This is a genomic window from Streptomyces sp. NPDC003284 (assembly GCF_053589675.1).
The window spans coordinates 1-56,065 of record NZ_JBSFSI010000013.1; the positions used below are offsets into that span (position 1 = coordinate 1).

Below are 56,065 nucleotides of genomic sequence, written 5' to 3' on the forward strand. Positions count from 1 at the left end.
TGAGGGAAACGCCCGGTTACATTCCGAACCCGGAAGCTAAGCCTCACAGCGCCGATGGTACTGCAGGGGGGACCCTGTGGGAGAGTAGGACACCGTCGAACTCCTTTTAGAGCTCTGGCTCTTGGGCAACAGCCCAAGAGCCAGAGCTTTTTTGCGTTGAGGTAGGGTCAGGGAGCATCGTAGGCACTTTTTCCCAGGAGGCCCCCGGGTGGAGGTCCAGGAGACCCGTGTCCAGACGGACCGGGTCCTCACCATCCCCAACATCCTCAGCATGGCGAGGCTCGTCGGCGTACCGCTGTTCCTGTGGTTGATCCTCAGGCCGGAGTTCGGCGGCCCCAAGAGTGATGGCTGGGCCCTGCTGGTCCTGGCGCTGAGCGGCATCAGCGACTATCTGGACGGCAAACTCGCGCGGCGCTGGAACCAGATCAGCAACCTCGGCCGGCTTCTCGACCCTGCCGCCGACCGGCTCTACGTCCTTTCCACGCTCGTCGGGCTGACCTGGCGCGAGATTCTGCCGGTCTGGCTGACCGCCGCGCTGCTCGCCCGGGAATTGATGTTGTTGGTGGCGGTCGCGGTCCTCAGGCGCCACGGCTACCCGCCGCCGCAGGTGAACTTCCTGGGGAAGGCAGCGACGTTCAACTTGATGTACGCCTTCCCGCTGCTTCTCCTCAGTGACGGAAGCGGATGGATCTCGTCACTCGCTGCTATTTTCGGATGGGCGTTCGCCGGATGGGGTACAACCCTCTATTGGTGGGCAGGAGTCCTCTACGTGGTGCAAGTCCGCCGTCTTGTCCGTGCGGACGCCATGGCCGACTGAGCTCGCCAATTCGGGCAGCCGCGGTGGCTCCGATGGCCCGCTTCGGAAAAGTGCGGGACAATCAGGACGGGTGAAGTCGGCTAGATCGTCATCTCTTGGAGGAGGACGCTTCCGACATGAAGGCCGTCGTGATGGCCGGAGGCGAAGGCACACGCCTTCGCCCGATGACCTCGAGCATGCCCAAGCCGCTCCTGCCGGTGGCCAACCGGCCGATCATGGAGCACGTTCTGCGGCTGCTCAAAAGGCATGGGCTGAATGAGACCGTCGTCACAGTCCAGTTCCTGGCTTCGCTGGTCAAGAACTACTTCGGTGACGGTGAAGAGCTCGGCATGGAGCTCACCTATGCCAATGAGGAGAAGCCACTCGGTACCGCGGGAAGCGTCAAGAACGCCGAGGAGGCGTTGAAGGACGACGCCTTCCTCGTCATCTCCGGCGATGCGCTGACCGACTTCGATCTCACCGACCTGATCCGGTTCCACAAGGAAAAGGGCGCGATGGTGACCGTGTGTCTTACACGCGTTCCCAACCCCCTGGAATTCGGCATCACCATCGTCGACGAAGAGGGCAAGGTCGAGCGCTTCCTGGAGAAGCCGACCTGGGGCCAGGTCTTCTCCGACACCGTGAACACGGGCATCTATGTGATGGAGCCCGAGGTCTTCAACTACGTGGAGGCCGATGTCCCGGTCGACTGGTCCGGTGATGTCTTCCCGCAGCTGATGAAGGAAGGCAAGCCCATCTACGGCTATATCGCCGAGGGCTACTGGGAGGACGTGGGCACCCACGAGAGCTATGTGAAGGCCCAGGCCGACGTCCTCGAAGGCAAGGTGGACGTCGACATCGACGGCTTCGAGATCTCGCCGGGTGTCTGGGTCGCGGAAGGCGCCGAGGTGCATCCCGACGCGGAGCTGCGCGGTCCGCTGTACATCGGCGACTACGCGAAGGTGGAGGCCGGCGCGGAGATCCGCGAGCACACCGTCGTCGGGTCGAACGTCGTCGTCAAGAGCGGCGCCTTCCTGCACAAGGCCGTCGTGCACGACAACGTGTACATAGGGCAGCACAGCAACCTGCGCGGCTGCGTCGTGGGCAAGAACACCGACATCATGCGGGCCGCGCGGATCGAGGACGGCGCGGTCATCGGCGACGAGTGCCTGATCGGCGAAGAATCGATCGTGCAGGGCAATGTGCGGGTCTATCCGTTCAAGACCATCGAGGCGGGCGCCTTCGTCAACACCTCGGTCATCTGGGAGTCGCGGGGCCAGGCGCATCTCTTCGGCGCCCGTGGCGTCTCCGGCATCCTGAACGTGGAGATCACCCCGGAACTCGCCGTACGGCTCGCGGGAGCGTATGCGACGACCCTGAAGAAGGGTTCCACGGTCACCACGGCCCGTGACCACTCCCGCGGTGCGCGTGCCCTGAAGCGGGCCGTCATCTCCGCGCTCCAGGCCAGCGCCATCGACGTACGGGACCTGGAGAACGTGCCGCTGCCCGTGGCCCGGCAGCAGACCGCGCGCGGCAGCGCCGGCGGCATCATGATCCGTACGTCGCCCGGGGTGCCGGACTCGGTCGACATCATGTTCTTCGACGGGCAGGGTGCCGACCTGTCGCAGGGCAGCCAGCGCAAGCTGGACCGGGTCTTCGCGCGGCAGGAGTACCGGCGGGCGTTCCCCGGCGAGATCGGCGACCTGTACTTCCCCTCCAGCGTCTTCGACTCGTACACCGGTTCGCTGCTGCGCAACGTCGACACGACCGGGATCGCCGAGGCGGGCCTCAAGGTGGTCGTGGACGCCTCCAACGGCAGTGCCGGCCTGGTCCTGCCGAGCCTGCTCGGCAAGCTCGGGGTGGACTCGCTGACCATCAACCCCGGCCTGGACGAGTCCCGGCCGACGGAGACCGAGGAGATGCGCCGGGCCGGCCTGGTGCGGCTCGGCGAGATCGTGGCGTCCTCCGGGGCCGCGTTCGGTGTGCGGTTCGACCCGGTGGGCGAGCGGCTGTCGCTCGTCGACGAGAAGGGCCGGATCATCGAGGACGACCGGGCACTGCTGGTCATGCTGGACCTCGTCGCCGCCGAGCGGCGCAGCGGCCGGGTGGCGCTGCCGGTCACCACGACCCGGATCGCCGAGCAGGTCGCCGCATACCACGGGACGCAGGTGGAGTGGACGACGACGTCGCCGGACGACCTCACCCGGGTCGGCGGTGAGGAGGGGACGATCTTCGGCGGTGACGGCAAGGGCGGATTCATCGTCCCGGAGTTCAGCAGCGTCTACGACGGCACGGCCGCCTTCGTACGGCTCATCGGCCTGGTGGCGCGCACGCAGCTGACCCTCAGCCAGATCGACGCGCGGATCCCGCGGGCCCATGTCCTCAGGCGGGATCTGGCCACGCCGTGGGCCGTCAAGGGCCTGGTCATGCGCCGGGTCGTCGAGGCGGCCGGGGAACGCTTCGTGGACACGACGGACGGGGTGCGGGTCGTGGAGACCGACGGTCGCTGGGTGATGGTGCTGCCCGACCCGGCCGAGGCGGTCACCCATCTGTGGGCCGAGGGCCCCGACGACGCCTCCGCGCAGGCCCTGCTCGACGAGTGGTCGGCGGTCGTCGACAGCGCCGGACGGTAGACCGGCCGCCGGTGCCCGCCCCGCGCGGGCACCGGCGGCGCCGGACGTCCTGTACGCGCGCGCGTGCCGGACAAGTGGTCCCCGGGGGAGCCCGTCCGGCACGCCGGTGGGGGCCGTTCGGAGGTATCGCCCCAGGCGTGCGACGATGTGCGGCATGCCGCAGCAACCCCCCATTCGGAGCACACCCTCGCGGCCCTCCCGTCCTGATGCCTCCATGTCGTTGATCACCAACGTCATGGACCACAGCCTCGACGACGGCTATGCCGAGGCCGCCGCACGGAAGAAGTCCGCCGGTGAGGGCGGGCTGCCCAAGACGCTCCGCGCGCGGCTGGGACTGGCCGCCGGTCTGGTGCTCGCGGCGCTCGTCGTCACCGTGGGAGCGGCACAGGCGCGCGTGGCGGCGCCCGTGGTCGCCAAGGAGCGCCAGGAGCTGATCGACCGCATCGACCGCGAGACGGCGGCGGCGGACAAGCTGGAGGACAGCGTCGACCAGCTCCGCGACGACGTCGAGGCGCGCCAGCGGCAGGCACTCAGCCACAGCGGCGGCAACGCGCAGGCGGACCTGGCCGGGATTCTGGCGGGCGCCACCGAAGTGCACGGCCCCGGGGTGAAACTCGTCGTGAACGACGCGAAGGAAGCCGGTTCGGGGGGCTCCGGCAACCCGCGGGAGACGTCCGGATTCTCGGACACCGGCCGGGTGCGCGACCGGGACATGCAGCGTGTCGTCAACGGGCTGTGGCAGTCGGGGGCGGAGGCCGTCTCCGTCAACGGGCAGCGGCTGACCGCCCTGTCCGCGATCCGCGCGGCGGGTGACGCCATACTGGTCGACAACAGGCCGCTGGTGCCGCCGTACACGGTGCTCGCGGTGGGGGACGGGCAGCGGCTGAGCAGCAGGTTCCAGGACAGCCCGGACGGGCTGTATCTGAACGCGCTCCAGGACAACTACGGCATCCGGACCGCCATCTCCGTGGAGAGCGACCTCCGGCTGCCCGCGGCACCGAGTGTGATCGTACGCACCGCGCGGCCGACCGCAGAGCAGACCAAGACTGGGAAGGGCACATCGTGATCGCCGTACTGGGCCTCATCGTGGGAGTGGTGGCCGGCCTGTTGGTCCGGCCCGAGGTTCCGGCGGTCGTCGAGCCGTACCTGCCGATCGCCGTGGTGGCGGCGCTGGACGCCGTCTTCGGCGGACTGCGGGCCATGCTGGACGGCATCTTCGACGACAAGGTCTTCGTGGTGTCGTTCCTGTCGAACGTGGTCGTGGCCGCGCTGATCGTGTTCCTGGGCGACAAGCTGGGCGTGGGTGCCCAGTTGTCCACGGGTGTCGTGGTCGTCCTCGGCATCCGGATCTTCTCCAACGCCGCGGCCATCCGGCGCCACGTCTTCCGGGCGTGAGCGCGATGAACGACCGGGACGAGGCGCCGGAGAACCGGCTGCGCAAGGAACTGCCCGCTGAGGTGCCCGCCCAGGCGCCCGGCGCCGAGCCGGACGACGGAGCGCCGGTGCCCTCGCTCACCGGGCGGCAGCGGCTGGCGCAGGGACTGTGGCCGCCGCGGTTCACCCGGGCCCAACTCGTCGTCGCCGTACTGCTGTTCGGGCTGGGCTTCGGCCTCGCCATCCAGGTCGCGTCCAACAGCGACAGCGACAACGCCCTGCGCGGCGCCCGGCAAGAAGATCTTGTACGCATCCTCGATGAACTGGACGACCGTACTCAGCGTCTTGAGGACGAGAAGCAGGGTCTCGACAAGCAGCGCCAGGAGCTGGAGAACAGCTCCGACCAGGCCGAGGAGGCCCGCAAGCAGACCGAGGAGAAGGAACGGCAACTGGGCATCCTGGCGGGCACGGTGGCCGCGCAGGGACCCGGTATCACGGTGACCATCGAGGACACGAAGGGGACGGTCCGGGCCGACATGCTGCTCGACGCGATACAGGAGCTGCGCGCCGCCGGTGCGGAGGCCATCGAGGTCAACGGCGTGCGCGTGGTGGCGGGCACCTATCTGACGGACTCCGGCAAGAGCGTGGACGTCGACGGGAACAAGATCAATACGCCGTTTCGTTTCCAGGTCATCGGCAAGCCGCAGGACCTGGAGCCGGCGCTCAACATCCCCGGAGGTGTGGTGCAGACCCTGGAGAAGGAGCAGGCCACCGTGTCCGTCGAGCGTTCGGACAAGATCGTCGTGGACGCCTTGCGAGCAGCGAAGCTGCCTGACTACGCTCGGTCGTCCTCGCAGTGAACCGGGGGTGCATGGCCGTCGTCCGGCAGGGGCATGAGGTTGCGGGGGGTCGGCGCACCGATTGGGTGGTGCGTGGTGGAAACTGTCTGGTGGATACGGACGTTGTGAGGATGTCCGGGTCGACCGGTGTACGACGTCAGGGTTCGTCCTGCCCCACGGGCGGGTCTGTTTCGGTCAAGGGGAATCGCCCGTGAAGTTGTTTGCGAAGTTGTTCGGCAAGAGCGCGCGAGAGGGTGGCGAGAACGCGACCGCCCGCCATCGCGCACAGCCCGGCGCGGCGGAGGGCCAGCGCCCGCTGTTCAGGGACCAGGTCGCCGGTCAGGGCGGTGACTTTTCCGGCGGCCACGGCGCGCCGTCGGTTGACCCTGCCCAGGCCGGCGGCATAGGTTTCGGCCAACCGTCAACCTCAGGTGCGGGTGGAGGGTTTGCCGCCGACCCGTACGCGTCCCATTCCCCGGCGGGGCAGCCGCGGCAGGAGGATCCGTCCATGTCGGCCCTGGTGTGTACGAGGTGCGGTAACCGCAATGCGGAGAACAGCCGCTTCTGTTCCAACTGCGGCGCGCCGCTGAGGCCCGGGGTGGTGCCGGAGCGTGCGTCGGAGACGACGTCCACGATCTCCATCTCCGGTCTGGAGGCCTACGACGCGGAGGCCACCGGCCAGACGCCGATGCTCTCGCCCGAGGCGCAGGCCGCCGTCGACGCGCTGCCGCTCGGCTCCGCCCTGCTGGTGGTGCGCCGCGGTCCGAACTCGGGCAGCCGCTTCCTCCTGGACGGCGAGCTGACCACGGCCGGCCGCCATCCGCAGAGCGACATCTTCCTCGACGACGTGACGGTCTCGCGTCGCCATGTGGAGTTCCGCCGCGTCCAGGACGGCTCGTTCACGGTGGCCGACGTCGGCAGCCTGAACGGCACGTATGTGAACCGGGAGCGGATCGACGAGGTCCCGTTGTCCAACGGCGACGAGGTGCAGATCGGCAAGTACCGGCTGGTCTTCTACTCGAGCCGGCAGGGCTACTGACCTCCCCGGACGCCGTCCGGGGAACCCAGGGAAGGTCCATGCTTCATACACCGAGCGGTGGTGCCGGGCACGGCACCACCGCCGCGGACAGTGGGCTGATGAGCATCGGCACGGTGCTGAACGCGCTGCGCGAGGAGTTCCCCGAGGTCACCATCTCCAAGATCCGCTTCCTGGAGGCGGAGGGCCTGGTGGAGCCCCGGCGCACCCCCTCGGGGTACCGCAAGTTCAGCGCGGACGACGTCGAGCGCCTCGCCCGGGTCCTGCGGATGCAGCGGGACCACTATCTGCCGCTGAAGGTGATCCGCGAGTATCTGGACGCGGTGGAGCGGGGCGAGGCGGTGCAGTTGCCGGTGCTCGGCCGGCAGCGCGGCGGTGAGGCGGTCCTGCGGCGGACCGAGGCACCGGCGGCGCCCCGGATCGGCCGGGCCGGGCTGCTGGCCGCCGCGGAGATCGAGGAACGGGACCTCCAGGAGTGGGAGTCCTACGGGCTCGTCACCCCACTGGAGGACGGCAGCTACGACGCCGAGACCGTCACTGTCGCCTCGCTCATCCGTGAGCTGGGGCGCTTCGGCATCGAACCCCGTCATCTGCGGGTCATGAAGGCCGCGGCGGACCGGGAGGCCGGGCTCGTCGACCAGGTGGTGGCCCCGCTCAGACGGCACCGCAACCCACAGACCAGGGTGCACGCCGAGGACCGTGCGAAGGAGCTGGCCGCGCTCACGGTCAGGCTGCACTCGGCGCTGGTGCAGACCGCGCTCGGGGTGCGGCTGCCCTGAGGGTCCCGGGCGGCCGTCCGGCGGCCGGATCGGCCTTCCGTTTCCGGCCCGACTACCCAAACGTCCCGGGCACGGCCTAGGGTTGCTGTGTGAACGAGCTCGATGTCGTAGGTGTCCGGGTCGAAATGCCCTCCAACCAACCGATCGTGCTCCTGCGTGAAGTGGGAGGCGACCGCTACCTCCCTATCTGGATCGGACCCGGGGAGGCGACGGCGATCGCCTTCGCGCAGCAGGGCATGGCCCCCGCGCGTCCGCTGACCCACGATCTGTTCAAGGACGTGCTGGAAGCCGTGGGCCAGGAGCTGACGGAAGTACGCATCACGGATCTGCGCGAGGGTGTCTTCTACGCCGAGCTGGTCTTCGCCAGCGGAGTGGAGGTGAGTGCCCGCCCGTCCGACGCCATAGCGCTCGCGCTGCGCACCGGTACGCCGATCTACGGCAGCGACACGGTGCTCGACGACGCGGGCATCGCGATCCCGGACGAGCAGGAGGACGAGGTGGAGAAATTCCGCGAGTTCCTCGACCAGATCTCGCCGGAGGACTTCGGCACCAGCAGCCAGTGAGAACACCCGCATATGCCGACGGCCGGCCAGGGTGCCCTTGAGCCCCTCACGAGGGCATTCGGCTAGCCTTTCCCCGCGGTGGGGCACGGGAAACCACTCTTAGGGTGATTATCACTCGGCGTGCCGAGTGTGGCGATCGTTGACGCACCCGTGGTGACTGCCTACCGTCGAGGAGGCAGGTCAAGGACGGAGGTCGGCGTGAGCAGCAGCGGCGACGGTACGGCTGGGGGTGCCCCCGGGATCGACGTCGGGGGAAGCGGTCCGTACCGGCTTCACGACAGCGCGGCCGACCAGGCTCCGCAGCGGCCGGCGGCCGTGCCGAGCGGCAAAGGGGCGGCGTCCATGGCGTCCGAGGAAATCGGCTACCGAGGCCCGACGGCCTGTGCGGCGGCAGGCATCACCTACCGGCAACTGGACTACTGGGCCCGCACCGGCCTGGTCGAACCGAGCGTGCGCCCGGCCCACGGGTCCGGCACCCAGCGGCTCTACAGCTTCCGCGACGTCGTCGTCCTGAAGATCGTCAAGAGGTTCCTGGACACCGGTGTCTCGTTGCAGAACATCCGGACCGCCGTGCAGCACCTGCGTCGGCAGGGGTTCAGCGACCTGGAGCGCATGACGCTGATGAGCGACGGCGCGACGGTCTACGAGTGCACCTCGCCCGACGAGGTGCACGCTCTGCTCCAGGGCGGCCAGGGCATCTTCGGCATCGCCGTCGGAGTGGTGTGGCGCGATGTGGAGAGCGCCCTGTCGCAGCTGCACGGCGAGCGTGTCGACACCGGTGAGACCCTGGTGGGCCACAACCCCGGGGACGAGCTGGCCAGGCGCCGCAACCGGGCGGTCTGACCGCCCGCCGGCCCGCTCGGCGGCAGGCCGGATCCCGGTCGCGGACGGCCGCCTGAGCGCGCGTCGTGCGCCGCGCCGGGGGCATTGTCAGTGGCGTGGTGCAGCATCGGAGATGTGAGAAGCGCGCCGACGATCCTGCATCTCGACATGGATGCCTTCTTCGCCCAGGCGGAGCAGGCGTCCAAGCCGAGCCTGCGCGGGAAGGCGGTCGTGGTGGGCGGCCTCGGCCCGCGCGGTGTGGTGGCCACCGCGTCGTACGAGGCGCGGGTCTTCGGCGTCCACTCCGCGATGCCGATGGCCCAGGCGCGCCGCCTGGCGCCGAACGCCGCGTATCTGGTGCCGCGCTTCGGCTTCTACCGGTCGATCAGCGAGCAGGTGATGGGGCTGCTGCGGGCGCTGTCCCCGCTGGTGGAGCCGCTGAGCCTGGACGAGGCGTTCGTGGACCTGGAGGCCGGGGGAGCGGCCTCGGACGAGGAATCCGCCCGGCTGGCGGGGGCGCGGCTGCGGGCCGACATCCGGGCCGTCACGGGGCTGACGGGCTCGGTCGGCCTGGCCGCCTCCAAGATGCTCGCCAAGATCGCCTCCGAGCGGGCCAAGCCGGACGGTCTCGTGCTCATCGAACCGGGCACGGAGCGCGCCCTCCTCGGCCCCCTGTCGGTGCGGACCCTGCCGGGCGTGGGACCGGCCACGGGGGACCATCTGCGCCGGGCCGGGATCCACACCGTCGACGAGCTCGCCGAGGCGGGCGAGGACGAGCTGGTGCGCCTGCTGGGCAAGGCGCACGGGCACGCGCTGCACGCGATGGCGCTGGCCCACGACGAGCGGCCGGTGGTCGCCGAGCGGGAGACGAAGTCGGTGTCGGTGGAGGACACCTACGACATCGACATCCACGACCGGCTGCGGGTGGGCCTGGAGGTGCAGCGGCTGGCCGACCGCTGTGTGGGGCGGCTGCGCGGGGCCGGCCTGTCGGGCCGGACCATCGTGCTCAAGGTGCGGCGGTACGACTTCTCCACGCTGACCCGGTCGGAGACGCTGCGCGGGCCCACCGACGACCAGGCGGTGGTGCGGGAGGCCGCCGCCCGGCTGCTGGACTCGGTGGACACCACCGGCGGGGTGCGGCTGCTCGGAGTGGGCGTGTCCGGGCTCGCCGACTACACCCAGGAGGACCTGTTCGCCCAGGCGGCCGGAGAGGCCGCGGAGCACCCCGCTGAGGAGCCCGTGGACGAACCGGCACCGGAACCGGCGGAGCCCGCCGAGCGGCACTGGTCCGCGGGGCACGACGTGCGGCACACCGAGCACGGACACGGCTGGGTGCAGGGCAGCGGCGTCGGCAGGGTCACGGTCCGCTTCGAGACACCGCAGTCGGCGCCGGGGCGGATCAGGACCTTCCGCGTCGACGACCCGGCTCTGGAACCGGCGGATCCGCTGCCGCTGGTACGGCGAAGACCGGCGGACGCGACGGAATCGACGGACCCGGCGGGCACGGCGGGCACCCCCGGGGGTGGGACCGCGCTGGGCGTCGGATGAGTACGCGTACGAGTGCGGCGCGGGAAGGGGGAGAGGAGAGGACAGGGCCGGCCTGCCTCAGGGCTCCTCCGTGCCGGAGCCCGCCAGCTTGCCGAAGTCGCGGTCCAGGGGAGCGACCGGAGGTGTCACATCGAGGCCGTAGTGGTGGTAGAGCTGGAGTTCCTGCTCCGGGGAGAGGTGGCGGCCGACGCCGAAGTCCGGCGCCTCCTTGATCAGGGCGCGCTCGAAGGGGACGCGCAGGGCGCCCTCGACCAGTTCGCTGGGCTCCAGGGGCACGAAGGCGTCCCGGGAGAACAGGCCGGTGCGTATGGCCGCCCACTCGGGCACACCGGTCGCGTCGTCGAGGTACACCTCGTCCACCGTGCCGATCTTGTGGCCGTTGCGGTCGAACGCCTTGCGGCCGATCAGGTTGCGCGGATCGATCTCGGTCAGCACGGTCCCTCCACATGGTCGCAACTCATCCGTAAGCACTACAAAAGAGCACATTCGGCGGGGCGGCCACTCGAAGGCTCGGGCTCCCGGCCCGCTGGTACCCTGGCAGCGGCTGCTGACCCCGTGCGGGAGAGTCCTCCAGCAACACCGGAGGCGCCGAAGGAGCAAATCCTCCCCGGAATCTCTCAGGCCCACGTACCGCACGGACGAGGTCACTCTGGAAAGCAGAGCGGATGTCGACGGCGTCCGCTCTCACCGACGGTGAAAGCCGGGCGCCCACGGACGGCCCGGTGAAGCTCTCAGGTTGAGATGACAGAGGGGGAGGCCGTCGGGACACCCGCGCCGTGGTGTCCCTCGAAGGTCGCGTCAGACCAGGAGGCCTCCGCAATGACCGCCCAGCGCATTCCGCTCTCCGAGCTCGAACAGGGCATCCCCTTCGAGCAGCGCCACATCGGGCCCGACCAGGAGGCGCGGGCCAAGATGCTCGCGCAGGTCGGCTACGGCTCGCTCGACGAACTCACCGCCGCCGCCGTGCCGGACGTGATCAAGAACGCCGACACCCTGGACCTGCCGGGCGCCCGCACCGAGGCCGAGGTGCTGGCCGAGCTGCGCTCCCTCGCCGACCGCAACCAGGTCCTCGGCTCGATGATCGGACTCGGCTACTACGGGACGTTCACCCCGCCGGTCATCCTGCGCAACGTCATGGAGAACCCGTCCTGGTACACGGCGTACACCCCGTACCAGCCGGAGATCTCGCAGGGCCGCCTGGAGGCGCTGCTGAACTTCCAGACCGTGGTCGCCGACCTCACCGGTCTGCCGACCTCCGGCGCCTCCCTGCTCGACGAGGGCACCGCCGCCGCCGAGGCGCTGGCGCTGTCCCGGCGCATGGGCAAGAACAAGAAGGGTCTCTTCCTGGTCGACGCGGACACGCTGCCGCAGACCATCGCCGTCATCGAGACCCGCGCCGAACCGGCCGGTGTCGAGGTCGTCGTCGCCGACCTGAGCGACGGCATCCCCGCCGCGCTCGCCGAGCGCGACATCAACGGCGTCCTCCTCCAGTACCCCGGCGCCTCCGGTGCCGTCCGCGACCTCAAGCCCGTCATCGACCAGGCGCACGCGCTGGGCGCCCTGGTCACCGTCGCCGCCGACCTGCTCGCCCTCACCCTGCTGAAGTCGCCCGGCGAGCTGGGCGCGGACATCGCCGTGGGCACCACGCAGCGCTTCGGCGTGCCGATGGGCTTCGGCGGACCGCACGCCGGTTACATGGCGGTGCGCGAGCAGTTCGCCCGCAGCCTGCCCGGCCGCCTGGTCGGCGTCTCCGTGGACGCCGACGGCAACAAGGCGTACCGCCTCGCCCTCCAGACCCGCGAGCAGCACATCCGCCGTGAGAAGGCCACCAGCAACATCTGCACCGCGCAGGTGCTGCTCGCCGTCATGGCCGGCATGTACGCCGTCTACCACGGGCCCGAGGGCCTGAAGGACATAGCGCTGCGCACCCACCGCTACGCCGCCGTCCTCGCCGAGGGCCTGAAGACGGGCGGCGCCACCGTCGTCCACGGGGCGTACTTCGACACGCTGACGGTCCGCGCCGAGGGCCGCGCCGCCGAGATCGTCGCCGCCGCGCGCGAGGGCGGCGTGAACCTCCGCCTCGTCGACGCCGACCACGTCTCGATCGCCTGCGACGAGACCACCACGCGCGCCCAGCTGCGGACCGTGTGGTCCGCCTTCGGCGCCACCGGCGACATCGACGCGCTGGACGCCGCCGCCGGCCAGATCCTGTCCCAGGACCTGCTGCGCACCGACGCCTACCTCACCCACCCCGTCTTCAGCCAGCACCGCTCCGAGACGGCGATGCTGCGCTACCTGCGCAAGCTCGCCGACCGCGACTACGCGCTGGACCGGGGCATGATCCCGCTGGGCTCCTGCACCATGAAGCTCAACGCGACCACCGAGATGGAGCCGGTCACCTGGCCCGAGTTCGGCCAGCTGCACCCCTTCGTCCCCGCCGAGCAGGCGCAGGGCTACCTCACCCTCATCCGCGAGCTGGAGGACCGGCTCGCCGAGGTCACCGGCTACGACAAGGTCTCCCTCCAGCCGAACGCCGGATCGCAGGGTGAGCTGGCCGGTCTGCTCGCCGTGCGCGGCTACCACCGCGCCAACGGCGACGAGCAGCGCACCGTCTGCCTCATCCCGTCCTCCGCGCACGGCACCAACGCCGCCAGCGCGGTGATGGCCGGGATGAAGGTCGTCGTGGTGAAGACCGCCGAGGACGGCGAGGTCGACGTCGACGACCTGCGCGCCAAGATCGAGCAGCACCGCGAGCAGCTCGCCGTGCTGATGATCACCTACCCGTCCACGCACGGTGTGTTCGAGGAGCACGTCGCCGACATCTGCGCCCAGGTCCACGAGGCCGGCGGCCAGGTCTACGTCGACGGCGCCAACCTCAACGCCCTGGTCGGCCTCGCCAAGCCGGGCCACTTCGGCGGCGACGTCTCCCACCTTAACCTGCACAAGACGTTCTGCATCCCGCACGGCGGCGGCGGCCCCGGCGTCGGCCCGGTCGCCGTACGCGCGCACCTCGCGCCGTATCTGCCCAACCACCCGCTCCAGCCCGCCGCGGGCCCGGAGACGGGCGTGGGACCGGTCTCCGCCGCGCCCTGGGGTTCGGCGGGCATCCTGCCCATCTCCTGGGCGTACGTCCGGCTGATGGGCGGCGAGGGACTCAAGCGCGCCACGCAGGTGGCCGTGCTGTCCGCCAACTACATCGCCAAGCGCCTGGAGCCGCACTTCCCGGTGCTCTACACGGGCCCCGGCGGTCTGGTCGCCCACGAGTGCATCATCGACCTGCGTCCGCTGACCAAGGCGACCGGTGTCAGCGTGGACGACGTCGCCAAGCGGCTGATCGACTACGGCTTCCACGCGCCGACGATGTCGTTCCCGGTGGCCGGGACGCTGATGATCGAGCCGACCGAGTCCGAGGACCTGGCCGAGCTGGACCGGTTCTGCGACACGATGATCGCGATCCGGGCCGAGATCGACAAGGTCGGCTCGGGTGCCTGGCCCGCCGACGACAACCCGCTGTGCAACGCCCCGCACACCGCCGCCGCGCTCGGCGGGGAGTGGGAGCACGCCTACAGCCGTGAGGAGGCCGTCTTCCCGGCCGGTGTCTCCACGGCCGACAAGTACTGGCCGCCGGTGCGCCGGATCGACCAGGCGTTCGGCGACCGCAACCTGGTCTGCTCCTGCCCGCCGCTGGACGCGTACGAGGACTGAGCGGACGGTACGTCCACGAGGGGCCCCGCCCCCCGGTCCGCAGCGGCCGGGGGCGGGGCCCCTCGTGTGTGCGGGCCCCTCCCGCGTGTGGGGGGCCGCGCTCGGGTCAGGCCGGGTAGGCGTGGGTCTGGGCCGCCTTGACGGCCGCCCAGACCCCGGCGCCCGGCTCCAGCCCGAGTTCGGCGGCGGCGACCGTCGTCAGATCGGCGGCGAGGGCGAGGTCGCCGGTGAGGTCGGCGCGGATCCGGTCGCCGTGCGTCTCCAGACCGGCGACCTCGCAGCGCCACAGATTGCGCGCGCTGGTGTCGGCGGGGCGCTCCCGGTGGAGGGTGACCGCGCCCGGCGGGAAGGCGACGAACGCCGGTCCGGTGAGCTTCTCGGTGGTGGTGAGGGCGGTACCGGACTCCAGCCGCACCAGGTGCCCCTCGGCACGCCCGCGGTACAGGTTCAGACCGACGAGCTGCGCGATGTAGTCGGTGCGCGGCCGGCGGGCGATCTCCGAGGGGGTGCCCTCCTGCACCACCCGGCCGTGCTCGACGACCACGAGCCGGTCGGCCAGCACCATCGCGTCCAGCGGGTCGTGCGTGACCAGCACGGCCACCGCCTCGAACTCGGCGAGGTGTCGGCGGAGCTGGGCGCGCACCTCCAGCCGGGTGCGGGCGTCCAGCGCGGCGAGCGGCTCGTCCAGGAGCAGCAGCCGGGGCCGGGTGGCCAGCGCGCGGGCCACGGCCACCCGCTGGGCCTGGCCCCCGGAGAGCCGGCGCGGCTTGGCCCCGGCGTGATCGGCCAGGCCCATGCGCGCCAGCCACTCGGCGGCCTGAGCGCGGGCCTCGGCCCTGGTCGCGCCCTGGCAGCGCGGGCCGAAGGCCACGTTGTCCAGGGCGGACAGGTGCGGGAAGAGCAGATAGTCCTGGAAGACGACCCCGACCGGGCGCTTCTCCGGCGGTGTGCGCTCCAGCTCGGCGCCGTCCAGGCGCAGCCGCCCGCCGGTGAGCGGGACCAGTCCGGCCAGGGCGCGCAGGGCGGTGGTCTTCCCGGCGCCGTTCGGGCCGAGCAGCGCCACGACCTCGCCGGGCGCGGCGGTCAGGGGCACGTCGAGCCGGAAGCCGCCCCGGTCGACGACGAGGTGGGCGTCGAGTCCGGTGTCGGGCCCGTCGTCTGCGCGGACCCGGTGCGCGGTCTCGTCGATGTCGGTCATGAGGCGATCGTCCAGGATGCGGGGCCGTCCGGGGGAGGGGAGGGCGAGGGGGAGATGGGGGAGAAGGGGGAGGAGGGGGAGGGGAGCGGGAGGCGCGGCGCGGCTCGGTTCATGAGGACGCCGTCATCCAACGGTCCCGCAGACCCGCGAGGACCGCGATCGACACGGCCAGCAGCACCAGGCTCAGCGCGATGGCGGCGGCCGGGTCGTCCTGGAGCGCCAGGTAGACGGCCAGCGGCATGGTCTGCGTACGGCCCGGGAAGTTCCCGGCGAAGGTGATCGTGGCGCCGAACTCGCCGAGCGCCCGCGCCCACGCCAGCACCGCGCCCGCCGCGATGCCGGGCGCGATCAGCGGCAGGGTGACCCGGCGGAACGCGGTGAAGCGGGAGGCGCCGAGCGTGGTGGCCGCCTCCTCGTAGCGCGGGTCGGCGGCGCGCAGCGTGCCCTCGACGCTGATGACGAGGAACGGCATGGCCACGAACGCCTCCGCGACCACCACACCGGCCGTGGTGAAGGGCAGCGTGATCCCGAACCAGGAGTCGAGCCACTGCCCGACCACGCCGTTGCGCCCGAGCGCCAGCAGCAGCGCCACACCGCCCACCACCGGCGGCAGCACCAGCGGCAGCGTCACCAGGGCCCGGACGAGGCCGCGGCCGGGGAAGTCGGTGCGGGCCAGCAGCCAGGCCAGCGGGACGCCCAGCACCAGGCTCACGGCGGTCGCGGCGGTGGCGCTGACCAGCGAGAGCTGTAGTGCCTGCCAGACCTCGGTGCTGGTCAGCTGGTCCGGCAGACTGCGCCAGGGCGCGCGGATCAGCAGGGCGAGCAGCGGCAGCAGCAGGAAGGCGAGGCCCACCAGGGCGGGCAGCAGCAGAGGCAGCGGCACGCCCCGGACGGCACGCCGGCGCCGTGCCCCGCCTCCGCGGGTCACGGCGCCGGCCTTGTCGGTCACGGTCACGGCTTGAGGAAGCCGGCCTCGGACAGCACCTTCTGGCCCTCGGCCGAGGTGACCAGCTCGATGAACGCCTTGGCGCCCGCGGCGTTGGGGGCGCTCTTCAGCGGGGCGATCGGGTAGTCGTTGACGGCCTTGGCCGACTCGGGGAACTCCACACCCTCCACCTTGTCACCGGCCGCGTGCACATCGGTCTTGTAGACGACGGCCGCGTCGGCCTCCTTCAGCTCCACCTTGGTCAGGGCGCTCTTGACGTCCTGCTCGTAGGAGACCGGGGTGAGCTTGAGGTCGCTGGCGGTGAGCGCCTTCTGGGCGGCGGCGCCGCACGGCACCGTCTTGTCGCACAGGACCACCTTCAGACCGGACTTGGTGAGGTCCTTCAGAGAGGCGATCTTGTCCGGGTTGCCGGGCAGGGTGGCGATCTCCAGCTGGTTGCGGACGAAGGTGACGGGCGCGGCGCCCTCGTCCTTCTTGTCCGTCACGATCTTCATGGTCTTGGCGCTGGCGGCGGCGAACACGTCGGCGGGGGCGCCGCTGGTGATGCTCGCGGCCAGGGTGTCGCTGCCGCCGAAGTTGAAGGCCACCTTGGTGCCCGGGTGCTGCTGCTCGAACTCCTTGCCGAGCGTCGTGAAGCTCTCCTTCAGGGACGCGGCGGCGAAGACCGTCACGGTGCCGGACAGCTTCGGCGCGGAGGACGCCGAGGAGCTGCCGGAGGGCGCGTCGGAGGACGAGGACGAGTCGGAGGAGGAGCAGGCGCTGAGGGCCAGCAGGGCCACGGCTCCCGCACCGGCCACCTGTAGGGTCCGGGTCCGGCGCACGGAACGGGTCATCACGGATCTACTCCTCTGGTCGTGCACGAAAAAGAAGGTTGTCGCGCCCTGGCACGGCCGTGCGGGGCCGTGCCGCGATGATACTGCCGCAAGTGCGAGGCATAAGTCTCCTGTTGCTTCGCATGAGCTGGTCCTTCCGTATCCCAGGGTTGCATGTGCGTTTGTACGGTGTCGCCCCGCGGGTACGGACCTGCCGGAGGTGGTGGCCGTGCCGCTCGCCGAACTCGTCCTGACCGGTGACCTCACCCGACCGGTGCGTCTGACCGTGCCGGACCTGCTGGGCTGGCCCCAGCACCGGGCCCGGGTCAGCTTCGACTGCGCGACCAGCGGGGTGCGGCGCCACCGCTTCGCCGGGCCCCGGCTGTACGACGTGCTGGCGGACGCCGGGCCCGGTTTCGACCCGGCCCGGCGCAAGGACCGGCTGCGGTTCCTGATCGACGTCGCGGGCGCGGACGGGCACCGCACGCTGCTGTCCTGGGCGGAGATCGACCCGGACTTCGGGGCGGCGCCGGTGCTGCTCGCGGTGGCCCTGGACGACGTACCGCTGGACGGCGACGGACCGCAGCTGGTGCTTCCGCAGGACCGCTGCGGGGCGCGCTATGTCAGCGGCATCCGGGCGATCCGGGTGGACGGCGCATACGGCGCGGGCGCCGCGGCGGCCTGAGCGGCGGCCGGGGGGCCGGTCCCGTCTGCCGTCAGGTCCGGTCGATGTGCACGTTCGTCGACTTCACCCGGGCGGTGGCCTCCATGCCGACCTCCAGGCCGAGTTCCTCCACGGCCTCCCGGGTCAGCAGTGAGACCAGGCGGTGCGGGCCGGCCTGGATCTCGACCTGCGCGGCGACGTCGCCGAGCTTGATGGCGGTGACGATGCCGGGGAAGGCGTTGCGGACCGAGGTGTAGGAGGGGTCCTCCTCGCCGCCGCCGGACTTGGCCAGTTCCACCGAGAAGGCGGCGAGGTCCCGCCCGTCGATGAGCCGCCGTCCGCCCTCGTCGCGGTGGGTGGTGACCCGGCCCGCGTCCGCCCAGCGGCGGGCGGTGTCCGGGCTGACGCCGAGCAGACGGGCGGCCTGGCCGATGGTGTAGGACTGCATGCCGGTCACGATAGGGCCCCGGCCGGGTGCGGCGGACGCAGGGGCGGCGGCGAGTGCCGGGGTGTGCTCATCCGGTGTGGACGCGGGGGCGCCGGGCCGGGTCCGGTTCGGCCTCGCGCAGCACCTCGCGGGTGACCGGGGCGACCTCGCCCTGCCCGAAGAGGAAGAAGCGCAGGAAGTTGTGGAAGGGGTTGCCCTCGGTCCACTCGAAGTAGATGTGCGGGGTGCGGCCGGTCATGTCGCGGATGCGCAGGAGCAGCGCGGCCAGCGCGTTGGGGACGGAGGCGGACTCCAGGGCCAGGACGCGGTAGCGGCCGTGCAGGACCTCGCCGCGCACCTTCAGGCCCGACTCGAACTCGGACGGGTCGGTCACCGTGACCTCCGCGAAGACGAAGTCCTCCGTGTCGGAGATGTCGTTGTCGGAGCGGATCTGCTCGATCTTGTCGCGGTACTCGGCCTTGTCGCGGCGGTCGGGCTCGTTGGCGATGATCCGGATCTTGCGGCTGGCGATATCTCGGATGAAACGTTCCGCCATCGGGTCCAGCGTCACACTGGTCACCCGCAGCTCGAAGGCACGGGCCAGCCGCGACAGCAGCGAGACGAGGATGATCCCGGCGATGAAGCAGGCACCGATCTTCACGCCGTCCGGGCGCTCGATGACGTTGGCCACGGTCGTGTACAGGAACACGGCCGAGATCACCGCGAAGGCGACCGTCCACCCGCGCTGGCCGGCCTTGTGCGCGGCGATGGTCACCGCGATGGCCGCCGAGCTGATCAGCACCAGCACACCGGTCGCGTACGCGCCGCCCTGCTTGTCGACGTTCGCGTCGAAGATCCAGGTGACCAGGAAGGCGATCAGCGTGAACACGAGGACCATCGGGCGCACCGCGCGGGCCCAGTGCGGGGCCATGCCGTAGCGGGGGAGGTAGCGCGGCATCAGGTTCAGCAGCCCGGCCATCGCGGAGGCGCCCGCGAACCACAGGATGGCGATGGTCGAGACGTCGTAGACCGTGCCGAAGGCGTTCCCGAGGTAGCGGTGCGCCAGATAGGCCAGCGCACGCCCGTTGGCCGCGCCGCCGGGCTTGAACTCCGGCGCGGGGATCAGCAGCGTGGTGATGAAGCTGGTCGCGATGAGGAAGCAGCTCATGATCAGGGCGGCCGTGGTGAGCAGCTTCCTGGTGTCCCGGATCCGGCCGGTCGGCCGCTCCTCGGTGTCACCGGCGTCGCCGCGCACATGCGGCATCACGGCCACACCCGTCTCGAAGCCGGACAGGCCGAGCGCGAGCTTGGGGAAGACCAGCAGGGCCACCCCGACCATGGCGAAGACGCTGCCGTGCTGGGTGGTCAGGGCACCCGTCCAGTCGGTGACCAGGTGCCCGGCGGTGACGACGTGCCAGATACCGGAGACGACCACCACGACGTTCAGCGCCAGATAGACGCCGACCAGGACGACCGCGACCCCGATCGCCTCCAGGAAGCCCTTGAGGAACACCGCGCCGAGCAGTGCCAGCAGGACCAGCGTGATCAGCATCTGGTGGCTGTGCAGCGCGTTCGTCAGATGGGGGTTCTCCACCAGGTGCGTCGAGGCGTCGGCGGCCGACAGGGTGATGGTGATGAGGAAGTCGGTGGCGGCGAACCCGAGCAGGGTCAGCACGAACAGCTTGCCCTGCCAGAACGACAGCAGGCGCTCCAGCATCGCGATGGAACCCTGGCCGTGCGGACTCTCCTCGGCGACCCTGCGGTACACCGGCAGGGCGCCCGCGAGGGTGACGAGCACCAGGACCAGCGTGGCGACCGGCGAGAGCAGCCCGGCGGCCAGTGCCGCGATGCCCGGCTGGTAGCCGAGGGTGGAGAAGTAGTCGACCCCGGTCAGGCACATGACCCGCCACCAGCGCTGCCCCTCGTGCGGGGGCTCGGGCGCGGCGTGCGGGCCCTGCTGCACGCCCTTGCCCATGTCGGACAGGCCCTCCAGCATCCAGGCGCGCAGCCGGCTGGGAGGGTGCTCGGTGGTGGCCATCGGCCCTGCTCCAAAGGTGCGGCCGAGCCGGACGACGGCTCGGCGTGTGAGTCCGGCCGGCCTGCGGACGGGGCACCAGCGTATGCGGAGCGTGATGTGGGGGCCCATGCGTGATGGGCCAGGCGGGCGTCAATCTTCCGTTAAGAACGGCCCCGTCCCACCTGCGCGAATGCCCCTGGGCGAGGGTCGGCGGGGCGTCCTGGTCAGGGTTCGAGGCCCGAGATCCGGAATACGGTGCGTGTCGTCTCGCGGTCCACCCGCTCCTCAAGATCACGCAGCGCGTCCGTCCCGCAGCGCAGCAGGCCGCGCGCCGCCGATGTCCGCGCGTCCTCCGCCAGGTGGTACCAGAGGCCGGGGTTGTCCACCAGGATCCGCGGATCGATCTCGATACGGCCGCCGAGGGCGTCCCGCAGGACCAGCCGCCGGGAGACACCGTCCACGACCCGCACCGACACCAGCAGATCGGTGCGCACCCGGCGGCGGCGCAGCGGCGTCCGGGAGGCGAGCCAGCCCTCGCCCGCGCTCACCCGGGGCGGACAGAGCACGCCGAGGAGCAGCAGCGCGAGCGTGAGCCAGAGCAGTCCGCGCCACCAGGTCAGCGCGCCCGTGCCCGCGTCGATCAGCAGCAGCATGCCGAGCAGCGCCGCCGCGCAGCGCAGCGCGGTGTGCAGTTCCCGCGCCCAGTGGCGGTCGCCCGCCGGTGGCGCTGACCGCCGCGCGGGTGCGCCGACGCCCCGCTGAGTCTCGTGGCCGTACCTCATGACCTCCACGCTAGGACCCCGCACGCGCCGGGCCGCACCCCTTGACGCGGCCCTGACGTGCGCCCGGCCGTTCTTGACGCCACGCAGGCGGACCGGTCGCTGCGGGGCCCCGGGCGCGCTGCTCGGGGGCGGCATCGGCGCGGGCCGGGCAGCGCGGCGTTCGATTGGTTCGGGAGGCCGCCTGTGGTGAGGCGCGCGCGAGGGCCGGGCCGCACACGCCTGTGCGGCCCGGCCCTCGTGGTGTGCGGGCGCCCTGTTCGGCGCAGCCGCCCGGCCTGTTCAGGCCGCGGTCATCACCCGGTCGGTGCCCAGCGGGCGGTGCGGGGCGATGATCTGCCCGTCCGGCAGCAGCTCACCGGTGTCCTCGAAGAGGAGCACGCCGTTGCACAGCAGGCTCCAGCCCTGCTCCGGGTGGTGCGCCACGAGACGGGCGGACTCCCGGTCGGCGGAGTCGGCTGACGGACACGGTGTCTGGTGCTGGCACATGGGTGGGATCTCTCGCTGTGTCGTGTGGTCCGGGATGGCTGTCGTCTGCGTCCTGCGGCTGTCGGCATCGGCCATGGCCGCCCCCCGTTTGATGAGTCGGACTGAAACCAGTGTTGCCCCGCGGACGTGATTCCGCAGGAATTTCGCGGCACCGTCTCTCACAGATTCAAGACGCATCACCCGCGCGAGCGGTTCACCTCCACCGCGGGGTCCCTTCGGATGGTTCGAGGGGGCCGGATGGGGCTAGTCCGGTCGGACCAGGCGGGGAAGGGGGGGGCGGCGGACCTTCGAGGGCCCTGAGCGGGCCCCGCGACGGACCTACGACGACACCGGCGGCGGCCCCTCAGGCGGGGGAGCCCAGGAGCCGTACCGGAGTCACCCGATGGGCGAGGACCGGCAGCAGGTCGGCCACCCGGTGCGGCACATGGGCCGGGACCCCGGGCGGGGCGGGCGTCAGCGGGATGAGGAGATCGGTGGCGGCCGGGTGGCCGGCGGCGCCGTCGTCGGACAGGTCGCCGTGCAGCCAGAGCGTGAGCATGTACAGGCTGGGCATCGACAGCAGGCGCGGCTGGTAGGGCTGGGGCAGGGTCTCCGCCTGGCGCAGGGCGCGCTCGGTCGAGGCGACGTAGGGGCCCTCGAAGAAGTGCGAGAAGGCCCAGCCGTCCGGGGTCAGCCGGGTCTCCGCCGCGGCCACCGCGTGATCGCCGCAGCGGACCAGGAAGCGCCACCCGGCCAGCCGGGTCGCGGAGATCCCCGCCGGGGTGATCCGGTCGAGGACGTGCACGGGCAGCGGGAGTTCCGGGGTCGCGGGGGCCTGCGCGGCATGGAGGGCGGGGATCCGTGCCTCGCGGACCGCGGTGGGGGAACCGAGGGCGGTGAGGACGGAACGGAGTGCGGGCGCGGGAGCCGGGGGGACGTGCAGCGGCATGGTGGGTCGCCTCTCATTCGACAGGCACGGTGGCGCGAGGGCGGGGCGGGGGCGGACGGCGCTGTCAGCTCTCGGGGCAGGGTGGCGTAGCCGGGGTTTCCGGTGAACGGGGTGACGGAGCGCGGCCTGCCGCTTGACCCTGACGACGGGTCCAGGGTCATGGACGCCGACCTTCTGCCGTGGTGCCGAGTTTATACGACACATGTTCTGGTGTTGTTTCGTCTACCTGTTTCCGGCAGGGGCGACAAGGGTTCATTCGGCCGGTGATATGCGGGAATCATCCCGATTCTGTGCGGACCGCGCCGCGATGACCTCGGGTGATGCCGATACGGTGGACGGCTTGTTGTCGTCGGCGTTTTTCACGACTTCTCGGGGGCACCCGAAACAGCCGGGTGTGCCAGGCGTTGCATGCCGCGTGAATGTGCCTCCGGACACAGGGGTCAAGCGTAGTCGGTACCGGGCCGCGATGGGACGTTATCGATCGCGTTGGCGGGGCATCATCCCACCTGACCAGGACCAAGGCGGCCGGATCGGTGGGCCCGCCCGAGCGAGGAAGGACGCTGCGATGGGGGAGAAGGTCGTGGCAGGCCAGTTCGACCTGTCCGATCGCAACCGCTACCGCGACAAGCTCAGGCGATGCCTGAAGGGGCTGGAGCGGCTGCTGGAGGAGAAGCGGTTCGACCGCCCCAAGAACCTCATGGGGCTGGAGATCGAATTGAATCTCGTCGGCTCCGACGGGATGCCGAAAATGCTGAATGCGCAAGTACTGGAGCGCATCGCGAGCCGGGACTTCCAGACGGAACTCGCGATGTTCAACCTGGAAGTCAACATCGCTCCGCACCGGCTGGGCGGCCGGGTATTCGACCGCCTCGCGGAGGAACTGACGACATCGTTGGCATATGCCGACCGGAAAGCCGGGGAGGTCGACGCCTCGATAGCGATGATCGGCATCCTGCCGACCCTCGACCGGGACGACCTGGTCTCCTCCAACCTCTCCGACGTCGACCGCTACACCCTGCTCAACGACCAGATCGTCGCCGCCCGCGGCGAGGACTTCACCCTGGACATCGACGGGGTGGAACACCTCGTCTGCACCTCGAAGTCCATCGTCCCGGAGGCCGCCTGCACGTCCGTGCAACTCCACCTCCAGGTCACCCCCGGGCGGTTCGCGGACGTGTGGAACGCCGCGCAGGCGGCCAGCGCCGCGCAGATCGCCGTGGGCGCCAACTCCCCGTTCCTGTTCGGGCGCGAGCTGTGGCGCGAGTCGCGCCCGCCCCTGTTCCAGCAGTCCACCGACACCCGCCCGCCCGAGCTCCAGGCACAGGGGGTCCGCCCGCGCACCTGGTTCGGCGAGCGCTGGGTCACCTCGGCGTACGACCTGTTCGAGGAGAACCTGCGCTACTACCCGGCGCTGCTGCCGATCTGCGACGACGAGGACCCCCTCGACGTGCTCGACGCCGGGGGCGTCCCGAAACTCGCCGAGCTGGTCCTGCACAACGGCACCGTCTACCGCTGGAACCGCCCCGTCTACGACGTCGCGGACGGGGTGCCGCACCTGCGCGTGGAGAACCGCGTCCTGCCCGCCGGACCGACCGTCACGGACGTGGTCGCCAACGCCGTCTTCTACTACGGGCTGGTGCGGGCCCTCGCGGAGGAGCCGCGGCCGGTGTGGACCCGGCTGCCCTTCGAGGCGGCGGCGGCCAACTTCGACGCGGCGTGCAGGCACGGCATCGACGCCCGGTTCACCTGGCCGCGGCGCGGCCGCGCCGCGGGGACGGCCGAGACCGATGCCGTCACCCTCGTACGCGACGAGCTGCTGCCGCTCGCCGCGGCCGGGCTGGACTCCTGGGGCGTGGAACCGGCGGACCGGGACCGCTACCTCGGTGTGATCGAGGAGCGCTGCCGGCGCCGGACCAACGGTGCCCGCTGGCAGGCCGACACCTACCACCGGGCCCGCAAGGAGCAGGGGCTGGACCGGGAGGCGGCGCTGGCGGCCACGACCCGGCGCTACTGCGAGCTGATGCGGCTGGGCGAGCCGGTGCACACCTGGCCGGTGGGCCTTCCGGAGCCGGTGCCCCTGGGCTGAACCGCCGGGGCGGACCGCGTCCGCGGGGACCGGCGGGTGCCCCGGCCGGAGGGTGTGCCCCTCGCCGGAGGGGTGGGGTCCCGGCCCCCGGCCTCCGCTGGAGGGCGTGCCCCGGCCGGGGGCACCGCGCGGGCACCCGGCGGGGGGCGGCCGTGCCGGGAGGGAGCGGATCGGGCAAGCTGTGACCTCTCAGGACGTGAACGGGAGGCGCGGGTGCAGGCGGAGGCGGGACCGGGGGCCGATTCCTATCCGGACGAACGGCTGTCACGGCGGACGCTCCGGGACGAGACGCTGCTCGTCCTGGCGCTCTCGCTCGGGGCGAGCGGGGTCTCCGCCCTGATCAGCTTTGTCGGCTCGGTCACGAAACCCGGCGGCCTCAAGGACCAGGCGGCCACCCTCAACGCCTCGGCCGCCCCGGGCCGCCCCTGGCTCGACCTGGCCTGGCAGTTGTTCGGGATCGCCAGCGCCCTGGTGCCCGTCGCGCTCGTCGCGCATCTGCTGCTGCGCGAGGGGCAGAGCCTGCGCACCCTCGGGTTCGACCGCACCCGCCCCTGGCCCGACCTGGGCCGCGGGGCCGCCGTCGCGGCGGTCATCGGCAGCACCGGCATCGCCTTCTACCTCGCCGCCCGCGGCCTCGGCTTCAACCTCACCGTGGTGCCCGAGGCGCTGCCCTCCGTGTGGTGGAAGTACCCGGTGCTGGTGCTGTCCGCGGTGCAGAACGCGGTCCTCGAAGAGGTGATCGTCGTCGGCTATCTGCTGCGCAGGCTGGGGCGGCTGGGCTGGACCCCGGGAGCCGCGCTGGCGGGAAGTGCCGTGCTGCGCGGCTCGTACCACCTCTACCAGGGCATCGGCGGCTTCCTCGGCAACATGGCCATGGGTGTGGTGTTCGTCTGGCTGTACCGGCGGTGGGGCCGGGTCGGACCGCTGGTGGTGGCCCACTCGCTGCTGGACATCGGCGCGTTCGTCGGTTACGCCCTGCTCGCGGGGAAGGTGGACTGGCTGCCGACGGCCTGACCTGGCACCGGCCTGGCCCGACACCGGCCTGACTCGGCCGGGCCGGTGCCGCGCGGGTACGGGTCTCAGACGCGCAGTTCGCCGTCGACGACCGTCACGGCGTGCCCGGTGAGGAAGGTGCGTGCGCCGCGCAGCTCGGTGCGGACCAGACCGGAGCGCGGTGAGGCCTGGAGCCCGGTGAGGACGGGGCGGCCCAGGCGCTCGGACCAGTAGGGGGCGAGGGCGGTGTGGGCGCTGCCGGTCACCGGGTCCTCGTCGATGCCGATGTTGGGGAAGAAGCACCGCGAGACGAAGTCGTAGCCGCGGGCGGGGTCCTCGGCCCGCGCGGTGGCGATGACACCGCGCGCCGAGTGCGCGGCCAGCGCCCTGAGATCGGGGTCGAGGCCCCGGACGGTCTTCTCGTCGGCCAGCTCCAGCACCAGGTCACCGACGCTGGGACCGGTGTCGAAGGCGGTGCGGGGCGTGGCGCCGAGGGCTTCGGTGACCCCGTCGGGGACCGCGACCGCGGTGAGCGGGGCGGTCGGCAGGTCCAGGGTGATCGCGCCGTCGTCGGCGGGGGCTGCGGCGAGTACGCCGCTGCGGGTGGCGAAGCGCACGGGCCCGGTGTGCGCGCCGGTGGTGTGCAGGACGTGCGCGGTGGCGAGCGTGGCGTGCCCGCACATCGCGACCTCGGTGGCCGGGGTGAACCAGCGCAGCGCCCAGTCGGCCTTGCCGCCTGCGGGCAGCGGGTGGGCGAACGCCGTCTCGGCGTGGTTGACCTCCAGGGCGACCCGCTGGAGCCACGGGTCCTCGGGAAAGGCGTCGAGGAGCAGCACCCCGGCGGGGTTGCCCGCGAAGGGACGGTCGGTGAAGGCGTCGACGATACGAATCCGCATGCGCCGACGGTAGAGGCCCCGGCGGCCCCCGGGCCAAGGCCAATCCGGGTCCGGCGGCCTGGTCGGGGCCCGTGGCACGGGCGCTGGAGCCCGGAGCCCGGAGCCCGGAGCCCGGAGCCACGAGCCCGGACCCGGGCGGGGCCGCGCGTACGCGGTCCGCGCCCGGCCCGGTTCGGTCCAGTTCAGTCCGGTTCGGCTCAGTTCCAGGTCATGTTGATCTCGCGCTCGAAGTTGACATATCCGGCGCGCCGGAACGCGTTCGCCATCGGGACGTTGCCGAGGTCCGTGGAGGCGCGGATGCGCGGGACGTCCTGCTCGGCCAGGACACGGGTGCCCTCGGCGAGGAGGCCGTCGATGTAGCCATTGCCGCGGTGCCCGGGAAGGACCGCGATGTAGGCGATGATCGGGTTGTAGCCGTTGTGGGCCGGCAGGACGAATCCCACCGGTTCCCCCTGGGGCAGGGTCGCGACCCGCCACCAGTCGCGCGGGCTGCTGTAGAGGGCCAGTTCCTCCTCGTAGTGCTTGAGGGCCGCCTCCCGGGGGGACATCCGGGTCAGATCGGCGCGGCCGTGCGCGTCGAGGGTGCCGTCCATCGCCGACGTCATCAGGGACACGAGTTCCCCGCTGTCGTGCGGCGGCCGGAACGCGAGGCGCCCGCCGGGCCCGGGGGCCGGTGTCCCCGGACGCCACTCCAGGCGCAGCCGTTCGACGAAGAGCCGGGCGCCGGTCCGCTCCAGGACGGCCATGCGGTCCTCGACGATCCGTCTGGGCAGGGTGTCCTCGCGCCAGTCCGGCGGGACGAAGCGGCTGTAGTCAGGGGGCTGCGCCCCGTCGCCCACCATCGCCGCCAGCGCGGTGCGCAGCAGGCGTTCTGCGATGTCGAGGCGGTCGGGACCCGGTTCCGGTACGTCGTCCTCGATGTCGAGGACGTCCAGGATGAGGGGTGCGCCGCCGCCCGGCCGGCTCCACCAGGCGGCCCTGGCCACCAGGCGGTCACTGCGCAGGGCGACCCACATCCATTCCGGCCGTCGGCGGCCTGTGGCGAGGTCGTCCGCCAGCTCGGCGTTGAGGCCGTAGGGGAGTCGGGTGAAGAGGTCGAGTTCTTCGCGTCCGCGGAGGGGACGCATGGTCAGGTCGTTCTGTTCCACGGTGTCAGGCACGCTCCGGTGAAGGCGCCCGTCCGCTCCGGGGTCAGACGCGGTGCGCGCCCCGGGAGGACACAAGCGCAGTGATCTGGGGAATCATCGGCTTATCCCTCCTCTCGCTGTCGTGACTCCTGCCGCAGCGGCAGGGGTTCGGCCGCCATGTCTATCCGACGCCGGACCTGGGGCGCAATGCCTTTACGGGGGGCCGGTCGCGTGGGGACGCTGCTCGGTGCCGTGGAACCTCGACTGTCGGCGTTTCGCCCGGCTTCTCCCCGGCACGGCGGACGGCCCGCACTCTCCCTCCCCCGGGTGAGCGCGGGCCGCCGCTGTCGCTGCCTGGATCAGCAACTGGCAGCGGAGCAGATACGGACCTTGTCGACCACCCAGGAGCTGAACGTGGTGGCGTTGCCGGGCGGGGTGCAGTGCGTCTTGCCGTCTTGCCGTTGGTGAGGTGCGTGCGCCTTCCGGTCTACCGCCATGAGCTGACACCGACACGGGGCGCCAGAGCTGCGCCGGACTGTCCTGCCGCTCTTGGTGGCGGGCAGTCCGCGCAGGACGGTTGCCCGGCGAGCTGTTCCGATATATCGTTGAGGCATCGCGACAGATCAACGATGGAATGGAGTGGTTGCGGTGCGTACCCATGGATTCGAGCGTGGACACAGGCACGACGGCCCCTGGCGTGGTCGTGAGGACTTCGACGGGCGGCGGGCGGCCTTCGGCCCCTTCGGGCCGGGTGGGCCGGGCTTCGGGCCGGGCTTCGGGCCCGGTCCCTGGGGTGGCCGAGGGCGTGGCGGGCCGAGGGGGAGGGCGCGGCGCGGTGACGTACGGGCGTCGATCCTGGCCCTGCTCAAGGAGCGGTCCATGCACGGCTACGAGATGATCCAGGAGATCGCCGAGCGCAGCGGCGGCGCGTGGAAGCCGAGCCCCGGCTCGGTCTATCCCACGCTTCAGCTGCTGGAGGACGAGGGCCTGATCGCCAGTGAGTCGGAGGGCGGCAAGAAGCTGTTCTCCCTCACCGAGGAGGGCCGCGCGGCCGCCGAGGAGACGCCGGAGGCACCCTGGCAGGAGGCCACGCGCGGGATCGACTGGGAGGCCCTCGGCGAGATCCGCCAGGCCGGTGCCGGACTGATGGAGGCCTTCGGGCAGGTCTGGAAGACCGGCAGCAAGGAACAGCGCGACAAGGCGCTCGCGGTCATCAACGAGGCCCGCAAGAAGCTGTACCTGATCCTCGCCGACGAGGACTGACGGGCGGCGTCCGGCATCCGGCGTCCGGGCTCCGGGCATCCGGCGCTCCGTGGGGCGAAACGCTCCGCGGAGCGCCTTCGCGGTCGCGCAGTGGGCCGGTGCCGCCTGTGAGCCGTCCCGGCGGCTGCTGTGCGAATTGACCTGATCTCATCCGTAAGGAGGAGATTCCGGCCCGCGGGGTCCACTCTGCGTGGGATGCGGAAATGCTTCCCGCCGGGGATGCCCGGGGCTCGCGGGACTGATGGGCTGGGGGATGTGCAAGCCCGTATCCCCCGGCAGCCGGTCCGTGAGCAGGACGGCAGCCGCCCGGTCGACGACGCCGGGCTCAGTGCCGAACTGTCGGCGGTGGTCGCCGGTGCCCGTCGGCGGGCCCTCCGGGACGCGGACCGGCAGATCGACACCGCCCACCTGCTGCACTCGCTCCTGGAGGCGGACCCCGAGGTGCGCGAGGTGTTCGGCGGCGGTCCGCGGATCGTCCGGCTCCTCGGCTACCTCGTCCAGCGCAGCATCGGCTACGGCCTGCGCTGGCAGAGCGGCGTGGAGGACTCGGGCGCCCTGCCCGTGGTGACCGAGGCGGCCGCCGCCGAGGCCGACGGCTGGTCACCGGTGGCGTCGGCCGCCCTGGAACACGCCCGTGCGCGCGCCGCCCGCCGCGGTGACGACATGGCCCGCGGTGTCGACCTCCTCGCCGGAATCGTCGAGGTGCCCGGATCGCGGGCCGTCGAGGTGCTCGCCCGCGCGGGGATCGACGCCGGTGAACTGGCCGCCGGTATCGCCGGTGTCCCGGAAGAGAGCGCGGGCGGGGGCCGGGGCGGGAGCGGGGGCGGGGAACGGGGCCTCGCCGAGGAGTACGCCGGGGACGGCTGACGCGTCCGCCGGTCCCCTCCCGCCACGGGCCGCCTCCCCTCCCGCCACGGGCCGCCTCCCCTCCCGCCACGGGCCGCCGCCCCGTCCCGCGAGGCGTGTGCGCCGTCCAGCCGGTGAGACAGGTGCCAACAGGGGTGACGCTCATGTCGCCGCCTGTCATCATGTGCCGGTGGTTACGTCTGGGATCAGTCAGCGGCAGTCCGGCAGAGGCGTCGGGCTCGGTCTCGCGCTCGTCTCCGCGGTCGCCTTCGGCGGCTCGGGGGTCGCGGCCAAACCGCTGATCGAGGCGGGCCTCGACCCGCTGCACGTCGTCTGGCTGCGCGTCACCGGCGCGGCCCTGGTCATGGTGCCGCTCGCCGTCCGCCACCGCGCGCTGCTGCGCCGGCGCCCCGCCCTGCTCGCCGGGTTCGGACTGCTCGCCGTGGCGGGCGTCCAGGCCTGCTACTTCGCCGCGCTCTCCCGTATCCCCGTCGGCGTGGCGCTGCTCATCGAGTACCTGGCACCGGCCCTGGTCCTCGGCTGGGTCCGCTTCGTCCAGCGGCGGCCGGTCACCCGGGCCGCCGCGCTCGGCGTGGTCCTCGCGGCGGGCGGGCTCGCCTGTGTCGTCGAGGTGTGGTCCGGGCTGGGCTTCGACCCGCTCGGCCTGCTGCTCGCCCTCGGCGCGGCCTGCTGCCAGGTCGGCTACTTCGTCCTCTCCGACCAGGGCGGCGACGCGGGCGACCAGGCACCCGACCCGCTCGGCGTCATCGCATACGGGCTGCTCGTCGGCGCCGTCGTGCTGACCGCCGTGGCGCGGCCCTGGGGCATGGACTGGTCGGTCCTCGCGCACTCCGCCCGGATGAACGGGACCCAGGTCCCGGCCGCCGTCCTGCTGGTCTGGATCGTGCTGGTCGCCACGGTCCTCGCGTACGTCACCGGCGTGCTCTCGGTGCGCCGGCTCTCTCCGCAGGTCGCGGGCGTGGTGGCCTGCCTGGAGGCGGTCATCGCGACCGTGCTGGCCTGGGTGCTGCTCGGCGAACACCTGTCCGCGCCGCAGGTGGCGGGCGGCGCCGTGGTCCTGCTGGGCGCGTTCATCGCGCAGTCCTCGGCGCCCGCCGGGAGCGCGGCGGAGCCGGTCGCGGACGGCTCCGCGGAGCGGGAGCTGTCGGCGCGCGGCACCACGATCTAGGCCCGCGGCACCGCGATCCAGGCGCGTGGCGCCACGATCCAGGACAGGCGCTAGGCTGCGGACCATGCACACGCCCGCGCGCACCGTCTCGCCGCCCGCCGCCTGAGGCGGGCCCCTTCGGCCGGCCCGGCGCCATGCCGTGCCGTGCCGGGCTGTACGGTGCTGCCCGCAGAAGAAGTCCGACGACCCCGCCGAACCGGGGTCCTCCTTCCCGAACTTCTGCACCTCTGCGGAGAGAACTCGTGTCGCAAGCTTCCTCCGGCCTGCCCCTCGGGCGTGGCCTCCTCTATCTGATCGTCGCCGGTGCCGCCTGGGGCACCGCCGGTGCCGCCGCCTCCCTGGTCTACCGCGCCAGTGACATGGGACCGGCCGCCCTGTCCTTCTGGCGCTGCGCCGCGGGCGTCGTGCTGCTGCTCGCCGTCCGCCTGCTGCGCCCGCGCGTGCGGCCCGCTGCGCCCGCCCGCCGCCGCGTCGTCCTGCTGCGGGCCGGTGCCACCGGGCTCGGGCTCGCCGTCTTCCAGACCGCCTACTTCGCCGCCGTCGCCGAGACCGGCCTCGCGGTGGCGACCGTCGTCACCCTCGGCGCCGGGCCGGTGCTCATCGCGCTCGGCGCCCGGCTCACGCTGGGCGAACGGCTCGGCCGGTCCGGCGCCGCCGCCGTCGCCGGGGCGCTGGCCGGGCTCGCGGTGCTGGTACTGGGCAGCGGCGGCGCCACCGTACGGCCGTGGGGTGTGCTGCTCGCCCTCGCCTCCGCGGCCGGGTACAGCGGGATGACGCTGCTGACCCGCCGCTGGGGCCGGGACGGCGGCGCCGACCACTCCGCCACGACGGTGGGGGCGTTCGCGGTGGCCACGCTGTGCGTGCTGCCGCTCGCCGCGGCCGAGGGACTGGTGCCGCACACCGTCGAACCGGTCCGGCTGCTGTGGCTGCTGGCCTACATCGGCACGGTGCCCACCGCCCTCGCCTACGCCCTGTACTTCGCGGGCGCGGCGGTGGTCCGCTCGGCCACCGTGTCCGTGATCATGCTCCTGGAGCCGGTCAGCGCGGCCGTGCTGGCGGTCGTCCTGCTGGGGGAGCGGCTGACGGCGGCGACCCTCGTCGGTACCGCGCTGATGCTCGGCTCGGTCGGCGGCCTCGCCGTCGCGGAGACCCGCGCGTCACGGACCGCCGAGGAGGAACCCGCCCTGGTGTGACGGGAGTGCCCGCCCCGGTGTGACGGGAGCGGGGGAGGCCCCGCCCGGGATCCGCCGTCCCGGACGGGGCTTCCGGGCGAGCCTCCTCCCGGCGCTCGTCGCTCGTCGCGCCGCCGTCACAGCTCCGAGAGGTAGCCGGGGACCTCGACACCGGCGGCGAGGTCCGGTTCGGCGAGCGGCGTGCCGTACACCGTGCGGACCGGGACCACCCCGGCCCAGTACGGGAGACCGAGGTCCTCGGGCTCCTCGTTCACACCGCCGGTGCGCAGCTTGGCGGAGACCTCCGCGAGGTCCAGGCGGAGCACGGCCGTGGCGGCGAGCTCCTTCGTGTTGCCGGGGCGGGAGTCGGCCGACCGGCCCGGCACCACGTGGTCCACCAGCGCGTCCAGGGCCGTCCGCTTCTCCTCGGGGTCGGTCACCTGGTGGGCGGTGCCGTGCACCACGACACTGCGGTAGTTGACCGAGTGGTGGAAGGCGGAGCGGGCCAGCACCAGGCCGTCGACATGGGTCACCGTCAGGCAGACCGCGAGGCCCGGGTCGGCCTGCCCGGCCATGCGCAGCGGGCGCGAACCGGTCGAACCGTGCACGTACAGCCGCTCGCCGACCCGGCCGTAGAGCGTCGGCAGCACCACGGGCGCCCCGTCACGGACGAAGCCCAGGTGGCAGACGTATCCCTCGTCGAGTATCGCGTGCACCAGTTCCTTGTCGTACGCGGCCTTCTGCGCGGACCGGGTGGGGACGGTGCGGTCGGTCCGGGGGTAGGTGTCGGCCGGCGGTGTCGGCTGCGAGGTCCCCTGCATTGCGGTCTCCATTGCACTAGTGCATAATTGGCTTTGTGCTAGGAGAATATCGGATCGAAGGCCGTCGCGCAGCGGACATCGCGTCGAGCGTCGAGCGGGCGGTGGGCTCGGGAGAGCTGGAGCCGGGACAACTGCTGCCCCCCATGCGGGAGTTGGCGGCTCAGCTCGGTGTCAATCCGAACACCGTGGCGGCCGCGTACCGCGTGCTGCGCGAGCGCGGGGTCATCGAGACGGCCGGGCGCCGCGGCAGCCGGGTGCGGCCCGCGCCCGCCACCACCGGACGCGACCGCATCCGCCTGGACGTGCCCGAGGGCGTACGGGACGTGTCCGCGGGCAACCCGGACCCGGCCCTGCTGCCGCCGCTGGCACCGGCCTTCGCCGCGGCGGCCGCCGAGGCCGACCGCGCGCCCGTGCTCTACGGCGACCTGGCCGTGGATCCGGGCCTCGCGCGCGCCGCCCGCGCCGGACTGGACGCCGCGGGCGTGCCGGACGGGCCCCTCGCGGTGGTGACCGGCTCGCTGGACGGCGTCGAACGGGTCCTCGCCGCCCACCTCAAGCCGGGGGACACCGTCGCCGTGGAGGACCCCGGCTGGGGCCGCACGCTCGACCTGGTACCGGCGCTCGGACTGCGGACCGTGCCGGTCCGCGTGGACGACGAGGGGCCGCGCCCCGAGGCCGTGCGGCGGGCGCTGGCGGGTGGTGCGCGCGCCCTGATCGTCACCGACCGGGCACAGAACCCGACCGGCGCCGCGCTGAGCGCCACGCGCGCGCGTGCCCTGCGTGCCGTCCTGGCCGAGCACCCGGAGACCCTGCTGATCGAGGACGACCACGGCCACGGCATCGTCGACGTCCCGCTGCACCCGCTCGCCGGGGCCACCCGGCACTGGGCCTTCGTCCGCTCGGTCGCCAAGGCGTACGGCCCCGATCTGCGCCTGGCCGTGCTCACCGGCGACGAGGTGACCGTGGACCGGGTGCGCGGACGGCAGCGGCTCGGACCCGGCTGGGTGAGCCTGCTGGTGCAGCGGGCCGTGCTGCGGCTGCTGACGGACGGCGCGCCGGACACCGGCGCCGTGGCGGCCCGGTACGACGAGCGGCGCGAGCGGCTGATCGGCGCGCTGGCGGAGCGCGGGGTGGCCGCGCGCGGGCGCAGCGGGATGAACGTGTGGGTGCCGGTGCCGGACGAGACCGGTGCCGTCGCCCGGCTGCTGCACGCGGGCTGGGCCGTCGCCCCCGGCGCCCGCTACCGGCTCGGCGAGCCTCCGGGTATCCGCATCACCGTCTCGACGCTGCGCGGGGAGGAGACCGAGCGGCTGGCGGAGGCGGTGGCGGCGGCGCTGGAACCGGCCGCGGCGCGCAGCTACGTCTGAGCGGGCGCCGCCGGTACGGGGCGGGAGGGCTGTCCGGACGGCTCGGGCTGTCCGGACGGCTCGGACTGTTCGGACGGTTCCTCGGACCGCCGGCTCTCGGTGGCCGTGGCCGTGGCCGGGAGTGTCGGCGCGGGCGTGGCCGTGGCTTCGGGGGCGGACCGCCCCGTCCTGCCGCGCGGCCCGGCCTGGGTCAGGGCCGCGCCCGCCAGCACGATCACCGCGCCGACCGGAGTCGACCAGGTCAGCTCCTCACCGAGGACGGCGACCCCGGCGGCGGCCGCGATGACCGGCACGAAATAGGTCACCATCTGGGCCGTGGTGGGCCCCACCTCGGCGACCAGCCCGTACTGCACGAGCATGGCGAACCCGGTGCCGAGCGCGCCCAGCGCGGCGACCGCCAGCAGCGGCAGCAGGTCCACCTGGGCCGGTACGTCCGTGAACAGCGGTGTGACGACCGCTAGTTGCGCCGTCGACAGGAGCAACTGCCCGCCGGTCAGGGACAGGTGCGACTCCGGGGCACCGGCCAGCGTGCGCCGGACGTAGATCCAGCCGACCGGGTAGCTCAGCGAGGCCAGCAGCGCCATCGCCGTGCCGCCCGCGTCCAGACCGTGGAAGCCCTGCCAGGCACCGAGCACCGTGAGCACCCCGAGGAAACCGAGCCCCAGCCCCGCCACCCGCACCCGGGTCGGCCGGTCCTCGGAGAGGGCGACCAGCGAGAGCACCATGCCCCACAGCGGCGAGGTGGCGTTGCAGATGCCCGCCAGCGTGGACGGGATGGTCAGCTCCGAGTAGGCGAAGAGCGAGAACGGCAGCGCGTTGAGGAAGAACCCGGCGACCGCCAGATGACCCCAGGTGCGCGCACCGCGCGGCAGCCGCTCCCGCTTCACCGCCATCGCCACGGCCAGCACCGCCGTGCCGAACACCAGCCGCCCCAGCGTCACCTGGAACGGCGCGAAGCTGCGCGTGCCCACCTTCATGAACAGAAAGCTGAAGCCCCAGACCAGCGCCAGGAAGGCGAACCGGACCCGCCAGTGGGCGGGGCGGCGGGCCCTCGGGGAGGAGGACGGCGGGGACGGCGGGGCGGCGGGCGCGGTGGTCATGCTCGTAGCGTGCCGCGCTCAACCTCGTAGCACAATCGAGAATTCGCGCGCTGTACCTCGTAGTATCGCTTACATGTTGAACCTGGAGCGCCTGCGGACCCTCGACGCCCTCGCCCGGCACGGCTCGGTCAGCGGCGCGGCCGACGGACTGCATGTGACGACCTCGGCCGTCTCGCAGCAGCTGGCGAAGCTGGAACGCGAGGTGGGCCAGCGGCTCCTGGCCAGGAACGGCCGGGGCGTACGCCTCACCGACGCCGGGCGGCTGCTCGCCGAACACGCGGCGCGCATCCTCTCCCAGGTGGAGCTGGCCCAGTCCGATCTGGAGGCCCAGCGCGGACAGGTGGTCGGCGAACTGCGGCTGGCCGCGTTCCCCACCGGTGCGCGCGGCCTGTTCCCGGCGGCGCTGTGCCATCTGCGCGCCCGGCACCCGGCACTCGGTGTCACCACCGCCGAGGTGGAACCCGCCCCCGCCGTACGGGCCGTGCTGCGCGGCGACGCCGACCTCGCCGTGGTCCTCGACTGGTACAACAAGCCGCTGCCCGTCCCCGAGGGACTCGTCCGGGCGCCGCTCCTCGACGACCCCGTGGACGTGGCGCTGCCCGCCGCGCATCCGCACGCGGACCGCGCCGACGCCGGGCTGGAGGACTTCGCCGACGACGACTGGATCAGCTGGGGTGACGACGAGTTCTGCCACGAGTGGCTGCTCGACACCCTGCGCTCCAAGGGGGTGGAACCCCGTGTGGCGCACCGCGCCCAGGAGCACGCCACCCAGCTCGCGCTGGTCGCGGCCGGTCTCGGGGTGTGCGTGGCGCCGCGCCTGGGCCGGGGGCCGCTGCCCGCCGGGGTGCGGGCCGTTCCGGTGCGGCAGGCGGTGCGGCGGCACGTCTACGCCGTGTGGCGGGCCGACGCCGATCGCCGCCCCTCGATCAGGGCGGCGGTGGAGGCCCTGCGCGCCGCGGGCGACCGGCTCGGCTGACGGGCCGGGCCGCCCGGCCGACGCGCGGACACCGGTCCGCCCGCCCGGCCGCGCCGGTGTCCGCGCGCGTTGTCCACAGGGCGGCCGGAGGTGTGCGTGCCCCCAGTAGCCTGGGGCGATGCTCAAGGAAGTCAACGCGACCCGGTTCATCACACCGCTCCGTGAGGGCGGTTCGCTGCCGGGGCTCGTCGAGGCCGACGACCTCGGCACGTACGTCCTGAAGTTCAGCGGCGCGGGTCAGGGCCGCAAGACGCTCGTCGCCGAGGTCGTCTGCGGCGAACTGGCCCGGAGGCTGGGGTTCCGCGTGCCGTCCCTCGCGGTCGTCGGCCTGGATCCGGTGCTCGGCCTCGGCGAACCCGACGAGCGGGTCCAGGAGCTGCTGCGCTCCAGCGGCGGCGGCAACCTCGGGATGGACTTCCTCTCCGGTGCCCTCGGCTTCGACCCGCTGGCCTTCCCGGTGGACGCCGGGGAGGCCGGGCGGATCGTCTGGTTCGACGCCCTGGTGAACAACGTGGACCGCTCCTGGCGCAACCCGAACCTGCTCAGATGGCGCGGCGCGCTGTGGCTGATCGACCACGGCGCCACCATGATCTGGCAGCACAACTGGCCGGGCGCCGAGGCGTCCGCGGCCCGCCCGTACGACGCCTCCGACCACGCCCTCGCGCGCTTCGCCCCGGATGTCGCGGCCGCCGCCGCTGACCTCGCGCCGCGGATCACCGAGGATCTGCTCGCCGAGGTGACCGCCGAGATCCCGGACGCCTGGCTGGCGGACGAGCCCGGCTTCGCCACCCCCGGTGAACTGCGCCGCGCCTACGCCCGGCCGCTGCTCGCGCGGGCCGCGGTGATCCACGAACGCATCCAGGGAATCCAGGGAATCCAGGGCAGCCAGGGCAGCCAGGACTCCGAAGGGAACAGGGGGACCACGTGAGCGACCACCACATCCTCGGCGGCCGACAGGCGGGCGAACGCCACATCATCGGCAGCCGGACGAGTGACCGGGACGTCTTCGAGTACGCCCTGCTGCGGATCGTCCCGCGGATCGAGCGCGGCGAGTGCGTCAACGCCGGAGTGCTGGTCTACTGCCGGGCCAAGGCGTACGTCGGCGCCCGCACCCATCTGGACGAGGCGCGGCTGCGGGCGCTCGACCCGGAGGCCGACGTGGCGGGCGTGCGGGCCGCGCTCGCCGCGGTCGAGGGTGTGTGCGCGGGCGGCGCGGTGGCCGGGCAGGCGGCCGGGGACGACGCGGGCCGGCGCTTCCGCTGGCTGGTCGCGCCGCGTTCCACGATCGTCCAGCCGGGCCCCGTACACACCGGACTCACCCTCGACCCGGCCGCGGAGGCGCAACGGTTGCTCGACCTCCTGGTGAGGTAATGGATCACACGTGGCGGGCGTGCCGTTGACACCGGGTGCCAGGGCTTCTAGCGTCACGTCCACCAGAGGTACTAAGCGGTCGCTCACCGCAGACCGGATTCACCGGCCGGGCTCCGGGCCCGGTCCGGGCAGGTTCTCTCAAGGGCGAGGAGAAGCAGCAATGTCCACCACTGACCAGCGGGTCGCCGTCGTCACCGGGGCCGCACGCGGCATCGGTGCCGCCACCGCCGTACGCCTGGCCGCCGAGGGCCGCGCGGTCGCCGTGATCGACCTCGACGAGGCTGCCTGCAAGGGCACCGTGGAGACGATCACCGCGGCCGGTGGCCGGGCCGTCGCGATCGGTGCCGACGTCTCGGACGAGGCGCAGGTCGAGGCGGCGGTCGCGCGCGTCGTCGAGGAGCTCGGCGCGCCGACGATCCTCGTCAACAACGCGGGCGTGCTCCGGGACAACCTGCTGTTCAAGATGAGCGTCTCCGACTGGGACACCGTCCTGAGCGTGCATCTGCGCGGCTCCTTCCTGATGGCCCGCGCGGTGCAGAAGCACATGGTGGACGCGGGCTTCGGCCGGATCGTCAACCTCTCCTCGTCCTCCGCGCTCGGCAACCGCGGCCAGGCCAACTACGCGGCCGCCAAGGCGGGCCTCCAGGGCTTCACCAAGACCCTGGCCAAGGAGCTGGGCAAGTTCGGCATCACCGCCAACTCGGTGGCCCCCGGCTTCATCGCCACCGAGATGACCAAGGCCACCGCCGAGCGCGTCGGCATGGGCTTCGAGGACTTCAAGGCCGCCGCCGCCACCCAGATCCCGGTGCAGCGCGTCGGCGAGCCGGAGGACATCGCCAACGCCATCGCCTTCTTCACGGGCGACGCCGCCGGCTTCGTCTCCGGCCAGGTCCTGTATGTCGCCGGCGGACCGCTCAACTGAGGGACACACGCACATGACTTCCGAGGAACTTCCCCCGCTGTCGGGCAAGGTCGCCCTCGTCACCGGCGCCAGCCGCGGCATCGGCTACGGCGTCGCCGAGGCACTGGTGGCCCGGGGCGACCGGGTCTGCATCACCGGCCGCAACGAGGACGCGCTCAAGGAGGCCGTCGAACGGCTCGGCTCCGACCGGGTCATCGGCGTCGCGGGCAAGGCCCACGACGAGGCCCACCAGGCCGTGGCCGTCGACCGGGTGATGGAGGTGTTCGGACGGGTCGACCACCTGGTCAACAACGCCGGCACCAACCCGGTCTTCGGCCCGATCGCCGACCTCGACCTGAACGTGGCGCGCAAGGTCTTCGAGACCAACGTGATCTCCGCGCTCGGCTTCGCCCAGCGCACCTGGCACGCCTGGCAGAAGGACAACGGCGGCGCCATCGTCAACATCTCCTCGATCGCCGGTCTCGCGCCCTCGCCGTTCATCGGCGCGTACGGCATCAGCAAGGCCGCGATGATCAACCTCACCCAGCAGCTCGCGCACGAGTTCGCGCCGAAGGTGCGGGTCAACGCCATCGCGCCGGGCGTGGTGAAGACGCGGTTCGCGCAGGCCCTGTTCGAGGGCCGCGAGGACGAGGCCGCCGCGGCGTACCCGCTCGGCCGGCTGGGCGTGCCCACCGACATCGGCGGCGCGGCGGCGTTCCTCACCTCCGAGCAGTCCGACTGGATCACCGGCCAGACGCTCGTCGTCGACGGCGGCCTCTTCCTCAACGCGGGCGTGGGCTGATCCGGCCGGGGACACCCACACCGGCAGCACCGGTACACCGGCACGCGACCGGTGTACCGGTGGTGCCGGTCTCCGGCGGCCTCTCCGTGCGGCGTTGTCAGTGGTCGCCTGTAGGTTCTGTGGGCAGGAAGTGACCATAGATCGTGAGGACGTTGACGTGACCGACATCGCCATGCTGCCCGAGTCCTGGCGCGGGGTTCTGGGCGACGAGCTTCAGCAGCCCTACTTCAAGGAGCTGACCGAGTTCGTCGAGGAGGAGCGGGCGAAGGGTCCCGTGTATCCGCCGCGCGAGGAGGTCTTCGCCGCGCTGGACGCCACGCCCTACGACCAGGTGAAGGTCCTCGTCCTCGGCCAGGACCCGTACCACGGCGAGGGACAGGGCCACGGCCTGTGCTTCTCGGTGCGCCCCGGCGTCAAGGTCCCGCCGTCCCTGCGGAACATCTACAAGGAGATGCGCGAGGAGCTGGGCACCGAGATCCCGGACAACGGCTATCTGATGCCGTGGGCCCGGCAGGGCGTGCTGCTGCTGAACGCGGTGCTCACGGTCCGCTCCGGTGAGGCCAACTCCCACAAGGGACGCGGCTGGGAGAAGTTCACCGACGCGGTGATCCGCGCGGTGGCCGACCGTCCCGACCCGGCCGTCTTCGTGCTGTGGGGCAACTACGCGCAGAAGAAGCTGCCCCTGATCGACGAGACCCGGCACGTGGTGGTCAAGGGCGCGCACCCCTCGCCGCTGTCCGCGAAGAAGTTCTTCGGCTCCCGTCCGTTCACCCAGATCGACGAGGCGGTCGCGGCGCAGGGACACCAGCCGATCGACTGGCAGATCCCGAACCTGGGCTGAGCCCGAGGACCGGAAGCCGGGGGACCGGGTGGCGCGGCGGTCAGGGGCGCGCCACCTTCCCGGCCGACCCGTCGTCACGGCGCCGTGCGTCCTGTGTCGTGTCCCGTCCGGGGCTGCCTGAGCCGGATTGCCGGTGGGTGCGGTTAGCGTCGGGGGAGTCGGGTCGGGCACAAGGCTGGCAGGGCTGGAGGCGCCGTGACGGAGCGGCAGGAGCAGACGGCGGGCGACGCCGTGCTGACGCGGATCGGTCAGAGCGTCATCCTGCACCACGCCGGTGACCGCGAGGAGGCGCGCGGGCGCTTCCTCGCGCTCTGGCACGAGCTGGGCGAGGACGGCGACCCGCTGCACCGCTGCACCCTGGCCCACTACCTGGCCGACACCCAGGACGACCCCTCGGACGAACTGGCCTGGGACCTCAGGGCGCTGTCCGCCGCCGAGGAACTCACGGGCGAGCGCCGCCCGGGGCACGAGGGCGCCCCCGCGGTCCGGGCCCTGTATCCGTGCCTGCACCTGAATCTGGCCGCCGACTATGTGAAGCTCGGCCGCAGCGAGGCCGCCCGCAGCCATCTGCGCCGCGCCCGCGGCACGGCCGCCTCCCTCGCCGAGGACAGCTACGGCGACGGCGTCCGCGCGGCCATCCACCACCTGGAGCTGCGGTTGGGCGAGGACGGCCCGGCCGGACCGGGCGAGGACCCGGGCGGACCGCCCCGCCAGCGGTCGTAGCGGCGGGCGGCCGGGCGCCGCGGCAGCGCGGGCGCGGCGGATGCGGACACAGATGCGGACACAGATGCGGACGCAGAAGTGGACCCGGACGTGGACACGGAAGCGGGGTGCGTGACCGGGCCGGGGCCGCTCAACGCCCGTAGGTCCGGCCGCAGATCTTCGCCTCCGGACTGCCCGGACGCCAGTGGCCGTACTCCTTGCCGAGGGCGCAGATGCCCGGGTTCGCCGGTACGGCGTGCCGGGCGGCGGGCGTCGTGTGCCGGGGCGCGGGCGGATGCGGCGGCCGGGGCGCGGTCTTGTGGCCGGAGTCGGAGTCGGAGCCGGAGTCGGGGCCGCCGGGGGCGGCGGAGCCCGGTGCCGGGTGCCGGTCCCGCGCCGTGGCCCCGGCCGCGGCGGGTGTCGCGGGCGCCGCCGCCGGGGTGTGTGTGCGCGGGCGGGCGTCCGGGACCGTGGGGCCGTCGGAGGATCCGGCGCGTTCCAGGGCCTCCCGGGCGGGTGCCTGGACGGCGCGCGGTCCGGTGCCGCCCTCCGGGCGCGGGGCCGGTCCGGCCGCGGAGGCCGTCGCCGGGACACCGGAAGGTGGCCGCTGGACCGTGACGCAGCCGGTGAGGGCCGAGACGGCCAGGGTGATCAGGAGCGTTGCGGCGGTCGTCGTTCGATGCACCCGCGCCACTCTGCTGCCCCGGCGGGCCGCATGACCTGCGGACGGCCGCAGGATGCCCCGCACGGGTGATGTCCCGCCCCTCGGGGAGTGGCCGCGGTGCGCGCGGGTGACGCCGTGGCGCGGGCCGCACCGGGCGACGGCCGGGTCGGGACCCCCGCCCGCCACGCCGTACGGCGCTGCCGCGCGACGCGGCGCCCCGGCGCCGGGCTCAGTCTCCGGTCGCGCCGTCGATGCGCTCGCGGAGCAGGTCGGCGTGGCCGTTGTGGCGGGCGTACTCCTCGATCATGTGCGTGTAGATCCAGCGCAGGTTGAACGGGTCGGGGCTGGACCTGTGGCGGCCCTCGGAGAGGTCGTCGAGGCTCAGCCCGGCGGCGATGCGGCGCGCGGCGTCGATCTCCGCCTGCCAGGTGGCGTGGGTGTCGGCCCAGGTGTCGGCGGCGGTGACGCGGAAGTCGCCGTCCGGGTCCTGGTCGTCGTAGTGGATCGGCGGCGCGTCCTCGCCCGCCATCACCCGGCGGAACCAGCCGCGCTCCACGTCCGCCATGTGCCGCACCAGTCCCAGCAGGGTCAGCCCGGAGGGCTCCGCGGACACGGTGCGCAACTGCTCGTCGGTCAGGTCCTCGCACTTCCACGCCAGTGTCTGCCGGTGGTAGTCCAGCCAGCCGTCCAGCATGGCGCGCTCGTCGGCGTTCTGGGCGGGCTCGCGGCGTTCGGTCGTCGTCATGCGCCGATCCTCGCGCAGGTCAGACCCTCGCACCAGGTGTTTTCCCCCCGCCCCCGAGCATGCCGCCCAGCAGTTCCCGCAGGCCGGTCCGTACGTCGTCGAGTTCCGGGGGCCGCGCGTGGAAGGTCCCGGCCACGCACGAGAACATCAGCCCGTCCGCCCAGGCGACCAGGGACAGCACATGCCGCTCGGGGTCCGTGGAGCCCATCGCCGTGACCAGCGCGGTGAGCTGGTCGCGGAAGCGGGCGCCCGCCGCGTCGAAGGGGGCGCGCAGCTCCGGGCGGCGGGTCGCCTCCAGCGCCAGTTCGTAGCGGGCGAGGGTCAGCCTGCGGTTGCCGGTGAGCGCGCGATGGGTGGCGAGCGCCAGGCCGTCCACCAGCGAGTCGAGGCCGCCGGTCCGCGGATCCGGCATCTCGTGCAGCGCCAGCACCCGGGCCTCCCGGTCGGCCAGCCGCCGTACGGCCAGCTCCAGCAGCGCCTGCCGGGTGCGCGCGATGTTCGACGTCGATCCCTGCGGGAGCCCGGCCGCCTCGTCGACGGCCCGGTGCGTCAGCCCGCGCATCCCGCGCTCGGCGAGCAGCGCGAGGGCGGCGTCGGCCACGCGGTCGGCGCGGGTGGCGGGGGCGCCGGTGGCGTCGGGGCCAGCGTTGTCGGGCCTCTCGGGCCTCTCGGGCCTCTCGGGCTTCTCGGAGCTGTCGGCGCGCGGGGCGGGTGCGTCGGGAGCGGGCATGGAGATCAACCTACCGGCCGACTACGCCCGTAGTGCGTCTCACTACATCCGTAGTACGGTCGGGGTGACCCAGTGCTACTACAGATGTAGTCTCGATCGTGCGGGAGGCAGCCATGTCCCAGTCCGGAGCCCCGAACCCGTCCGCGGGCCTACCCCCGGCCGTCGTCGTCATCGGCGGCGGCATCGGAGGGCTCGCCGCCGCCGCGGCCCTGCACCTGTCCGGCCGCCGGGTCACCGTGCTGGAGCGCGCCCCCTCGCTGGAGCCGGTCGGCGCGGCCATCTCCCTCTCCCCGAACGCCCTGCGCGCCCTGGACGTCCTCGGCGTCGGCGACCGGATCCGCGATCTGGCGGCCTGGCAGGGCGACGGCGGGCTGCGCACACCCGGCGGCCACTGGCTGGCCCGCACCGACGCCGCGGCGGCGGCCGCACGCTTCGGCGGCCCCATCGTGCTGCTGCCCCGGGCCACGCTGGTCGAGGTGCTGGCCGCGCTGCTGCCGCCCGGCACCGTCCGTACCTCCGTGGACGCCCGCCTCGCCGACCCCGGGGACGCGCACCGGCCGGCCCGGGTGACCACACCCGACGGCGAACTGGAGGCTGACCTGGTGGTCGCCGCCGACGGCATCCACTCCGCGTCCCGGCGGACCCTGTTCCCGGACCACCCCGGGCCCGTCCACTCCGGGTTCACGACCTGGCGCGTCATGATCCCGGTACCGGGCGCCGTGTTCCCCTCCCACGAGACCTGGGGCCGCGGCTGCCTGTGGGGCACCCACCCGCTCAAGGACGGCCGGGTGTACGCGTACGCCGCGGCCCGGACGCCCGCCGGGCAGCACGCCGACGACGAACGCGCCGAACTCCTGCGCCGCTTCGGCCACTGGCACCACCCGGTTCCCGCCGTCCTCGCCGCCGCCCGTCCCGAGGACGTGCTCCGCCACGACGTGCACCACCTCGCACCGCCGCCGCCCGCCTACCACCGCGGCCGGACCGCTCTGCTCGGCGACGCCGCGCACGCCATGCCGCCCACCCTCGGCCAGGGCGGCAACCTGGCCGTCGAGGACGCCGTGGTCCTCGCCCACCACTTCGATGACCTGGCCGCCTACACCACGGCCCGGCTGCCCCGGGCGACCGCCCTCACCCGCCGGGCCGTCCGGGTCGCCCGCGTGAACATGACGGGCGGCCGCGCCGGTGCCGCCCTGCGCGACGCCCTGCTCACCGCCGTCTCCAGGACCGTGCCGGGAGCGCTGCTGCGCGGCTTCGACGGCGTCGCCGACTGGCGCCCTCCGCAGCCGCCGTATGCTGCGGTGCGGGCGGGGCTGACACCCGCCGCCCGAAGGAACGAACACGGCTGAACGCGAACGGACGGCGCCGGACGGCGACGCACGCGGCAGCCGGTCGAGCGACGACGAAGGAGCGCACGTGAAGGTCGGCTGCATCGGACTGGGCGACATCGCGCAGAAGGCGTACCTGCCGGTCCTCGGCGCGCAGCCCGGCGTCGACCTGCACATCCAGACCCGGACGCCCGCCACCCTCCACCGGGTCGGCGACAGCCTGCACCTGCCCGCCGAGCGCCGCCACGCCGACCTCGGCTCCCTGCTCGCACAGGGTCTCGACGCGGCCTTCGTGCACGCGCCCACCGCCGTCCACCCCGAGATCGTCACCCGGCTCCTGGAGGCTGGTGTCCCCACGTACGTCGACAAGCCGCTCGCCTACGAACTCGCCGACTCCGCCCGCCTGGTGGCGCTCGCCGAGGAGCGCGGCGTCGGGCTCATGGTCGGCTTCAACCGGCGCTACGCCCCCGGGTACGCGCAGTGCGCCGAGCACCCGCGCGAGCTGATCCTGCTCCAGAAGAACCGGGTCGGGCTGCCCGAGGAGCCCCGCACGATGGTCCTCGACGACTTCATCCACGTCGTGGACACCCTGCGGTTCCTGGTGCCGGGCCCGGTCGACGACATCACCGTGCGCGGCCGGATGCGGGACGGGCTGCTGGAGCACGTGGTGCTGCAACTGGCCGGGGACGGCTTCACCGCGCTCGGCGTGATGAACCGGCTCAGCGGCTCCGCCGAGGAGATCCTGGAGGTCTCCGGGCAGGACACCAAGCGGCAGGTGGCCAACCTCTCCGAGATCGTCGACCACAAGGGCCAGCCGACCCTGCGGCGGCGCGGCGACTGGGTGCCCGTCGCCCGCCAGCGCGGCATCGAGCAGGCCGTGCTGGCCTTCCTCGACGCCGTGCGCGAGGGACGGGTGCTCAGCGCCCGGGACGCGCTGGAGACCCACGACCTGTGCGAGCGTGTGGTGCGGACGGTGCTGGAGCGCTCCGGCGCCGCCGCCTGAGCACCTCCCGCACGCCCTCGTGCGCCCCCACCGCGGCCAGCACCAGCAGCGCCGCGTGCACCGGCCAGTCGCCGAGGCGGACGTACGGGGTGACACCGTGCGCGACCGGTACCTCGTACACCCGGGCGGTGCTGTCGCCGGTGCCCAGCCAGGGGCCGATCCGCCGCCCGTCCGGGCCGTAGACGGCGGACACGCCGGTCAGGGTGGCGTGCACCATGGGCCGTCCGGTCTCGGCGGCCCGCAGCGCGCCGAGCGAGGCGTGCTGCTCGGGCGCCCAGCTGTGCTGGAAGGTCGCGGTCGACGACTGGGCGAGCAGCACCCCGGCGCCGTCCCGCGCCAGATGGCGGCTCATGTCCGGGAACGCGGTCTCGAAGCAGATCAGCGGGCCGATCCGCAGCCCGTGCCCGACGTCCATGACCACCTGCTCGGTGCCCCGCCTGCGGTTCTCGCCCGCGGCCTTGCCGACGGAGGTCGCCCAGCCGAGCAGTGAACGGGCCGGGATGTACTCGCCGAACGGGACCAGCCGCATCTTGTCGTACCGCTCGCCGGTCGGGCCCTGCGGTCCGACGAGCACGGAACTCTTGTAGATCCCGGGCCGGTCGGAGCGCCGGGCGTCCACATTGACCAGGACGTCGGCGCCGACCTCCCGGGAGAGGGCCGCGATCCGCCGGGCCAGGTCGGGCCGGTCGGCCAGGTCGAAGCCGACGCTGCTCTCGCCCCAGACGACCAGGTCCACACCGTGCCCCGCGAGACCCCGGGTCAGCTCCTCCTCCCGGTCGAAGCGCCGCTCCCCGCTGTCGGCGCCGTCGACCACGCCCGGCTGCACCACCGCGACGCGGACCTGGCCGTCGACGGCGGGGCGCGGCGCCCACACCCACGCGGCGGAGGTCACCGCGGCGGTCGCGGCGAGCCCGGCCACCGCGGGCACCCGCACGCCGCGGGCCGCCACGAGCAGGGCGAGGGCCACATTGACGGCCACCACCAGGAAGCTGAGCAGCCACACCCCGCCCACCGAGGCCAGGCGCAGCGCGGGCGCCACCTGCCACTGGCTGGCGCCCAGCATCCCCCAGGGCCCGCCGAGGCCCTGCCAGGACCGCACGAGTTCCGCGGCCAGCCAGCCCGAGGGCAGCACCACGAGCGCCGCCGCGGCCCGCCCGGCGGAGGGCCGTCCGGCCAGGAACCGCCGCACCAGCCACCCCCAGGGCACCCACAGCACACCCAGCAGCGCCGCGAGCACCACGGTGAACACATGCAGGCTGGGCAGCAGCCAGTGGTGCACGGCCAGCATGTAGCCCAGCCCGCCGCACCAGCCGTCGTAGACGGCCCGCCGCGCGGTCGGCGCGGACCGCACCAGCAGGATCCACGGCACCAGCGCGCCGTAGGCGAACCACCACAGCGCGGGCGCCGGGAAGGCGAACATCGGCAGCGCCCCCGCGAGCACGGCGAGCACCCCGCGCCGCCAGGGCGAGTCGAGCCAGCGTCCGAATCTCTCCATAGGGCGCCCTCCTACCCGTCGACGGCCCCGGTCACCCGGTGATCCACGGATGGATCCAGTGTGCGCTCCCCACCGCCCCACGCCCAGGCCACGGGCCGGGAGGACGGACCGGACAGCCAGGGACACAGCGGGCGAGGCGGCCGCCCGCGACGGGGGGACGTCCCGGATATTCGCTGGCCCCGCCGGGTACGGCCGCCGATGCTGGGCGCGTGAACGATCAGTCTCCCGAGCCGATGCCCCGCTTCGGTGTGCGCGCCCGCCACACCGCGTCCACGGTCACCGTCTACCAGGCCTACCACCCGCAGATCGGCGGCCCGGCCGCCCGCGACGGCCGCTTCCCCGCCGCCTGGAAGCGGGACCGGATGACCTGGATCAAGCCGTCGTTCCTCTGGATGATGTACCGCTGCGGCTGGGGGACCAAGGAGGGGCAGGAGACCGTCCTGGCCGTCGAGATCGACCGCGGCGGGTTCGAGTGGGCGCTGCGGCACGCCTGCCTCTCGCACCACGTGCCGTCCCTGCACGGTGACCGTGACTCCTGGCGGGCGCGGCTGCGGCAGGCACCCGCGCGCGTGCAGTGGGACCCGGAGCGTGACCTGCGGCTCGCTCCGCTGCCGTACCGCTCCCTGCAACTCGGGCTCGCCGGTGAGGCCGCGGCCCGGTACGCGGACGAGTGGATCGCCGGGATCGAGGACGTCACCCCGCTCGCGGCCGAGATCCACGCGCTGGTCCGGTCGGGTGAGCCGGAGCGGGCGCGGGCCCTGCTGCCCGAGGAGCGGCCGTATCCGCTGGACGACGAGGTGCTCGCGCACCTGCGGGCCTAGAATGATCACAGGCGGGCCGGCTCCGGCACGGTCGGCGTGAGCGGATCGGAAGGGAACCGGAGGTCGGCATGAAGCGACTCGTGACGGTCGTCACCGGGGGCAGCCGGGGCATCGGCGCCGCGGTCTGCCGGCGGCTGGCCGGCGACGGGCATGACGTGGTGATCGGCTACGTCCGTGACACCGGCGCCGCCGAGGCCGTCGCCGACGAGGTGCTGGAGGCCGGGGCGCGCAGCGTCGCCGTGCGGGTGGACACCTCCGTGGAGGCCGATGTCGAGCGGCTGTTCGCCGTGGCGGAGGAGCGGCTCGGGCCGGTGACGGGGCTGGTGAACAACGCCGGTGTGACCGGGCCGCTGGGCCGCCTCGCCGACGCGGACCCGGCCGACCTGCGCCGGGTCGTGGACGTCAACCTCACGGGCACGCTGCTGTGCGCGCGCCGCGCGGCCCAGCTGATGACCCCGCGCGGAAGCGGTGTGATCGTGAATGTGTCGTCGGCCGCCGCCACGCTCGGCAGCCCCGGCGAGTATGTGCACTACGCGGCGACGAAGGCCGCCGTCGACGCGCTGACCCTGGGGCTCGCCAAGGAACTCGGCCCGGACGGCATCCGCGTCAACGCGGTCGCGCCCGGCATGATCGACACCGAGATGCACGCGGCGATGGGCGACCCGGACCGGGCCCGCCGTGCCTCCGGCGCGATCCCGCTGCGCCGCCCGGGGCGGGCCGAGGAGATCGCCGCCGCCGTCGCGTGGCTGATGTCACCGGACGCCTCCTACGCGTCGGGAGCGGTGCTGCGGGTGTCCGGCGGGCGCTGAACCGGGCCGGGGCGCGCGCGGGGCGCGGGGCCGCTGTGCCCGTGGGGCGGCGCGGCCGGTGCGCGCGGCGGGTGGCCGGGCCGGTCAGGCCGCTTTGATCACCCGGCCCCGGATGGCGGCGGCCCACTCGACCACCAGCAGTTCGTACTCCGCGCGCTCCTGGGCCGACAGGGACCCGCCCGCACGCAGCCAGAGCGCCCGGATCTGCTCGTTCAGCTCGGCGGCGGACCGCACGGAACCAAGGGCCATGGAATCGGGGGACATGCCCCAAGCCTAGGGGCAAGCACTGACACAGCGCTACCGGACGGCTACAGGAACCGTAGGGAGTCGGTCACCTGTGCGAGGCCGTCCCGCGTCTGCGGGCCGCTCACTCCGCCGACTCGGCCGCGTGCGGGCTGAGTACACCGGCCGTGACCAGACCGATGATGACCAGGCCCAGCGCCACCCGGTACCAGACGAACGGCATGAAACTCTTCGTCGAGATGTAAGCCATGAACCAGGCGATGACCCCGTACCCCGACGCGAACGCGATCGCCGTCGCGAACAGCGTCGGCCCCCAGACCACCTGGCCGGTCTCCATCGCGTCCTTCAACTCGAAGACTCCGGAGGCCAGTACGGCCGGAATGGCCAGCAGGAAGGAGTAACGGGCCGCCGCCTCGCGCCGGTAGCCCATGAAGAGGCCGCCGCTGATGGTGGCGCCGGAGCGGGAGACGCCCGGGATCAGCGCCATCGCCTGGCAACAGCCGTAGATCAGACCGTCCTTGACGCCCAGGTCGCGCAGGGACTTGCGCTGCTGGGGCGCCCGGTGCCGGCCGCCCTTCTCGTCGCGCGCCGCCGTCCGGTCGGCGATGCCGATGATCACACCGACCACGACGAGCATCGTCGCCGTGACCCGCAGATCGCGGAACGGCCCCTCGATCTGGTCCTTGAGCGTCAGCCCGAGCACCCCGATCGGGACGGAGCCGACGATGACCAGCCAGCCCATGCGGGCGTCGGGGTCCGCGCGCATCGACCGGTCGAAGAGCGAGCGGGACCAGGCGGCGACGATCCGCCCGATGTCCTTGCGGAAGTAGATCAGCACGGCCGCCTCCGTGCCGATCTGGGTGATCGCCGTGAAGGCGGCGCCGGGGTCGTCCCAGCCCGAGAAGGCCGCCGTCAGCCGCAGATGGGCGCTGGAGGAGACGGGGAGGAACTCGGTCAGCCCCTGGACGAGTCCGAGGACGAGCGATGCGAACCAAGACATGGGGGTACGGAGTCCAAGCGCCGAGCGGGCAGGGGCGACGGGCGCACCGGGCCGCCGTGTGCCGCGGGCAGGGCCTGGGGTGCCGAGGGGCAGCGTAGCGGTCCGACATGACGGAAAACCCACCGGGGCTTTACCAGCCGTTTACGAAAAGGTGTGCACCTGTTCGGCTCGGTGCTCCGCTCCCGGGCTCAACGCGCGCGCAGATGATGCCGCTTGCGCCAGGCGACCACCGCGCCCGCCAGGGCCGGTACGGCGATGCAGGCCATCGCGACGAGGAAGGCCGGGGAGGTGGGGGTGGCGGCACGGGCGCCCGCGACCGCGTAGGCGGCGGTGTTCGGGACCGAGCCGACCGCCGTGGCCAGCAGGAACGCGGGCCAGCCCATGCGGGAGACGGCCGCGCAGTAGTTGGCGGCCCAGAACGGCACCCCGGGGAACAGCCGGGCGGCCAGCATCGAACGGAACCCGTGCCGGCTCAGCTGCCCGTCCGCCGCCCGCAGCAACCGGCCGCGCAGCAGCGGCCGGAGCGCGTCCTGCCCGAGCACCCGGCCGAGCCCGAAGGCGATCTGGGCGCCCAGGACCGTACCGGCGAGCGCCGCCGCCAGTCCCGCGCCCGAGCCGAACAGCGCTCCGGCGGCGAGGTTCAGCAGCGGGCGCGGCACGAACGCCACCGTGCACACGCCGTACGCCGCCGCGAACAGGAGCACGGCCGCGAACCCGCCGAGCTGCGGCGGCCAGCCGTGCGCCAGCAGTCTCTGCGGCTGGAGGAGCAGGACGCAGGTCCCGGCCGCCGCGAGCAGCGCCAGCAGCAGGGACAGCCGCGACCACGGCGACAGCAGCACCCGCGCGCAGCGGGCGGACACGGTGAGGGAGACCGGCGCGGCCGTGAGCACGGCGGCGCCCGGCTCCGCGGTGGTGGCCCGGGGAGAGGCCGTGGCGGTGCCCCCAGAGCGGTTGGTGGCATCGAGCATCCGGTGACATTAACCGACGGGTGTGTCTGATCGCCGTACGGTTCGTCTCACCCATGTCACAGACGCCGGTCCGCGCGTGGGCGCCCGGGTGGCGCCGCGGGGCCGAAAACCATTCGACGCGCGCCGGTCGTCCGGCGATGATCGGAGCATGTTCCGGCACGCCTTCCTCCTCGCAGCATCCGCGGTCGCGGATGCTCCGAAGGCTGCCGTCCGGATCCTCACGGCCGCGGTCGACGGCGCCCGAAGCTGACCCTCCCCGGATCGTCCGGCGGACCCCGCAGGGGGAGGGTCGGCGCTCTCCCGGGGTCCCGTCACACTTCTCACCGGCTTCGAGGTACACCCATGTCCAAGACGGCGTACGTCCGCACCAAACCGCATCTGAACATCGGCACGATGGGCCATGTCGACCACGGCAAGACCACGTTGACGGCCGCCATCACCAAGGTCCTGGCCGAGCGCGGCGGCGGCACGTTCGTGCCCTTCGACCGCATCGACCGGGCGCCCGAGGAGGCCGCCCGCGGCATCACCATCAACATCGCGCACGTCGAGTACGAGACCGACACCCGGCACTACGCGCACGTCGACATGCCCGGCCACGCCGACTACGTCAAGAACATGGTCACCGGGGCCGCGCAGCTCGACGGGGCCATCCTCGTCGTCTCCGCGCTCGACGGGATCATGCCGCAGACCGCCGAACACGTGCTGCTCGCCCGGCAGGTGGGCGTCGACCACATCGTCGTCGCGCTCAACAAGGCCGACGCGGGCGACGACGAGCTGACCGACCTGGTCGAGCTGGAGGTCCGCGACCTGCTCACCCGTCAGGGCTACGCCGGTGACGCGGTACCGGTCGTCCGGGTCTCCGGACTCAAGGCACTGGAGGGCGACCCCCGCTGGACGGCGTCGGTCGAGGCGCTGCTCGACGCGGTCGACACCTATGTGCCGATGCCCGAGCGGTACCTGGACGCGCCGTTCCTGCTGCCGGTGGAGAACGTGCTCACCATCACCGGCCGCGGGACCGTCGTCACCGGTGCCGTCGAGCGCGGCACGGTCCGGGTCGGCGACCGGGTCGAGGTGCTGGGCGCCGCGACCGGGACGGTGGTCACCGGCCTGGAGACCTTCGGCAAGCCCATGCAGGAGGCGCAGGCCGGGGACAACGTGGCGCTGCTGCTGCGCGGTGTCCCGCGCGACGCGGTCCGCCGCGGGCACGTCGTGGCCGCCCCCGGCAGCGTGACGCCGCGACGGCGGTTCACCGCTCGGGTGTACGTGCTGTCGGGCCGCGAGGGCGGCCGGACGACACCGGTGGCCACCGGCTACCGGCCGCAGTTCTACATCCGCACCGCGGACGTGGTCGGCGACGTCGACCTCGGCGAGGCGGCGCTCGCGCGGCCCGGGGACACGGTCACCATGACCGTGGAGCTGGGGCGCGAGGTGCCGCTGGAGCCGGGTCTCGGCTTCGCCGTCCGGGAGGGCGGCCGGACCGTGGGGGCCGGGACGGTGATCTCCGTGGAGTGAGGCCGCGCGCGGTCCTGTGAGCGGGGCGGCAGCGGTGTGGGAGCGGGGGTGGTGGGAGCGGGCCGCCCCCGCTCCCACCGGCTGTCCTGGTCCGGTGCCCGCCCCGGCACAATGGGGGAGTGACCGAGCCCATACCCGTGAGCCGTGCCGTCGACCACGGGACCGCCAAGCTGATGCCCGACGTCGACCGCGAGCGCGCGTGGCTGCTGACGGTGGACGGGGCGCCGCAGTCGTACGTCGACCTGGACGCGCCCACCCATCTGGAGTTCGAGTACGCGCGCAGGATCGGGCACGTGCTGGACACGGTGGCCGAGGAGGGCCGGCCGCTGGACGTGCTGCACCTGGGCGGCGGCGCGCTCACACTGCCCCGTTACGTGGCCGCGACCCGGCCGGGCTCGCGCCAGGACGTCGTCGAGGCCGACCGGGGTCTGCTGGGACTGGTCGCCGAGTGCCTTCCGCTGCCCGCGGGATCGGGCATCGCGCTGCACGCGGCCGACGCCCGCGCCTGGCTGGAGAGTGCCCCTGCGGACTCGGTGGACGTGCTGGTCGCGGACGTCTTCGGCGGCTCCCGGGTCCCGGCGCACCTCACCTCCCTCGGCTGCGCGCGGGCGGCGGAGCGGGTGCTGCGGCCGGGCGGCGTCCACGTCGTCAACCTCGCCGACGCCGCGCCGTTCACGTTCCTGCGCTCCCAGCTCGCCACGCTCGCCGAGGTGTTCGAGGAGACGGTGCTCATCGCCGAGCCCGCGGTGCTGCGGGGCCGCCGCTTCGGCAACGCGGTGCTCGCCGCCGCGCACCGCCCGCTCGACACGGCCGCCCTGGCCCGGCGCACCGCCTCGGACACCTTCCCCGCCCGGGTGGAACAGGGCGCCGCGCTGCGGAAGTTCACGGGCGCCGCCCGCCCGGTGCGCGACGAGGACGCCGTGGCGTCCCCCGAGCCCCCGGGCGGGGCCTTCGGCATCGGCTGACGGCCCGGTGGCCGCGGCGGTGCCGGTGGGGGCTCAGCCGCCGGTGGGCGTTCCGTGCAGGCGGACCGTGGCGAGGACCTTCATGACGGTCGCCTCGGGCACCTCGTCCTTGACGCCCTTGACCCCGTAGAAGTTCCAGGACACGAAGTCGCCGTTGATGTTCTTGAAGCCGAAGGTGAGCGCCTTCCCGTCGGTCGCGCACTTGCCCTTCATCGGCGTCTTCGTCGACCGCGCCCAGGCGATGCTGCCCTGGATGCCCGAGGTGGTCCTGAAGGGCTTGGCCTTCTTGTCGAAGGTGAGGCTCTTCTTGTCGGGCTGGGTGAAGCCGCCGTAGACCCACCAGGGCACCGTGTTCACGGCGACCTCGTCGGTGTTCTTCGCGCCGTCGGCGCCCTTGACGCCCGCCGTGGCCAGGGACGTGTCCTCGGTGCGCCCGTCCTTGTCGTCGTCGGACGTGCACCACTTGGACTTGTCCTGGGCGACACCGGACATGACCGCGAGCAGCTTGCCGGTCTTGTGGTCCTCGAACCCGACGCCGACACCGGGGGCCTTGACCTCCCAGTCAGCGGGCACGTCGAAGGCGACGCCCCACTTCGGGTTGACGACCACCTTCCAGCCGGCGACCTGCGGCTTCTCGGTCTCGTTGCCCCGGGGGTTGTCCTCCGAGGGGGCGACGGAGGGGTCGTTCCGGGCGGCGGAGGAGGCCGGGGCGGAGACCGAGGGGCTCGCCTTCTGGTCGGTGGACCCGCCGTCCGCCTTGTCGTCCTTCTTGCCCCCGAGGACCAGGAACCCGGTCACACCGGCGGCCACCACGACGGCCGCCGCCGCGACGATGGCGACGACCTTCGTCCGGTTCCCGCCACCGCCGCCGTTCCCGCCACCGCCGACCGGCGGCTGCGGCGGCACCGGGGCGCCCCACTGCGGCTGCTGCGGAGGCGGCGGCTGCTGCTGCGCGTAGGGGTTGGGCTGCTGGTAGCCCGGCTGCTGATACGGATTCGGCTGCTGGTACCCCGGCTGCTGGTACGGGTTGCTCTGCGGGTCCTGCGGGTTCTGCTCGCCCCCGGGCGGCTGCTGTCCTGGCCACATGAGCAACAACCCTAGGGCGCCGGGGACACGATTCGGTCACCGGCCCTTGTCAGGGACGTACCAGAAAGGGGACGGCGGGGAGGCTCCCGCTCTGGCCAGAGTGCGCTACTCGTGAGTAACCTTCGGGCATGAGCGCAGATCAGATGTCCATCGGCGAACTGCTCGCCGCCACGGTGCCGATGGTTCGCACCCTGAACCTCGAGTACCTGGAGACCACTCCGGAGCGGGCCGTCCTCGCCCTGCCGGACCAGGAGGAGTACCGCAACCACGTCGGCGGGCCGCACGCCGGGGCGATGTTCACGCTCGGCGAGTCGGCCAGCGGCGCCATCGTCCTCGCCGCCTTCGGCGATCAGCTCTCCCGCGCGGTGCCGCTGCCGGTGGACGCGCGGATCGCCTTCAAGAAGATCGCCCTCGGGCCGGTCAAGGCCACCGCGACCCTCGGCCGCCCGATCGCCGAGGTCGTCGCCGAACTCGACGAGGGCAAGCGCCCCGAGTTCCCGGTGGCCGTCGAGATCCAGCGCGAGGACGGCGCCGTCACCACCGAGATGACCGTGGTCTGGACGCTCCGCCCCAACAGCTGACCGCCGCCGACCGGGGCGGCACCGCCCACCGGCGCCCGCCCCGGCGGGCGGTGTCACGCCCGGCGGCCGGGGCGCTCTCGCGCGCACGCCGGAAGCGCCGCCCGACCCGGTACGCTTCTTGAGGGGCGCGCGTTCGGGGGGCGCCCTTCGGGAACGCACGTGACGCGCTGCGCGCGTGACACGAAACGGGGAGGATCCGGCGGTGCACGTCCAGGATTGGCTCGACACGGTGCCTGCGGCCGCCGTCTACGCCGTGGTGGCGCTAGTCATCGGCCTGGAGAGCCTGGGCATTCCGCTGCCCGGCGAGATCGTTTTGGTCTCCGCCGCGCTGCTGTCCTCGCAGAACTCGGGCATCAACCCCATCGTGCTCGGCGCGTGCGCCACCGCGGGCGCGGTCGTGGGCGACTCCATCGGCTACGCCATCGGCCGCAAGGGCGGCAGACCGCTGCTCGCCTGGCTCGGGAGGAAGTTCCCGAGACACTTCAGCGAGGGCCATGTCGCCACCGCCGAACGCTCCTTCCAGAAGTGGGGCATGTGGGCCGTGTTCTTCGGCCGCTTCGTCGCCCTGCTGCGCATCTTCGCCGGGCCGCTCGCCGGTGTGCTGCACATGCCGTACTGGAAGTTCCTGATCGCCAACGTGCTCGGCGGCATCTGCTGGGCGGGCGGCACGACGGCCGTCATCTACTACGTCGGTGTCGTCGCCGAGTCCTGGCTGAAGAAGTTCTCCTGGCTCGGCCTGGTGGCGGCCGTGCTCATCGGCCTCGTCTCCTTCCTGGTGGTCAAGCGCAAGGCCAAGAAGGCGCAGGCCGCCCACCAGGAGAGCGAGACGGCGGAGCCGGTCGCCGCGGGCGAGTAGCCCCGTCCCGCCCTTCCGCTCCTCCCGCCCCCTCTCCCCTCCGGGGGTCCGGGGCTCTAGCCCTCGGCGCCGCCCGCCGGTTCCCGCCGTGCGTGGGCGTCGCGGTGCGCCTTCGCCAGCTCCGCGTACATCGTGCCGTTGAGCGTGATCCCCCGGCGCTCCTCCTCGGTCAGCTCCCGCCTGACCTTGGCGGGCACGCCCGCGACCAGCGAGCCCGGCGGTACGCGCATGCCCTGCGGCACCAGCGCCTGCGCGGCGACCAGCGACCCGGCGCCGATCACCGCGCCGTTCAGCACCGTCGCGCCCATCCCGATCAGGCAGTCGTCCTCGACCGTCGCACCGTGCACCACCGCGTTGTGCCCCACGGAGACGCGCGCGCCGACGCTCACCGGGAAGGTCGGGTCGGCGTGCAGGGTGCAGTTGTCCTGCACATTGCTGTCCGCGCCGACCGCGA

At 72.9% G+C, this 56,065-nt stretch carries 55 protein-coding genes, 1 rRNA gene, 1 pseudogene and 1 riboswitch (1 of these 58 cut by a window edge); of the genes and pseudogenes, 35 read left to right on the forward strand and 22 right to left on the reverse strand.

The window, feature by feature from the left end:
- The 11 genes and pseudogenes from rrf to ACWDYF_RS24925 all read left to right on the forward strand — a co-directional run.
- Positions 1-101: ribosomal RNA gene (rrf, locus tag ACWDYF_RS24875) — 5S ribosomal RNA — on the forward strand; the annotation flags it as partial.
- A gap of 107 nt (positions 102-208) precedes the next feature.
- Complete coding sequence (locus ACWDYF_RS24880) at positions 209-817, forward strand: CDP-alcohol phosphatidyltransferase family protein (protein WP_018571207.1); 609 nt, start codon at positions 209-211, stop codon at positions 815-817.
- Between the two features lie 116 nt (positions 818-933).
- Positions 934-3,429, forward strand: a complete 2,496-nt coding sequence (locus tag ACWDYF_RS24885; protein ID WP_018571206.1) for a mannose-1-phosphate guanyltransferase — start codon at positions 934-936, stop codon at positions 3,427-3,429.
- Positions 3,430-3,574: 145 nt separating this feature from the next.
- On the forward strand, positions 3,575-4,495 hold the full coding sequence (locus ACWDYF_RS24890) for a DUF881 domain-containing protein (RefSeq protein ID WP_389471762.1): 921 nt from the start codon (positions 3,575-3,577) through the stop codon (positions 4,493-4,495).
- The gene (locus ACWDYF_RS24895) at positions 4,492-4,824 is read left to right on the forward strand and encodes a small basic family protein (protein ID WP_006134295.1); all 333 of its coding nucleotides are present in this window, start codon (positions 4,492-4,494) and stop codon (positions 4,822-4,824) included. Before ACWDYF_RS24890 ends, ACWDYF_RS24895 begins: the two co-directional genes overlap by 4 nt.
- Before the next feature lie 5 nt (positions 4,825-4,829).
- A complete protein-coding gene (locus tag ACWDYF_RS24900; protein WP_389471961.1) occupies positions 4,830-5,663 on the forward strand; it encodes a DUF881 domain-containing protein in 834 nt (277 codons plus the stop codon).
- A 61-nt stretch (positions 5,664-5,724) separates the two neighbouring features.
- Positions 5,725-6,681 carry an FHA domain-containing protein gene (locus ACWDYF_RS24905; RefSeq protein WP_381740549.1) on the forward strand — a complete coding sequence of 319 codons (957 nt, stop codon included), beginning with the start codon at positions 5,725-5,727 and terminating at the stop codon, positions 6,679-6,681.
- A gap of 38 nt (positions 6,682-6,719) precedes the next feature.
- On the forward strand, positions 6,720-7,457 hold the full coding sequence (gene ftsR / locus ACWDYF_RS24910) for a transcriptional regulator FtsR (protein ID WP_389471766.1): 738 nt from the start codon (positions 6,720-6,722) through the stop codon (positions 7,455-7,457).
- Positions 7,458-7,546: 89 nt separating this feature from the next.
- A complete protein-coding gene (locus ACWDYF_RS24915; RefSeq protein WP_026253112.1) occupies positions 7,547-8,020 on the forward strand; it encodes a bifunctional nuclease family protein in 474 nt (157 codons plus the stop codon).
- A 198-nt stretch (positions 8,021-8,218) separates the two neighbouring features.
- Positions 8,219-8,863 (forward strand): MerR family transcriptional regulator, encoded by a 645-nt coding sequence (locus ACWDYF_RS24920; protein WP_078510169.1) that lies wholly within the window; start codon positions 8,219-8,221, stop codon positions 8,861-8,863.
- A 114-nt stretch (positions 8,864-8,977) separates the two neighbouring features.
- Positions 8,978-10,532, forward strand: a pseudogene (locus tag ACWDYF_RS24925) (DNA polymerase IV).
- Here ACWDYF_RS24925 and ACWDYF_RS24930 read toward each other — a convergent pair.
- Positions 10,448-10,825, reverse strand: a complete 378-nt coding sequence (locus ACWDYF_RS24930; RefSeq protein WP_389471770.1) for a PRC-barrel domain-containing protein — start codon at positions 10,823-10,825, stop codon at positions 10,448-10,450. The pseudogene ACWDYF_RS24925 and the gene ACWDYF_RS24930 sit on opposite strands and share 85 nt — an antisense overlap.
- Positions 10,826-10,938: 113 nt before the next feature.
- Positions 10,939-11,033, forward strand: a riboswitch (glycine riboswitch).
- A 176-nt stretch (positions 11,034-11,209) separates the two neighbouring features.
- On the opposite strand from ACWDYF_RS24930, the gene gcvP reads away from it, so the two are divergent.
- Positions 11,210-14,095 carry an aminomethyl-transferring glycine dehydrogenase gene (gene gcvP / locus ACWDYF_RS24935; RefSeq protein WP_389471773.1) on the forward strand — a complete coding sequence of 962 codons (2,886 nt, stop codon included), beginning with the start codon at positions 11,210-11,212 and terminating at the stop codon, positions 14,093-14,095.
- Between the two features lie 106 nt (positions 14,096-14,201).
- Here gcvP and ACWDYF_RS24940 read toward each other — a convergent pair whose 3' ends face one another.
- The 3 genes from ACWDYF_RS24940 to modA form a co-directional block, all read right to left on the reverse strand.
- Positions 14,202-15,293, reverse strand: coding sequence for an ABC transporter ATP-binding protein (locus ACWDYF_RS24940; RefSeq protein WP_389471776.1), 1,092 nt, complete (start codon positions 15,291-15,293; stop codon positions 14,202-14,204).
- A 109-nt stretch (positions 15,294-15,402) separates the two neighbouring features.
- Complete coding sequence (modB, locus tag ACWDYF_RS24945) at positions 15,403-16,248, reverse strand: molybdate ABC transporter permease subunit (RefSeq protein WP_064531537.1); 846 nt, start codon at positions 16,246-16,248, stop codon at positions 15,403-15,405.
- Positions 16,245-17,072: a molybdate ABC transporter substrate-binding protein gene (gene modA / locus ACWDYF_RS24950; protein ID WP_389471781.1), complete on the reverse strand. Its 828-nt coding sequence runs from the start codon at positions 17,070-17,072 to the stop codon at positions 16,245-16,247. The genes modB and modA overlap by 4 nt, the downstream gene beginning before the upstream one ends.
- Before the next feature lie 199 nt (positions 17,073-17,271).
- On the opposite strand from modA, the gene ACWDYF_RS24955 reads away from it, so the two are divergent.
- On the forward strand, positions 17,272-17,736 hold the full coding sequence (locus tag ACWDYF_RS24955; protein ID WP_389471786.1) for a molybdopterin-dependent oxidoreductase: 465 nt from the start codon (positions 17,272-17,274) through the stop codon (positions 17,734-17,736).
- A gap of 31 nt (positions 17,737-17,767) precedes the next feature.
- On the opposite strand, the gene ACWDYF_RS24960 is transcribed toward ACWDYF_RS24955, so the two are convergent.
- From ACWDYF_RS24960 to ACWDYF_RS24980, 5 genes are all read right to left on the reverse strand, one after another.
- Complete coding sequence (locus tag ACWDYF_RS24960; RefSeq protein ID WP_018571193.1) at positions 17,768-18,163, reverse strand: TOBE domain-containing protein; 396 nt, start codon at positions 18,161-18,163, stop codon at positions 17,768-17,770.
- A 67-nt stretch (positions 18,164-18,230) separates the two neighbouring features.
- The gene (locus ACWDYF_RS24965; RefSeq protein WP_389471790.1) at positions 18,231-20,180 is read right to left on the reverse strand and encodes an APC family permease; all 1,950 of its coding nucleotides are present in this window, start codon (positions 20,178-20,180) and stop codon (positions 18,231-18,233) included.
- A 203-nt stretch (positions 20,181-20,383) separates the two neighbouring features.
- On the reverse strand, positions 20,384-20,941 hold the full coding sequence (locus ACWDYF_RS24970; protein ID WP_389471792.1) for a hypothetical protein: 558 nt from the start codon (positions 20,939-20,941) through the stop codon (positions 20,384-20,386).
- 279 nt (positions 20,942-21,220) lie between these two features.
- Complete coding sequence (locus ACWDYF_RS24975) at positions 21,221-21,427, reverse strand: DUF5999 family protein (protein ID WP_026253111.1); 207 nt, start codon at positions 21,425-21,427, stop codon at positions 21,221-21,223.
- A gap of 343 nt (positions 21,428-21,770) precedes the next feature.
- Complete coding sequence (locus ACWDYF_RS24980; protein ID WP_389471795.1) at positions 21,771-22,355, reverse strand: hypothetical protein; 585 nt, start codon at positions 22,353-22,355, stop codon at positions 21,771-21,773.
- A gap of 565 nt (positions 22,356-22,920) precedes the next feature.
- Between ACWDYF_RS24980 and ACWDYF_RS24985 the strand changes: the two genes are divergently transcribed.
- Positions 22,921-24,441, forward strand: a complete 1,521-nt coding sequence (locus ACWDYF_RS24985; protein WP_389471797.1) for a glutamate--cysteine ligase — start codon at positions 22,921-22,923, stop codon at positions 24,439-24,441.
- A gap of 213 nt (positions 24,442-24,654) precedes the next feature.
- Entirely contained in the window at positions 24,655-25,455 is an 801-nt protein-coding gene (locus ACWDYF_RS24990) for a CPBP family intramembrane glutamic endopeptidase (RefSeq protein ID WP_037897115.1), read from the forward strand.
- Positions 25,456-25,520: 65 nt separating this feature from the next.
- Here the strand turns inward: ACWDYF_RS24990 and ACWDYF_RS24995 are convergent, their stop codons facing one another.
- The gene (locus ACWDYF_RS24995; RefSeq protein WP_389471801.1) at positions 25,521-26,330 is read right to left on the reverse strand and encodes a PhzF family phenazine biosynthesis protein; all 810 of its coding nucleotides are present in this window, start codon (positions 26,328-26,330) and stop codon (positions 25,521-25,523) included.
- 197 nt (positions 26,331-26,527) lie between these two features.
- Positions 26,528-27,457, reverse strand: a complete 930-nt coding sequence (locus tag ACWDYF_RS25000; protein ID WP_389471964.1) for a GNAT family N-acetyltransferase — start codon at positions 27,455-27,457, stop codon at positions 26,528-26,530.
- Between the two features lie 648 nt (positions 27,458-28,105).
- On the opposite strand from ACWDYF_RS25000, the gene ACWDYF_RS25005 reads away from it, so the two are divergent.
- The 4 genes from ACWDYF_RS25005 (at position 28,106) to ACWDYF_RS25020 (ending at position 31,948) form a co-directional block, all read left to right on the forward strand.
- Entirely contained in the window at positions 28,106-28,720 is a 615-nt protein-coding gene (locus tag ACWDYF_RS25005; RefSeq protein WP_078510172.1) for a PadR family transcriptional regulator, read from the forward strand.
- Between the two features lie 255 nt (positions 28,721-28,975).
- The gene (locus ACWDYF_RS25010; protein WP_389471804.1) at positions 28,976-29,587 is read left to right on the forward strand and encodes a Clp protease N-terminal domain-containing protein; all 612 of its coding nucleotides are present in this window, start codon (positions 28,976-28,978) and stop codon (positions 29,585-29,587) included.
- A gap of 163 nt (positions 29,588-29,750) precedes the next feature.
- Positions 29,751-30,755: an EamA family transporter gene (locus ACWDYF_RS25015; RefSeq protein ID WP_389471807.1), complete on the forward strand. Its 1,005-nt coding sequence runs from the start codon at positions 29,751-29,753 to the stop codon at positions 30,753-30,755.
- A 242-nt stretch (positions 30,756-30,997) separates the two neighbouring features.
- Positions 30,998-31,948 carry a DMT family transporter gene (locus tag ACWDYF_RS25020; protein WP_389471810.1) on the forward strand — a complete coding sequence of 317 codons (951 nt, stop codon included), beginning with the start codon at positions 30,998-31,000 and terminating at the stop codon, positions 31,946-31,948.
- Positions 31,949-32,064: 116 nt separating this feature from the next.
- Here ACWDYF_RS25020 and ACWDYF_RS25025 read toward each other — a convergent pair whose 3' ends face one another.
- Complete coding sequence (locus tag ACWDYF_RS25025; protein WP_381740557.1) at positions 32,065-32,748, reverse strand: pyridoxamine 5'-phosphate oxidase family protein; 684 nt, start codon at positions 32,746-32,748, stop codon at positions 32,065-32,067.
- A gap of 35 nt (positions 32,749-32,783) precedes the next feature.
- On the opposite strand from ACWDYF_RS25025, the gene ACWDYF_RS25030 reads away from it, so the two are divergent.
- Entirely contained in the window at positions 32,784-34,115 is a 1,332-nt protein-coding gene (locus ACWDYF_RS25030; RefSeq protein WP_389471813.1) for an aminotransferase class I/II-fold pyridoxal phosphate-dependent enzyme, read from the forward strand.
- Here the strand turns inward: ACWDYF_RS25030 and ACWDYF_RS25035 are convergent.
- On the reverse strand, positions 34,106-35,215 hold the full coding sequence (locus tag ACWDYF_RS25035; RefSeq protein WP_389471816.1) for an EamA family transporter: 1,110 nt from the start codon (positions 35,213-35,215) through the stop codon (positions 34,106-34,108). The genes ACWDYF_RS25030 and ACWDYF_RS25035 overlap by 10 nt on opposite strands.
- Before the next feature lie 73 nt (positions 35,216-35,288).
- On the opposite strand from ACWDYF_RS25035, the gene ACWDYF_RS25040 reads away from it, so the two are divergent.
- The 7 genes from ACWDYF_RS25040 (at position 35,289) to ACWDYF_RS25070 (ending at position 40,829) form a co-directional block, all read left to right on the forward strand.
- Entirely contained in the window at positions 35,289-36,191 is a 903-nt protein-coding gene (locus tag ACWDYF_RS25040; protein ID WP_381740523.1) for a LysR family transcriptional regulator, read from the forward strand.
- A gap of 118 nt (positions 36,192-36,309) precedes the next feature.
- Positions 36,310-37,119: a HipA family kinase gene (locus ACWDYF_RS25045; RefSeq protein WP_389471819.1), complete on the forward strand. Its 810-nt coding sequence runs from the start codon at positions 36,310-36,312 to the stop codon at positions 37,117-37,119.
- Positions 37,116-37,562, forward strand: coding sequence for a DUF3037 domain-containing protein (locus ACWDYF_RS25050; RefSeq protein WP_389471822.1), 447 nt, complete (start codon positions 37,116-37,118; stop codon positions 37,560-37,562). Before ACWDYF_RS25045 ends, ACWDYF_RS25050 begins: the two co-directional genes overlap by 4 nt.
- Before the next feature lie 160 nt (positions 37,563-37,722).
- Complete coding sequence (gene fabG, locus ACWDYF_RS25055) at positions 37,723-38,484, forward strand: 3-oxoacyl-ACP reductase FabG (RefSeq protein WP_381740518.1); 762 nt, start codon at positions 37,723-37,725, stop codon at positions 38,482-38,484.
- Between the two features lie 13 nt (positions 38,485-38,497).
- Positions 38,498-39,265 carry an SDR family oxidoreductase gene (locus tag ACWDYF_RS25060; protein WP_381740516.1) on the forward strand — a complete coding sequence of 256 codons (768 nt, stop codon included), beginning with the start codon at positions 38,498-38,500 and terminating at the stop codon, positions 39,263-39,265.
- 157 nt (positions 39,266-39,422) lie between these two features.
- Positions 39,423-40,106 carry a uracil-DNA glycosylase gene (gene ung, locus ACWDYF_RS25065; RefSeq protein WP_018571167.1) on the forward strand — a complete coding sequence of 228 codons (684 nt, stop codon included), beginning with the start codon at positions 39,423-39,425 and terminating at the stop codon, positions 40,104-40,106.
- 195 nt (positions 40,107-40,301) lie between these two features.
- Positions 40,302-40,829, forward strand: a complete 528-nt coding sequence (locus ACWDYF_RS25070) for a hypothetical protein (protein ID WP_381740514.1) — start codon at positions 40,302-40,304, stop codon at positions 40,827-40,829.
- Positions 40,830-40,959: 130 nt separating this feature from the next.
- On the opposite strand, the gene ACWDYF_RS25075 is transcribed toward ACWDYF_RS25070, so the two are convergent.
- The 3 genes from ACWDYF_RS25075 to ACWDYF_RS25085 all read right to left on the reverse strand — a co-directional run bounded on the left by ACWDYF_RS25075 (position 40,960) and on the right by ACWDYF_RS25085 (position 42,947).
- Positions 40,960-41,493, reverse strand: a complete 534-nt coding sequence (locus ACWDYF_RS25075) for a hypothetical protein (RefSeq protein WP_389471828.1) — start codon at positions 41,491-41,493, stop codon at positions 40,960-40,962.
- A gap of 208 nt (positions 41,494-41,701) precedes the next feature.
- Positions 41,702-42,217, reverse strand: coding sequence for a DinB family protein (locus ACWDYF_RS25080; protein WP_389471831.1), 516 nt, complete (start codon positions 42,215-42,217; stop codon positions 41,702-41,704).
- Positions 42,218-42,236: 19 nt separating this feature from the next.
- Positions 42,237-42,947, reverse strand: a complete 711-nt coding sequence (locus ACWDYF_RS25085; protein ID WP_389471834.1) for a TetR/AcrR family transcriptional regulator — start codon at positions 42,945-42,947, stop codon at positions 42,237-42,239.
- A 113-nt stretch (positions 42,948-43,060) separates the two neighbouring features.
- Between ACWDYF_RS25085 and ACWDYF_RS25090 the strand changes: the two genes are divergently transcribed.
- Together ACWDYF_RS25090 and ACWDYF_RS25095 are read left to right on the forward strand one after the other, a co-directional pair.
- On the forward strand, positions 43,061-44,293 hold the full coding sequence (locus ACWDYF_RS25090) for an FAD-dependent monooxygenase (protein ID WP_389471837.1): 1,233 nt from the start codon (positions 43,061-43,063) through the stop codon (positions 44,291-44,293).
- A 67-nt stretch (positions 44,294-44,360) separates the two neighbouring features.
- Complete coding sequence (locus tag ACWDYF_RS25095; RefSeq protein ID WP_389471840.1) at positions 44,361-45,275, forward strand: Gfo/Idh/MocA family protein; 915 nt, start codon at positions 44,361-44,363, stop codon at positions 45,273-45,275.
- Here ACWDYF_RS25095 and lnt read toward each other — a convergent pair.
- Positions 45,190-46,770 carry an apolipoprotein N-acyltransferase gene (lnt, locus tag ACWDYF_RS25100; protein WP_389471843.1) on the reverse strand — a complete coding sequence of 527 codons (1,581 nt, stop codon included), beginning with the start codon at positions 46,768-46,770 and terminating at the stop codon, positions 45,190-45,192. The genes ACWDYF_RS25095 and lnt overlap by 86 nt on opposite strands.
- A 233-nt stretch (positions 46,771-47,003) precedes the next feature.
- Between lnt and ACWDYF_RS25105 the strand changes: the two genes are divergently transcribed.
- Both ACWDYF_RS25105 and ACWDYF_RS25110 read left to right on the forward strand, forming a co-directional pair.
- Positions 47,004-47,591 carry a DUF4291 domain-containing protein gene (locus ACWDYF_RS25105; RefSeq protein WP_389471968.1) on the forward strand — a complete coding sequence of 196 codons (588 nt, stop codon included), beginning with the start codon at positions 47,004-47,006 and terminating at the stop codon, positions 47,589-47,591.
- A gap of 68 nt (positions 47,592-47,659) precedes the next feature.
- A complete protein-coding gene (locus ACWDYF_RS25110) occupies positions 47,660-48,400 on the forward strand; it encodes an SDR family NAD(P)-dependent oxidoreductase (RefSeq protein ID WP_381740502.1) in 741 nt (246 codons plus the stop codon).
- Positions 48,401-48,484: 84 nt separating this feature from the next.
- Here ACWDYF_RS25110 and ACWDYF_RS25115 read toward each other — a convergent pair whose 3' ends face one another.
- The 3 genes from ACWDYF_RS25115 to ACWDYF_RS25125 all read right to left on the reverse strand — a co-directional run bounded on the left by ACWDYF_RS25115 (position 48,485) and on the right by ACWDYF_RS25125 (position 50,611).
- On the reverse strand, positions 48,485-48,664 hold the full coding sequence (locus ACWDYF_RS25115) for a hypothetical protein (protein WP_037874387.1): 180 nt from the start codon (positions 48,662-48,664) through the stop codon (positions 48,485-48,487).
- Between the two features lie 103 nt (positions 48,665-48,767).
- Entirely contained in the window at positions 48,768-49,643 is an 876-nt protein-coding gene (locus ACWDYF_RS25120; protein ID WP_389471847.1) for an undecaprenyl-diphosphate phosphatase, read from the reverse strand.
- A gap of 188 nt (positions 49,644-49,831) precedes the next feature.
- Entirely contained in the window at positions 49,832-50,611 is a 780-nt protein-coding gene (locus tag ACWDYF_RS25125) for a TVP38/TMEM64 family protein (protein ID WP_381740499.1), read from the reverse strand.
- Positions 50,612-50,953: 342 nt separating this feature from the next.
- Here ACWDYF_RS25125 and tuf point away from each other — a divergent pair, with 342 nt between their 5' ends.
- Both tuf and ACWDYF_RS25135 read left to right on the forward strand, forming a co-directional pair.
- Positions 50,954-52,123: an elongation factor Tu gene (tuf, locus tag ACWDYF_RS25130; protein WP_381740497.1), complete on the forward strand. Its 1,170-nt coding sequence runs from the start codon at positions 50,954-50,956 to the stop codon at positions 52,121-52,123.
- Between the two features lie 119 nt (positions 52,124-52,242).
- Positions 52,243-53,088: a spermidine synthase gene (locus ACWDYF_RS25135; RefSeq protein WP_389471850.1), complete on the forward strand. Its 846-nt coding sequence runs from the start codon at positions 52,243-52,245 to the stop codon at positions 53,086-53,088.
- Positions 53,089-53,121: 33 nt separating this feature from the next.
- Here the strand turns inward: ACWDYF_RS25135 and ACWDYF_RS25140 are convergent, their stop codons facing one another.
- Positions 53,122-54,174, reverse strand: a complete 1,053-nt coding sequence (locus ACWDYF_RS25140; protein ID WP_389471853.1) for a hypothetical protein — start codon at positions 54,172-54,174, stop codon at positions 53,122-53,124.
- A gap of 143 nt (positions 54,175-54,317) precedes the next feature.
- Here ACWDYF_RS25140 and ACWDYF_RS25145 point away from each other — a divergent pair, with 143 nt between their 5' ends.
- The gene (locus tag ACWDYF_RS25145) at positions 54,318-54,755 is read left to right on the forward strand and encodes a DUF4442 domain-containing protein (RefSeq protein ID WP_018571151.1); all 438 of its coding nucleotides are present in this window, start codon (positions 54,318-54,320) and stop codon (positions 54,753-54,755) included.
- 202 nt (positions 54,756-54,957) lie between these two features.
- Positions 54,958-55,611, forward strand: a complete 654-nt coding sequence (locus ACWDYF_RS25150) for a DedA family protein (protein ID WP_018571150.1) — start codon at positions 54,958-54,960, stop codon at positions 55,609-55,611.
- 56 nt (positions 55,612-55,667) lie between these two features.
- On the opposite strand, the gene ACWDYF_RS25155 is transcribed toward ACWDYF_RS25150, so the two are convergent.
- On the reverse strand, positions 55,668-56,065 hold the 3' portion of the coding sequence (locus ACWDYF_RS25155; RefSeq protein WP_381740491.1) for a gamma carbonic anhydrase family protein. The gene runs 160 nt beyond the window's last position; 398 of the gene's 558 nt are visible here — the last part of the coding sequence; the start codon falls outside the window, past its right edge — the gene reads right to left on this strand; the stop codon is at positions 55,668-55,670.

Coding starts and splice junctions, on each gene's coding strand:
- ACWDYF_RS24885 (WP_018571206.1), top strand. CDS start 934: ATGAAGGCCGTCGTGATGGCCGGAGGCGAAGGCACACGCCTTCGCCCG.
- ACWDYF_RS24890 (WP_389471762.1), top strand. CDS start 3,575: ATGTGCGGCATGCCGCAGCAACCCCCCATTCGGAGCACACCCTCGCGG.
- ACWDYF_RS24900 (WP_389471961.1), top strand. CDS start 4,830: ATGAACGACCGGGACGAGGCGCCGGAGAACCGGCTGCGCAAGGAACTG.
- ftsR (WP_389471766.1), top strand. CDS start 6,720: ATGCTTCATACACCGAGCGGTGGTGCCGGGCACGGCACCACCGCCGCG.
- gcvP (WP_389471773.1), top strand. CDS start 11,210: ATGACCGCCCAGCGCATTCCGCTCTCCGAGCTCGAACAGGGCATCCCC.
- ACWDYF_RS24940 (WP_389471776.1), bottom strand. CDS start 15,293: ATGACCGACATCGACGAGACCGCGCACCGGGTCCGCGCAGACGACGGG.
- modA (WP_389471781.1), bottom strand. CDS start 17,072: ATGACCCGTTCCGTGCGCCGGACCCGGACCCTACAGGTGGCCGGTGCG.
- ACWDYF_RS24960 (WP_018571193.1), bottom strand. CDS start 18,163: ATGCAGTCCTACACCATCGGCCAGGCCGCCCGTCTGCTCGGCGTCAGC.
- ACWDYF_RS24965 (WP_389471790.1), bottom strand. CDS start 20,180: ATGGCCACCACCGAGCACCCTCCCAGCCGGCTGCGCGCCTGGATGCTG.
- ACWDYF_RS24970 (WP_389471792.1), bottom strand. CDS start 20,941: ATGAGGTACGGCCACGAGACTCAGCGGGGCGTCGGCGCACCCGCGCGG.
- ACWDYF_RS24975 (WP_026253111.1), bottom strand. CDS start 21,427: ATGTGCCAGCACCAGACACCGTGTCCGTCAGCCGACTCCGCCGACCGG.
- ACWDYF_RS24980 (WP_389471795.1), bottom strand. CDS start 22,355: ATGCCGCTGCACGTCCCCCCGGCTCCCGCGCCCGCACTCCGTTCCGTC.
- ACWDYF_RS24985 (WP_389471797.1), top strand. CDS start 22,921: ATGGGGGAGAAGGTCGTGGCAGGCCAGTTCGACCTGTCCGATCGCAAC.
- ACWDYF_RS24995 (WP_389471801.1), bottom strand. CDS start 26,330: ATGCGGATTCGTATCGTCGACGCCTTCACCGACCGTCCCTTCGCGGGC.
- ACWDYF_RS25000 (WP_389471964.1), bottom strand. CDS start 27,457: ATGCGTCCCCTCCGCGGACGCGAAGAACTCGACCTCTTCACCCGACTC.
- ACWDYF_RS25025 (WP_381740557.1), bottom strand. CDS start 32,748: ATGCAGGGGACCTCGCAGCCGACACCGCCGGCCGACACCTACCCCCGG.
- ACWDYF_RS25035 (WP_389471816.1), bottom strand. CDS start 35,215: ATGACCACCGCGCCCGCCGCCCCGCCGTCCCCGCCGTCCTCCTCCCCG.
- ACWDYF_RS25040 (WP_381740523.1), top strand. CDS start 35,289: ATGTTGAACCTGGAGCGCCTGCGGACCCTCGACGCCCTCGCCCGGCAC.
- ACWDYF_RS25045 (WP_389471819.1), top strand. CDS start 36,310: ATGCTCAAGGAAGTCAACGCGACCCGGTTCATCACACCGCTCCGTGAG.
- fabG (WP_381740518.1), top strand. CDS start 37,723: ATGTCCACCACTGACCAGCGGGTCGCCGTCGTCACCGGGGCCGCACGC.
- ACWDYF_RS25060 (WP_381740516.1), top strand. CDS start 38,498: ATGACTTCCGAGGAACTTCCCCCGCTGTCGGGCAAGGTCGCCCTCGTC.
- ACWDYF_RS25080 (WP_389471831.1), bottom strand. CDS start 42,217: ATGACGACGACCGAACGCCGCGAGCCCGCCCAGAACGCCGACGAGCGC.
- ACWDYF_RS25085 (WP_389471834.1), bottom strand. CDS start 42,947: ATGCCCGCTCCCGACGCACCCGCCCCGCGCGCCGACAGCTCCGAGAAG.
- ACWDYF_RS25090 (WP_389471837.1), top strand. CDS start 43,061: ATGTCCCAGTCCGGAGCCCCGAACCCGTCCGCGGGCCTACCCCCGGCC.
- lnt (WP_389471843.1), bottom strand. CDS start 46,770: ATGGAGAGATTCGGACGCTGGCTCGACTCGCCCTGGCGGCGCGGGGTG.
- ACWDYF_RS25105 (WP_389471968.1), top strand. CDS start 47,004: ATGCCCCGCTTCGGTGTGCGCGCCCGCCACACCGCGTCCACGGTCACC.
- ACWDYF_RS25110 (WP_381740502.1), top strand. CDS start 47,660: ATGAAGCGACTCGTGACGGTCGTCACCGGGGGCAGCCGGGGCATCGGC.
- ACWDYF_RS25115 (WP_037874387.1), bottom strand. CDS start 48,664: ATGTCCCCCGATTCCATGGCCCTTGGTTCCGTGCGGTCCGCCGCCGAG.
- ACWDYF_RS25120 (WP_389471847.1), bottom strand. CDS start 49,643: ATGTCTTGGTTCGCATCGCTCGTCCTCGGACTCGTCCAGGGGCTGACC.
- ACWDYF_RS25125 (WP_381740499.1), bottom strand. CDS start 50,611: ATGCTCGATGCCACCAACCGCTCTGGGGGCACCGCCACGGCCTCTCCC.
- tuf (WP_381740497.1), top strand. CDS start 50,954: ATGTCCAAGACGGCGTACGTCCGCACCAAACCGCATCTGAACATCGGC.
- ACWDYF_RS25140 (WP_389471853.1), bottom strand. CDS start 54,174: ATGTGGCCAGGACAGCAGCCGCCCGGGGGCGAGCAGAACCCGCAGGAC.
- ACWDYF_RS25145 (WP_018571151.1), top strand. CDS start 54,318: ATGTCCATCGGCGAACTGCTCGCCGCCACGGTGCCGATGGTTCGCACC.